49 protein-coding genes and 4 tRNA genes (1 of these 53 cut by a window edge) are annotated in these 50528 nt (G+C 36.7%); 33 read left to right on the top strand and 20 right to left on the bottom strand.

Annotated features, from left to right (window positions below):
* The 10 genes from OCV67_RS07690 to OCV67_RS07645 form a co-directional block, all read right to left on the bottom strand.
* Positions 1-303 (bottom strand): hypothetical protein (locus OCV67_RS07690; protein ID WP_178085048.1); only part of this gene is annotated, 303 nt, incomplete at its 3' end.
* 529 nt (positions 304-832) lie between these two features.
* A tRNA-Ser gene (locus OCV67_RS07685) sits at positions 833-924 on the bottom strand.
* 43 nt (positions 925-967) lie between these two features.
* A tRNA-Leu gene (locus OCV67_RS07680) sits at positions 968-1051 on the bottom strand.
* An 89-nt stretch (positions 1052-1140) separates the two neighbouring features.
* The gene (locus OCV67_RS07675; RefSeq protein ID WP_147643396.1) at positions 1141-2292 is read right to left on the bottom strand and encodes a nucleotidyltransferase domain-containing protein; all 1152 of its coding nucleotides are present in this window, start codon (positions 2290-2292) and stop codon (positions 1141-1143) included.
* Entirely contained in the window at positions 2289-2717 is a 429-nt protein-coding gene (locus tag OCV67_RS07670; protein ID WP_147643395.1) for a S24/S26 family peptidase, read from the bottom strand. The genes OCV67_RS07675 and OCV67_RS07670 overlap by 4 nt, the downstream gene beginning before the upstream one ends.
* On the bottom strand, positions 2710-2967 hold the full coding sequence (locus OCV67_RS07665) for a PqqD family protein (RefSeq protein WP_147643394.1): 258 nt from the start codon (positions 2965-2967) through the stop codon (positions 2710-2712). The genes OCV67_RS07670 and OCV67_RS07665 overlap by 8 nt, the downstream gene beginning before the upstream one ends.
* Before the next feature lie 6 nt (positions 2968-2973).
* Positions 2974-3693 carry a phosphoenolpyruvate carboxykinase (ATP) gene (locus tag OCV67_RS07660; RefSeq protein WP_147643393.1) on the bottom strand — a complete coding sequence of 240 codons (720 nt, stop codon included), beginning with the start codon at positions 3691-3693 and terminating at the stop codon, positions 2974-2976.
* Positions 3694-3712: 19 nt separating this feature from the next.
* Entirely contained in the window at positions 3713-5611 is a 1899-nt protein-coding gene (locus tag OCV67_RS07655) for a glycoside hydrolase family 13 protein (RefSeq protein ID WP_147643392.1), read from the bottom strand.
* Positions 5612-5682: 71 nt separating this feature from the next.
* Positions 5683-8079: a glycogen/starch/alpha-glucan phosphorylase gene (locus OCV67_RS07650; RefSeq protein ID WP_147643391.1), complete on the bottom strand. Its 2397-nt coding sequence runs from the start codon at positions 8077-8079 to the stop codon at positions 5683-5685.
* Positions 8080-8303: 224 nt separating this feature from the next.
* Positions 8304-9251: a LolA-like protein gene (locus OCV67_RS07645; protein ID WP_147643390.1), complete on the bottom strand. Its 948-nt coding sequence runs from the start codon at positions 9249-9251 to the stop codon at positions 8304-8306.
* A 194-nt stretch (positions 9252-9445) separates the two neighbouring features.
* Between OCV67_RS07645 and OCV67_RS07640 the strand changes: the two genes are divergently transcribed.
* The 8 genes from OCV67_RS07640 to OCV67_RS07605 all read left to right on the top strand — a co-directional run bounded on the left by OCV67_RS07640 (position 9446) and on the right by OCV67_RS07605 (position 14602).
* Entirely contained in the window at positions 9446-10318 is an 873-nt protein-coding gene (locus tag OCV67_RS07640) for a hypothetical protein (protein ID WP_147643389.1), read from the top strand.
* A gap of 90 nt (positions 10319-10408) precedes the next feature.
* On the top strand, positions 10409-10750 hold the full coding sequence (gene ylxM, locus OCV67_RS07635) for a YlxM family DNA-binding protein (protein ID WP_147643388.1): 342 nt from the start codon (positions 10409-10411) through the stop codon (positions 10748-10750).
* Positions 10751-10773: 23 nt separating this feature from the next.
* Positions 10774-12132: a signal recognition particle protein gene (gene ffh / locus OCV67_RS07630; protein WP_147643387.1), complete on the top strand. Its 1359-nt coding sequence runs from the start codon at positions 10774-10776 to the stop codon at positions 12130-12132.
* Positions 12133-12191: 59 nt separating this feature from the next.
* On the top strand, positions 12192-12434 hold the full coding sequence (rpsP, locus tag OCV67_RS07625; RefSeq protein ID WP_147643386.1) for a 30S ribosomal protein S16: 243 nt from the start codon (positions 12192-12194) through the stop codon (positions 12432-12434).
* A gap of 71 nt (positions 12435-12505) precedes the next feature.
* Positions 12506-12739 carry a KH domain-containing protein gene (locus OCV67_RS07620; protein WP_147643385.1) on the top strand — a complete coding sequence of 78 codons (234 nt, stop codon included), beginning with the start codon at positions 12506-12508 and terminating at the stop codon, positions 12737-12739.
* A gap of 106 nt (positions 12740-12845) precedes the next feature.
* Positions 12846-13352, top strand: coding sequence for a ribosome maturation factor RimM (gene rimM / locus OCV67_RS07615; RefSeq protein WP_147643384.1), 507 nt, complete (start codon positions 12846-12848; stop codon positions 13350-13352).
* Positions 13342-14052 carry a tRNA (guanosine(37)-N1)-methyltransferase TrmD gene (gene trmD, locus OCV67_RS07610; RefSeq protein ID WP_147643383.1) on the top strand — a complete coding sequence of 237 codons (711 nt, stop codon included), beginning with the start codon at positions 13342-13344 and terminating at the stop codon, positions 14050-14052. Before rimM ends, trmD begins: the two co-directional genes overlap by 11 nt.
* A gap of 280 nt (positions 14053-14332) precedes the next feature.
* The gene (locus tag OCV67_RS07605) at positions 14333-14602 is read left to right on the top strand and encodes an HPr family phosphocarrier protein (protein ID WP_147643382.1); all 270 of its coding nucleotides are present in this window, start codon (positions 14333-14335) and stop codon (positions 14600-14602) included.
* Between the two features lie 56 nt (positions 14603-14658).
* On the opposite strand, the gene spoIVB is transcribed toward OCV67_RS07605, so the two are convergent.
* On the bottom strand, positions 14659-15864 hold the full coding sequence (gene spoIVB / locus OCV67_RS07600) for a SpoIVB peptidase (RefSeq protein WP_147643381.1): 1206 nt from the start codon (positions 15862-15864) through the stop codon (positions 14659-14661).
* Positions 15865-16457: 593 nt separating this feature from the next.
* On the opposite strand from spoIVB, the gene spo0A reads away from it, so the two are divergent.
* Both spo0A and OCV67_RS07590 read left to right on the top strand, forming a co-directional pair.
* Positions 16458-17225, top strand: coding sequence for a sporulation transcription factor Spo0A (spo0A, locus tag OCV67_RS07595; protein ID WP_147643380.1), 768 nt, complete (start codon positions 16458-16460; stop codon positions 17223-17225).
* An 81-nt stretch (positions 17226-17306) separates the two neighbouring features.
* A complete protein-coding gene (locus OCV67_RS07590; RefSeq protein ID WP_147643379.1) occupies positions 17307-17810 on the top strand; it encodes a flavin reductase in 504 nt (167 codons plus the stop codon).
* A 226-nt stretch (positions 17811-18036) separates the two neighbouring features.
* Here OCV67_RS07590 and OCV67_RS07585 read toward each other — a convergent pair whose 3' ends face one another.
* A complete protein-coding gene (locus OCV67_RS07585) occupies positions 18037-19422 on the bottom strand; it encodes an MATE family efflux transporter (RefSeq protein ID WP_147643378.1) in 1386 nt (461 codons plus the stop codon).
* Between the two features lie 238 nt (positions 19423-19660).
* On the opposite strand from OCV67_RS07585, the gene OCV67_RS07580 reads away from it, so the two are divergent.
* From OCV67_RS07580 to OCV67_RS07530, 11 genes are all read left to right on the top strand, one after another.
* A complete protein-coding gene (locus tag OCV67_RS07580) occupies positions 19661-20338 on the top strand; it encodes a beta/alpha barrel domain-containing protein (RefSeq protein WP_147643377.1) in 678 nt (225 codons plus the stop codon).
* A 143-nt stretch (positions 20339-20481) separates the two neighbouring features.
* A complete protein-coding gene (locus OCV67_RS07575) occupies positions 20482-21726 on the top strand; it encodes an argininosuccinate synthase (RefSeq protein WP_147643376.1) in 1245 nt (414 codons plus the stop codon).
* An 80-nt stretch (positions 21727-21806) separates the two neighbouring features.
* Entirely contained in the window at positions 21807-23195 is a 1389-nt protein-coding gene (gene argH, locus OCV67_RS07570) for an argininosuccinate lyase (RefSeq protein WP_147643375.1), read from the top strand.
* A complete protein-coding gene (locus OCV67_RS07565; protein WP_147643374.1) occupies positions 23188-23397 on the top strand; it encodes a hypothetical protein in 210 nt (69 codons plus the stop codon). Before argH ends, OCV67_RS07565 begins: the two co-directional genes overlap by 8 nt.
* Positions 23398-23414: 17 nt before the next feature.
* Positions 23415-24359: an N-acetyl-gamma-glutamyl-phosphate reductase gene (gene argC, locus OCV67_RS07560; protein WP_147643373.1), complete on the top strand. Its 945-nt coding sequence runs from the start codon at positions 23415-23417 to the stop codon at positions 24357-24359.
* A 12-nt stretch (positions 24360-24371) separates the two neighbouring features.
* Complete coding sequence (argJ, locus tag OCV67_RS07555) at positions 24372-25670, top strand: bifunctional ornithine acetyltransferase/N-acetylglutamate synthase (protein ID WP_147643372.1); 1299 nt, start codon at positions 24372-24374, stop codon at positions 25668-25670.
* A gap of 2 nt (positions 25671-25672) precedes the next feature.
* The gene (gene argB / locus OCV67_RS07550; protein WP_147643371.1) at positions 25673-26536 is read left to right on the top strand and encodes an acetylglutamate kinase; all 864 of its coding nucleotides are present in this window, start codon (positions 25673-25675) and stop codon (positions 26534-26536) included.
* A 1-nt stretch (position 26537) separates the two neighbouring features.
* On the top strand, positions 26538-26942 hold the full coding sequence (locus OCV67_RS07545) for a hypothetical protein (protein ID WP_147643370.1): 405 nt from the start codon (positions 26538-26540) through the stop codon (positions 26940-26942).
* 18 nt (positions 26943-26960) lie between these two features.
* Positions 26961-28124 (top strand): aspartate aminotransferase family protein, encoded by a 1164-nt coding sequence (locus OCV67_RS07540; RefSeq protein ID WP_147643369.1) that lies wholly within the window; start codon positions 26961-26963, stop codon positions 28122-28124.
* Positions 28125-28149: 25 nt separating this feature from the next.
* Positions 28150-29052 (top strand): ornithine carbamoyltransferase, encoded by a 903-nt coding sequence (gene argF, locus OCV67_RS07535; RefSeq protein WP_147643368.1) that lies wholly within the window; start codon positions 28150-28152, stop codon positions 29050-29052.
* A gap of 72 nt (positions 29053-29124) precedes the next feature.
* Positions 29125-29493 carry a DUF3592 domain-containing protein gene (locus OCV67_RS07530; RefSeq protein ID WP_147643367.1) on the top strand — a complete coding sequence of 123 codons (369 nt, stop codon included), beginning with the start codon at positions 29125-29127 and terminating at the stop codon, positions 29491-29493.
* A gap of 451 nt (positions 29494-29944) precedes the next feature.
* On the opposite strand, the gene OCV67_RS07525 is transcribed toward OCV67_RS07530, so the two are convergent.
* The 3 genes from OCV67_RS07525 to OCV67_RS07515 form a co-directional block, all read right to left on the bottom strand.
* Positions 29945-30031, bottom strand: a tRNA-Leu gene (locus OCV67_RS07525).
* Positions 30032-30162: 131 nt separating this feature from the next.
* Positions 30163-30849 (bottom strand): DUF4956 domain-containing protein, encoded by a 687-nt coding sequence (locus tag OCV67_RS07520; protein ID WP_147643366.1) that lies wholly within the window; start codon positions 30847-30849, stop codon positions 30163-30165.
* On the bottom strand, positions 30842-31591 hold the full coding sequence (locus OCV67_RS07515; RefSeq protein WP_147643365.1) for a polyphosphate polymerase domain-containing protein: 750 nt from the start codon (positions 31589-31591) through the stop codon (positions 30842-30844). The genes OCV67_RS07520 and OCV67_RS07515 overlap by 8 nt, the downstream gene beginning before the upstream one ends.
* 226 nt (positions 31592-31817) lie before the next feature.
* On the opposite strand from OCV67_RS07515, the gene OCV67_RS07510 reads away from it, so the two are divergent.
* Complete coding sequence (locus OCV67_RS07510; RefSeq protein WP_147643364.1) at positions 31818-35021, top strand: carbohydrate-binding domain-containing protein; 3204 nt, start codon at positions 31818-31820, stop codon at positions 35019-35021.
* A 58-nt stretch (positions 35022-35079) separates the two neighbouring features.
* Here the strand turns inward: OCV67_RS07510 and OCV67_RS07505 are convergent, their stop codons facing one another.
* Positions 35080-35757, bottom strand: a complete 678-nt coding sequence (locus OCV67_RS07505) for a metallophosphoesterase family protein (RefSeq protein ID WP_147643363.1) — start codon at positions 35755-35757, stop codon at positions 35080-35082.
* Positions 35758-36045: 288 nt separating this feature from the next.
* Here OCV67_RS07505 and rmuC point away from each other — a divergent pair, with 288 nt between their 5' ends.
* Positions 36046-37542: a DNA recombination protein RmuC gene (rmuC, locus tag OCV67_RS07500; protein WP_262644415.1), complete on the top strand. Its 1497-nt coding sequence runs from the start codon at positions 36046-36048 to the stop codon at positions 37540-37542.
* 232 nt (positions 37543-37774) lie between these two features.
* Here the strand turns inward: rmuC and OCV67_RS07495 are convergent.
* A tRNA-Gln gene (locus OCV67_RS07495) sits at positions 37775-37850 on the bottom strand.
* Between the two features lie 164 nt (positions 37851-38014).
* Between OCV67_RS07495 and OCV67_RS07490 the strand changes: the two genes are divergently transcribed.
* From OCV67_RS07490 to ptsP, 3 genes are all read left to right on the top strand, one after another.
* Complete coding sequence (locus OCV67_RS07490) at positions 38015-38905, top strand: diacylglycerol/lipid kinase family protein (RefSeq protein ID WP_147643362.1); 891 nt, start codon at positions 38015-38017, stop codon at positions 38903-38905.
* A gap of 284 nt (positions 38906-39189) precedes the next feature.
* Complete coding sequence (pfkB, locus tag OCV67_RS07485) at positions 39190-40089, top strand: 1-phosphofructokinase (RefSeq protein WP_147643361.1); 900 nt, start codon at positions 39190-39192, stop codon at positions 40087-40089.
* Positions 40090-40154: 65 nt separating this feature from the next.
* Complete coding sequence (ptsP, locus tag OCV67_RS07480) at positions 40155-41795, top strand: phosphoenolpyruvate--protein phosphotransferase (protein ID WP_147643360.1); 1641 nt, start codon at positions 40155-40157, stop codon at positions 41793-41795.
* Positions 41796-41860: 65 nt separating this feature from the next.
* Here ptsP and OCV67_RS07475 read toward each other — a convergent pair whose 3' ends face one another.
* Positions 41861-42625, bottom strand: coding sequence for a double zinc ribbon domain-containing protein (locus OCV67_RS07475; RefSeq protein WP_147643359.1), 765 nt, complete (start codon positions 42623-42625; stop codon positions 41861-41863).
* A 109-nt stretch (positions 42626-42734) separates the two neighbouring features.
* Between OCV67_RS07475 and OCV67_RS07470 the strand changes: the two genes are divergently transcribed.
* Positions 42735-43712 (top strand): phosphotransferase enzyme family protein, encoded by a 978-nt coding sequence (locus OCV67_RS07470; protein ID WP_147643358.1) that lies wholly within the window; start codon positions 42735-42737, stop codon positions 43710-43712.
* A gap of 31 nt (positions 43713-43743) precedes the next feature.
* Here the strand turns inward: OCV67_RS07470 and OCV67_RS07465 are convergent, their stop codons facing one another.
* Together OCV67_RS07465 and OCV67_RS07460 are read right to left on the bottom strand one after the other, a co-directional pair.
* Entirely contained in the window at positions 43744-44802 is a 1059-nt protein-coding gene (locus OCV67_RS07465; protein WP_147643357.1) for a hypothetical protein, read from the bottom strand.
* Between the two features lie 67 nt (positions 44803-44869).
* Positions 44870-45262, bottom strand: coding sequence for a GNAT family N-acetyltransferase (locus tag OCV67_RS07460; RefSeq protein WP_147643356.1), 393 nt, complete (start codon positions 45260-45262; stop codon positions 44870-44872).
* A gap of 137 nt (positions 45263-45399) precedes the next feature.
* On the opposite strand from OCV67_RS07460, the gene OCV67_RS07455 reads away from it, so the two are divergent.
* The 6 genes from OCV67_RS07455 to OCV67_RS07430 all read left to right on the top strand — a co-directional run.
* Positions 45400-45978 carry a PduL/EutD family phosphate acyltransferase gene (locus OCV67_RS07455; protein WP_147643355.1) on the top strand — a complete coding sequence of 193 codons (579 nt, stop codon included), beginning with the start codon at positions 45400-45402 and terminating at the stop codon, positions 45976-45978.
* Positions 45979-46063: 85 nt separating this feature from the next.
* A complete protein-coding gene (locus OCV67_RS07450) occupies positions 46064-46723 on the top strand; it encodes an isochorismatase family cysteine hydrolase (RefSeq protein ID WP_178085047.1) in 660 nt (219 codons plus the stop codon).
* Positions 46716-48161 (top strand): nicotinate phosphoribosyltransferase, encoded by a 1446-nt coding sequence (locus OCV67_RS07445; RefSeq protein ID WP_147643353.1) that lies wholly within the window; start codon positions 46716-46718, stop codon positions 48159-48161. Before OCV67_RS07450 ends, OCV67_RS07445 begins: the two co-directional genes overlap by 8 nt.
* Positions 48162-48359: 198 nt before the next feature.
* Positions 48360-49037, top strand: a complete 678-nt coding sequence (locus tag OCV67_RS07440) for a 5'-methylthioadenosine/adenosylhomocysteine nucleosidase (RefSeq protein WP_147643352.1) — start codon at positions 48360-48362, stop codon at positions 49035-49037.
* A 77-nt stretch (positions 49038-49114) separates the two neighbouring features.
* The gene (gene miaB / locus OCV67_RS07435; RefSeq protein ID WP_262644414.1) at positions 49115-50509 is read left to right on the top strand and encodes a tRNA (N6-isopentenyl adenosine(37)-C2)-methylthiotransferase MiaB; all 1395 of its coding nucleotides are present in this window, start codon (positions 49115-49117) and stop codon (positions 50507-50509) included.
* 2 nt (positions 50510-50511) lie between these two features.
* On the top strand, positions 50512-50528 hold the beginning of the coding sequence (locus OCV67_RS07430; protein ID WP_147643351.1) for a YlbF family regulator. 391 nt of this gene lie beyond the right edge of the window; only the first 17 of its 408 coding nucleotides appear in the window; its start codon is at positions 50512-50514; the stop codon falls past the right edge of the window.

Below are 50528 nucleotides of genomic sequence, written 5' to 3'. Positions count from 1 at the left end.
TATGATACCATTGGTACTAATTGGACTTCCCATATATGTAGTCTGTACCTTTCCATTATTAGAAGAAGTAAAGTAGCCATTATCAAGCAATTTTGTTTTAACACTGGGATTTGCAGTTACTTGTGAAGTATAGTTAATACTATAATCAAAATAAGCTATGTTTGAATTGGCTGTAACTTCATGATATATTCTAAAAGTTTTTAATTGAGTAGTATCTGCACTTGCTGTAAACATACTACAAAGCGAAACAGCCGATACAGTGGCAGTTGTTATTGCTGCTAAAACTCTTTTAAATTTTTTCATAATAATTTCTCCTTAAATAAACTTTATTAAATATACTTATAAGCACATTATATACCAAAAATTTACAAAAATCAATATATAAATATAAAATTAATCAAATATTTACATTATTTCTATATTTTGTTTAAATATAAAGTGTAGAATATAAATACAGTTTGTGACTGTTTACCATCTTTTCATTAAAAGTCCCCACTTGATTTATTAAGTTCAAATGGGGGTTTTAATTTTTTACTTTTGGTTGCATATCCGATAGAAAGTTACTGAGCCCAAATCTGGGCTGAGTGAAAAATAAAAAGCCTATCGGGATTTCTCCTGATAGGCTGAAGTTTAAGGGTCGCATTTAAAATGTTACAACCATACAACCAGCGTTGATTCTGATAGCCTTGCTGAGCGTTGTTAAGTCCGTGTATAAAATATTGATTAGTTTTTTACGTTTTGAGTTTTTCGGTACACATGGAACAGTATCGGGAACAATGACAAAATCATATAAAAACAACGCCGTTCACAATTCCTTGCAAACGGCGTATTTTGGCGGAAAGAGAGGGATTCGAACCCTCGATACGCTATCAACGTATACACGAGTTCCAGTCGTGCGCCTTAGACCAGCTCAGCCATCTTTCCATTATTGAATTGTAAAAACCTCAGCCTTTAAGCTGAGGTTTTATGGTGCGAGTGACGGGACTTGAACCCGTACGCCAATGACACACGCCCCTCAAACGTGCCTGTCTGCCTATTCCAGCACACTCGCATTGAGTACTTTAATATTATATCAGAGATTTACCTTTTTGTCAAGCTTTTTTTATAAAAAAACATATTTTTTTTATTATTAAATAATTTTTATTTATGTTTATTTTGTATTTTTTTTACTTTATTGAATTTAAATATTATACGCAATTCTTTTTTCATATGTTTTCTTTTTACTGTCATACCTTTTGCTAATCGAAAAAACCATATTAACGGTAAAAATATTTTATGACGGTAGAAAAAAGGATAATTAAACTGATAAAATTCCAAGGACGGAAAAACCCTGCTAAAAATATATTTAAATCTGGTTTTACTGACTTTTTTGTAATTAAATTTTTCCATCCGTTTGGTTATTTCATTTTCTATTGTACCGTAAGTTCCGCAGCTGAAATGATATTCAAGTAGTTCCTTTTCTTCAGGTGAGAGTCGGGGTAGCTCCGGCTCAGACAATACTTTTTTACAAAGATTTCTGTTTTGCTTTTCAAATTGAGCAATACCCAATTTTGTACATTCATTTTGAATATACTGCCAGTTCAATATTTTTTCTTTATGCATTAAAAATATATAACGATCCAAAAGACTGCGCAGACCTGTTCCGCTTATATTATAATGTTTATATTCATGTGCGGTAATATATACATAAAAATCTTCATCGGTAAAATGATATCCATATTCTGTATTACTATCCTGAATTAATTTGTTTTTTATTTGGGAATAGTATTCTGTCCATTTTTCATTATATGATATATGAAAAAGCTCAGTGTGCATTTCATAGTTATATATCGGCGGTTTTATATATACGTCATGATTTCCTTTTCCGTAATATTTAGCGCTGTATCCTAAATTTTTCATAATTTTCAGCACAGTTTTGCAATATGTTTTATCAAACAGAATATCATTATCCGACATTTGCCGCACATCAGTCTGCGGATACAATTCTTTCAGGACCGTGCCCTTTAGCGGCATATACCAAATTCCATACTGCTCTAAAGTACCGCATATTTTCTTGCGTTCAGAATCGAGAAGAATATTTTTTCGGATAGCTTTAAGCTTTGCTTCAATGAATTTTTTATTAGAAATTCCTGCTGACTCCAATGCCGTACATACGATTGCGGTCAAGCTATGATACTGACACATTTTAAATAATTCATCCGGATCAATTAGAGCTATACAGCTTGAATCCGGCGTAATATTGTTCACAGCACACGCTGTAAGATATAACATATCGTATCCTGTTTGTTTCATTTTAGCCGCCTTGTTATATAATATTTTATACGCAGAATAACCGCTCTGATCGGGAACAAATCACACCATAAATGAACATAAATTTTATATTTTATATCGGAAACAGAAATTTTTTTACCGTTACGTACAATTCCTGTTAAAACTCCGATAATGTTACCGTCTGTAATATCATATTCCTTTTTCCAACGGTTATCTCCACAAGTTACATAACTATCTTTTCGTATTTTAAGAATCCTGTGCAGGACATATTGTCCCGAAGCTCTTTTGTAAAGGGGGATATCATATTTTTTCAGCCTTCCGCTGACCTTTTCAATGATTAGTATGTCGCAGTTTTCACGAATAATCGGCATCATACTGTTTCCCACGCTTGTATAAATAAGTTTTCCGGTTTTATTGATTTCTTCTTCAAATGTAGATTTATTCATCAAGTGCGCCTATACTGCGAAGCTTATCAATAATTTTTTGGACGTCAGCGGTGATCGTTTCTTTTGAGACGTCGTATTGCACAAGCATTTTTTCAATAATTTTAGCGGAAGTAGTATCTGTTTTCAAGCAGTCTACAATAAACGCAGCTGTTTTGTTAGATTTTACTATTCCGTTAAAGCTTGTACCAGCGCAGACCATAATTTGTTCGCCGTCAGTTTCATGAGTAATAAATTCTTCTTTCAACTTCATAGAAATTTATCCTTTCATTGCATTATATGCAACTTCTGCTGCCTTAACTTCCATATTACAGTACAGTTTATACACGGCTGTATTATTGGAGATCATGTCTAGTATATCCAGAGTTTTGGCTAATTTATGCATATTCATAGGTTTGTACGCATGCTGAAGCAACATAGTGTAAGCGTGTGATCCTGTTATTTGTTCAATATGATTTTGTTCAGAACGCTTAATTACGCAAATAGATTTTAACGGTACGGCAATATTACTGCCTAACTTATGTTTTCCGTTCCAAGGCGTACCAAAAATAGTAATACTGCCGCTGCCGGCCTTTAAAAGGGGTTTATCATCATTTACCATAATGGCGCGTTTACCGAAATATTCTTTCCAAAGTCTTGTATGAGTCGATTTTCCCACGCCGCTTCCGGCAGTGAAGAGGTATGCTGTTCCGTCAACTGCAACAGCTGAGCCATGAAAGAGAATTATATTTTCCTCAATCAGCTTTTCGCATATTTTTCTGTACACAGCCAAGGTTTCAAGGTAGCTGTCGGAATAGCGGTGAACTATATTTTCATCAAAAGATTTTCTGCGCTCAAAGTCTATATCCTGTTGTTTTATTTCAACTGTAAAATCAGTATATCCGTTATGCTGATAATCCTTGCACAGTGTGTGTACTTCATCATATAAAGAACTAATTCTAATATTATGCTCTGCTATTTTATATGTTTCTGAGTACATGTAAAATCACCTTAGTATATTATTTTTCTTCGTCCAGTGGAATTTCAACTTTATATGCTGCAAAACTATATGGCGGAAGAATTATTCTTTCACCGTACACAATGTCTCCGTGAATAGTACGGTAGTAAGAACAGTTTTTCAGTTCCATTTTTGATTTATCAATAATTTGTTCATATGGAGAACGGTTAATAAAAATAATTACGGCTCTCTGACGGTGAGTTTTCATTCTTGCAAATGATATAACATTATCGTCAATATATAAAAATTTAAGTGCGCCGTCAGCAAATACTTTTGAACTGTTTCTTACTTTAGCAAGCAGTTTTGTATATTCAATAAGCTGGGTGTCTTCTTTTCCCCAAGGGTAGCAGCGTCTGTTAAACGGGTCTTTATAGCCTTGCTGACCTGCTTCGTCGCCGTAGTAAATACAAGGTACTCCCGGAAGAAAATATTGCAGTGCCATAGCACATTTTAGTCTGTTTCTGCCAAGTTCAAATTCTTCATTGGTCAGCCAATGGCTGCACATCCAGTCTTTGCTTTTGCCTTCGCAGCTTTCACCGCCGAGAATATTAATTGCTCTTTCAATATCGTGAGTTGAAATACTGTTCATCAGTACATCAACTGACGGTTTGGGATAGTTTTCAAGAATAGTCATGATACTGTTTTTAAAATCAAAAGGACTGCCGCCTAATACATAATTCATAATTGCAGTACGGAAGGGATAGTTCATTACGGAGTCAAGCTGGTCGCCCAGTAAATAGCGGCGTTTTACGCCGTAGCTTTCCTTGTTAGAAGCATCTTCCCAGACTTCGCCGATGATGATTTTTTCTTTTCCGTGCTTTTTAACGCATTTATTCAGATTGTCAAGAAATTCGTCCGGCAGCTCGTCTGCAACGTCAAGACGGTATCCGGCTGCTCCGAGACTTATCCAGTAGTCAAGTACTCCGCCGTCACCACAGATGTAATTGGTGTAGTCTTTATTGTTTTCCTTAACGTTCGGCAGAGTGTCGATACCCCACCATGCTTCATATTTATCGGGATATTCATAGAAGGTGTACCATGAGAAAAATTCACTGTCCGGTGAATTGTATGCTCCTAAACTATCGTATCTGTTGAATTTATTGAAGTAAATACTGTCAGCTCCGGTGTGAGAGAAAACACCGTCTAGGATTATTGAAATACCATATTTTTTAGCCTCATCGCAAAGAGTTTTAAAATCTTCATTTGTTCCGAGAAGAGGATCGATTTTACGGTAATTTGCCGTATTGTATCTGTGATTTTCATGAGATTCAAAAATCGGGTTCAGATATATGCATGTTACGCCTAAGCTTTTCAGGTAGGGAAGCTTTTCTTTTATACCTTCAAGGTCTCCGCCGAAATAGTCATTGTTCCAGACATGACCTTTTTCATCAGGTTTATAGAAAGGAGTATCTTCCCAGTTTTCACGCAGTATACGATCGTCGGGAATATTTTCATGAAGCTTTCCGCTTTTATAGAAACGGTCAGGGAAGATTTGATACATAATTCCGCCCTTTAAAAAGTCGGGAGTTTCATATTCTGGACTGTATACTGTAAGCTGATATAATTCGCCATTGTTGAGAGTACTTTCGTGACATGAGGACTTCTTGATATAGTTTCTGAAACCGTTATGTTTATATGAAAAATAGTAGTAATGTACTCCTGTATGTCTGGGAGTAAATGTAGTCATATAAACATTATGGGTATCTTCTTCTTTTTCCAGATTCATAGTCAGAAAAGTTTCTTTATAACCTGTTCTGAAAACAACCAGTATTGGTACCGGTGGAAAATCAAGAACGGTTTCTTTTGGAAGTCTTATACGAAATTCGCAGGGTTCTCCTTTTTTTATTGCACCGAACGGTTTTTTATATCGTTCGTCCCAACTGTCGAATATTTTTTTCATAAGGTTCTCCAATCTAAAAAACAAGGGCTTTTTGCAAGCCCTTGCTCTTTAAAAATATAGTTTATTTTTAATTATAGGCCCCAGATATCCTTTGCATATTCTGTTACAGCTCTGTCAGCTGAGAATATTCCGGCACCGGCGATATTGTTAAGTGACATCTGAGTCCATTTCTTGCTGTCTTTATAGCATTCTGATGAATAAGCCTGTGCTTTTCTGTAAGAATCAAAGTCGGCAAGAACCATGTAAGGGTCAGAATTTTTCAGTGAATTTGCAACTTCATTGAAATTACAGCCGTTAATGCCATGGTACATTCTGTCGATACAATTTTTAATAACAGGATTTGATTCATAATATGATTCAGGATTGTAACCTGTTCTTTTAAGGTCGTTGACTTCTTCTGTTTTCATACCGAAGATTATAATATTTTCATCACCTACAGCATCCTTGATTTCGATATTTGCACCGTCAAGAGTACCCAGAGTTATAGCGCCGTTAAGCATTAGCTTCATGTTGCCTGTACCGGAAGCTTCTGTACCAGCCAGTGAAATCTGTTCTGAAATATCACTTGCCGGCATAAGTAGCTCTGAAAGCGTAACTCTGTAATCTTCCAGGAAGTATACCGAGAGCTTCTGGCTGATTTTCGGATTCTTTCTTATTTCTTCTGAAATTGCCCAGATAAGTTTTATGATCTGCTTTGCAAGATAGTAACCGGGTGCGGCTTTTGCTGCAAAGATATATGTCTTAGGAACGAAATCAGCGTCCGGATTCTGTAACAGATATTCATAATCGGCAAGAATATTCATTACGTTAAGGTGCTGACGCTTATATTCATGAAGTCTTTTGACTTGAACGTCAAAAATACTGTCAATATTAATATCAATTTTGCTGTTATGTTTAACATATTTTGCAAAACGCTCTTTATTGGCACGTTTGATTTTCATAAGCTGTTCAAGAACAGCCGAATCGTTTTCGAATACGCACAACTTTTTCAGTTCGCTGCCGTCTTTAAGGAACTTATCACCGATTTTTTCTTTGAGCAGATTTGTAAGTCCCGGATTTGACTGGTAAAGCCATCTTCTGTATGCAATACCGTTTGTTACATTCTTGAATTTTCTTGGAGTATCCATATATTCATCGTTGAATACACTTTGTTTGATAATTTCAGAATGAAGCTTTGAAACGCCGTTTATGCTGTGAGAAGCAACTACGCACAGTGTAGCCATGTGGATCTGATTATCCTTGATAATAGACATTCTTGTTGTTTTTGAACTGTCTCCGTTGTTGCGTTCCATAAGTCTTGCACAGTAACGGTTATTGATTTCAACTATAATGGAGAAAATTCTCGGAATAATTCTCTTAACAAGATTTACATCCCATTTTTCCAGAGCTTCTGCCATTACGGTATGGTTTGTATAGGCAAAAGTATTTGTTACGATATGCCATGCCTTGTCCCATGTATAGCCGCAGTCGTCCAGAAGAACTCTCATAAGTTCGGGAATTGCAAGGGTAGGGTGGGTATCGTTAATATGAATGGCAACTTTTTCGTGGAGATTATCGAGCGTACCGTAAACTGACATATGGTTATTGACAATATCACCAACAGAAGCCGCACATAAGAAGTACTGCTGACGAAGTCTCAGTGACTTTCCTTCAAGGTGGTTGTCATTAGGGTAAAGAACCTTGGAGATAGCGTTTGCGGCGGCATTCTGACCGAGTGCCTTTTCGTAGTCTCCCTGATTGAACATAGACATGTCAAAATTAGGAGCCTTTGCAGCCCACAGTCTCAGCACTGATACGCCTTCGCTGTCATGACCGGAAACGTACATATCATAAGGGATAGCGTGTACGGTTGAGTAGTTTACATGTGATAGGTGATGATACTGATTGTCCCAATATTCATGAAGCTCGCCTTCAAAGTGAATGTCAATTGCCATTTCCGGACGTGCATCAAGCCATACTGAACCGCCGGGCAGCCAGTTATCAGGAAGTTCTGTTTGCCAGCCGTCTTCGAGTTTTTGCTTGAAAATACCGTATTCGTAGCAGATAGAATATCCCATAGCAGGAAATGCCTGTGTAGCAAGCGCGTCAAGATAGCATGCCGCAAGGCGTCCCAGACCGCCGTTGCCGAGTCCGGCATCAGGTTCGTATTCATATATGTCGTCAAGTCTGATGTCGTATTCCTTGAGCATTTTTTCAACATCCTTAACGATTTCAAGGTTGTAAAGACTGGTTTTCAGGGAACGTCCCATAAGGAATTCCATTGAGAGGTAATAAACTTGTTTTTTGCCGTCGGAATGAACCTTATTAATGAACTTCTGACGTTTTTTCTTTAATTCTTCAACAATTATTGCTGATAACGCCTGATAAATCTGTTTATCGGAAGCCTGACTTGGTTCAACATTAAACTGAAGCTCAAGCTTGTTAAGAAAGTTTTCTTTTATTTTTTTCATATCCGGTTTTTCTACCATTATTATTCTCCTATCCCTGTAATTTAAGCACAGTTTTCATTATACACCTGAACAAACGGCATATTCTTAAACAATATTATACACCAAAATTAAAATTTTTTCAATAGCTGTATATTGTTTTTTTTAATTTAGCTAATATTTAACAACTGAATTACAATTTGTTAAAATAAATTTTATGCAAATCATAAAAAACGCCCTTGTTTATAAGGACGTTTTTGAGGATTTTATTCATGTTTAGGATGGGATTTGTCAATAATTTCATAATCAGTGTATTTATCTGGATTATATTTTTTTATTTCAGGATTACTATTAAAATTTAATTCGTTGAATTTTGAATAAGAAATAATATTTCCGTCAGCATCAAAACCGTCATATTTCATCAGCACCCCGGTTTCCTTATCGACGGTAAATTTAAACGTGTAAACACCGAGCTTTTCTTCGGCGTAGTCATTGGTACTGCCTTCGATTACAACGCAGTCTCTGCCGAGAAAAATCGTTTCTCCTGTAATATCCCAATTGTCTTCAACAGTCATAAAGTTAAACGTTAATTCCTGCGGCTGAAGACCTTCACGGGCTGTAGGCGTATTTGTCGGATCTGCCCTGTAAGCATAGCAGTTAATGCCGTCTTCGGCTACTGTAATTCTTTCGTTGTCGGGAATAGGAACCGCTTCTTCAATATTGCATGATCCCAAACCTTTATTTATGAGTTTACGCTCTTTGAAGACTTCATAAAATTCTCCGTTGGAAGAAGAATAATATTCATGAATTTCATTACCCCGTATTGAATATTCATAGGCATCGGCAGTTAAAAGGTTACAGGCAAATTCTGAAGTTTTCATATCGACTTCATTGCATATCTCTATACTTCCCTCAGCAGTGTCAAAATAATCTATGGTATTCAGCATTTTAAAGAAAATGCTTTTCTTTGTGATTTCTTCATTATCATTAAGTGAATAGGCAGCAGCATTAGCTTCATCTGCCATGGATTCATTATCTGCGAGTCTGCCGCTGATATCCAGCAGATTTTCTGTTGAAAGTGGAGCGTTAAGAGGTTCTTTTTGAGCATTTTCACCTGATATTGATGATTTCCATGGGGAAACACATACAAGTCCAACGCCTACAGCACAAACAGCGCTTAAGGAAACTATTGAAGCTAATATTCTTTTGTTCATTTAAAATTCCTCCTTTATTTATATTAATTATCAATGTATATTACTATTTATAGTATATAATGATTATTTGTATATGTCAAGCAATTTCGAAAGTTATTGTCGGAATAAGCAGAAAATTACTTGACAATAATTATAATTTTTATTATGATAGATTTATAAAAGAATTTACTTTATATATGTGTGGAGTGAGGAAATTGAAATCAAAGTATAAAATCTGTATTTATATTATAATATCGTTGTTGTCTTTATTTTTTATGCCAAATACTGTTTTTGCTGACCTAGGACCTAAGCCAAGTGTTGAACTGCATATTGAAAATCCTCCTGATGGGTTATATTATGTGGATTTTCTGGTGTCATGTGATGAGCCGCACAATATAGACAATTTTTCATATGAATTGGGACAGCCTGATTACAATAAGAAAATGCTTAAAACATTAATTGATTTTTATGAAGATGGATATTGTGCAAGATTACGAGGAGACTCCGGCGTTGATTTTGGAGTAGTCAAATCTAATGCAGAGCATATTTATGATTTTATCTATATGGTGCCGGAGGAGTTTAAAATTATCATTGTGACAGAGAACTCGCAGGTTATTGTCAGTCCGCTTATTAACCCCAAGGTTTATAATACAGTTATTACGTTTAATGCAGCTAGTGGTACTGCCGAGGAAAGCAAAGCTGTAATTGCGGAGGATTTAGCAAAATCTGTTGGACAAACATTAGTTTTGTTTGTTATAACATGCAGTCTTACGATTTTGACAGAATGGATTGTGTTTCGATGTTTTAAAATTGAAGTAAGGAAAATGTATAATAGGTATAATTCAAGGCTTTTTCGTCTGACTAATGTTGCAACTCAGATTTTTTTGTATATAATGCTTGAAATTTCAGGTTCATTATTTATTCCTGCGGAAATTTTAATTTTTATAGCAGAGGCTTGTATTTTTGAATTGAAAATGAAAGAAACCGGAAAAGCCAATATAATGATCTGCACTTTTATTGCTAATGCGATTAGCTATTTTATTAGTATTCCTTTTACTTATGTTTTACTTTATATAAAAGCATATTAATAATTTCTGAATAACCCTTGACAATCAGTTATCTTTGTGCTATAATGTGTAAAGTGATTTGCCTTTACACCCGTCGGGAGTGATGAAAAAATGGCAAAAAACCTTGATTTTGTTATTTTGCTTGATATTTACGGCAATATGCTGACCGACAGGCAGCGTGATGTAATGGAGCTTTATTACTGGGAAGATCTTTCCCTTGGTGAAATAGCTGAAAGTAATAATATTACAAGACAGGCTGTGAGAGACAGTATTAAGAGAGGCGAAATGACGCTTGCGGAGTTTGAGAAAAAACTCGGACTTGCTGTAAAAATTGTAAAATGCAGAGAATATTTCAATGCTATTTCAGACTGTGCCTGCAATATGAAAAAAAGCGGCGCAGATAAGACGGATGAAATAATCAGTCTCGCCGGAATGGGAAAAGAAATATTTTGAAAATGCTGAAAGGAGAGGACTTAATGGCTTTTGAAGGTTTGTCTGAAAAGCTTAATAATGTGTTCAGAAAGCTGAAATCAAGAGGAAAGCTTACGGAATCTGACATAAAGGACGCAATGAGAGAAGTTCGTCTGGCTCTTCTTGAAGCAGACGTAAGTTACAAAGTCGTAAAGGATTTTGTGGCTAAGGTTTCGGAAAAAGCTGTGGGTAATGAAGTTCTGGAAAGTCTTACTCCGGCACAGCAGGTAATAAAAATAGTAAGGGACGAACTGTGCGAGCTGATGGGTGATTCAAATGCACGTATCAACATGCCGTCAAAAGGACCTTGCATTATTATGATGTGCGGTCTACAGGGTTCGGGTAAAACTACTCATTCGGCTAAGCTTGCTAAGCACTTTAAAAAAGAAGGGCACAGACCTTTGTTGGTAGCTTGTGATATTTACCGTCCGGCAGCTATTAATCAGCTGAAGGTCGTTGGCGAAAAGGCTGACGTAAAGGTTTTTGAAATGGGACAGATCAGTCCTGTTGTTATTGCAAAACAGGCTGTAGCTCATGCAAAGGATTACGGTAACGATATTATCATTCTTGATACTGCCGGACGTTTGCATATTGATACCGAGCTTATGGAAGAGCTGCAAAATATTAAGGCGGAAGTAAAGCCTGACGAGATTATGCTTGTCGTTGACGCTATGACCGGTCAGGACGCAGTAAATGTTGCTAAGGCGTTCGATGACGCTCTTGGAATCGACAGCGTTCTTATGTCAAAGCTTGATTCCGATACAAGAGGCGGCGCAGCGCTGTCAGTACTGGCGGTAACGGGTAAGCCGATCAAATTTGTGGGTATGGGCGAAAAGCTTGATGAATTTGAACAGTTCCACCCTGAAAGAATGGCTTCTAGAATTCTCGGCATGGGCGATGTAATGACCCTTATTGAAAAAGCTGAAGATGCAATAAGTCAGAAAGACGCTGAAGCTATGGCAAAGAAACTTCAGGAAAATAAATTTGATATGGACGATCTGCTTGATCAGTTAAGAAATATTAAAAAAATGGGATCAATAAAATCTATAATGTCTATGATTCCCGGAGTCGGAGATAAGCTTAAGGATATTGATGTCGATGATAAACAGTTTGTGCGTATTGAGGCAATGATCACGTCAATGACAAAAGAGGAAAGAGCAAAACCTTCAATTATAAATCCTCAGAGAAAACGCAGGATTGCATCAGGAAGCGGTACTAAAGTCGAAGATGTAAACAGACTTCTCAAGCAGTTTGAACAGATGCAGAAAATGATGAAGCAATTAAACGGCGGTAAGGGAATGAAGAATAAAAAAATGATGAAGCGTCTGGCAGGTATGAACCTTGACAAGCTTCCGCCTATGTAAGCTGATTAATGCATTACCGCATTAACATATATTTATTATTTTTTCCGGAGGTGAAAAAAATGGCAGTTAAAATCAGACTAAGAAGAATGGGCGCTAAGAAAGCTCCTTTTTATCGTATAGTTGTTGCTGATTCAAGATATCCTAGAGACGGCAGATTTATCGAGGAAATCGGTTATTATGATCCTACTAAGGAACCTTCTGTTGTTTCAGTTGATGCTGAAAAGGCAAAGAAGTGGATTGCAGACGGCGCACAGCCTACAGATACTGTTAAGACAATCTTAAAGAAAAACGGTGTGCTTTAATCTGCATTCAGGGCATTGTCGGGCAGGAGTAATGTCTCTTGCCTCATATAGTCCTTTTTTGGAGGAATTTAATGAAAGATTTACTATATGCAATTGTTGAAGACCTTGTTGAAGATAAGGATTCCATTAAAATTACTGAGGACGCACCAAATGAAGAGGGCGTTATTGTTTTACATTTGAATGTTGCTCCGGACGATATGGGAAGAGTTATCGGTAAACAGGGAAGAATTGCTAAGGCAATCCGTACTATTATGCGTGCGGGCGCTGCAAGAAGCAATCTTAAGGTTGCAGTTGAAATTGACTGATATAAAAAGCTGTATAACTTTTAAGGCTTGAATCGTTCTTTTAGAGAATTGATTTGAGCCTTTTTAAGATATTTAATGTTTTACTGATATACGGAGGTATGAACATTTGAAAGAATTTATTGAAACAGGTAAAATTGTTAATATTCACGGACTTCGCGGAGAAGTGAAAATTATGCCTTGGAGTGATGATCCGGATTTTATCTGCGGGTTTGATATTCTTTATTGCGGAAAGGATAAAAAAATATTTGAAATTGAAAGCGCCAGAGTGCATAAGAATATGGTTTTGATAAAATTTAAAGGTATTGATACGCCGGAGTCTGCGAATTTTCTCAGAAACAATATTGTTTATATTGACAGAAATGATGTTGAACTTGAAGAAGGTACTTACTTTATTCAGGATCTCATCGGACTGAAAGTGACAGACGCAGATACAAACGAAGAATACGGCACTGTAAGGGATGTTTTTCAGACCGGCGCTAATGATGTGTATGAAGTAAAAAACGGTGAAAGGACTGTTCTTATTCCTGCTATTCCGGACGTTATTGTGAATACTGATTTAGAAAATTCAGTTCTGACGATACGTCCCTTGGAGGGGCTATTTGATGAGGATTGATATTGCGACCCTTTTTCCGGAAATGTGTGAAGCTATCCTGTCTGAGAGCATTGTGGGAAGAGCCAGAAAAAAAGGTGCGTTGGAAATATACTGCCATCAGATAAGGGATTATACAAATGATAAGCACAGGCGTGTTGACGATATTCCTTATGGCGGCGGAATGGGAATGGTTATGCAGGCGGATCCTATTTACAATTGTTACAACGCTGTCTGTGAACAACTGGGAGCAAAACCGCATACAATATATATGACGCCGAAAGGCAGCGTTTTTAATCAAAAAAAAGCTGTACAGTTGGCGCAGCTTGATAATATTTTTCTTTTATGCGGCCATTATGAAGGCGTCGATCAGCGAATTCTGGACAAAATTGTTGATGAGGAAATTTCTATCGGAGACTATGTTCTGACGGGAGGAGAACTGCCGGCAGCTGTGCTTACCGACGCAGTTGCAAGAATGTGTGACGGTGTACTTTCCAGTCCGGAATGCTATCAGGATGAGAGTCATTTCGGAGGATTGCTGGAATATCCCCAGTATACCAGACCTGAAATATGGCAGGAAGAAGCAGTGCCTTCTGTGCTTCTTTCCGGACATCATAAGAATATTGCCGAATGGAGATTGAAAAAAAGTCTTGAAATTACTAAGGAAAAGCGTCCGGATATGTATGAGGCTTATATTAATAATAGTGAAAAATGTCAAAAATAACAGAATTTCACTTGTTGAAACTATACACAAATGAATGTTGAAAATTGTTTATAGTGAATAATTTTAATTAACAACAAAATACGTTAGTTAATATAAACAAATCTTAACCTTTTTAAAATCTTAACATTAATCAAAGCGTAGAAATTTTGCTAAAATAGCCATTTTAGTGTAAATTTCACGTTGACTATATAAAAAATAGCCTGTATAATTTAATCAGCAGATAACAAAATTATATTAAGGGTGGATATGGTTCCATTATTTAAAGATAGGAGAGTTTGTTATGTTTGTTAAAGATGTAATGGTTAAAAATCAGGTTGGTTTACATGCAAGACCTGCAACATTTTTTATTCAGAAAGCTAATGAATTTAAATCATCTATCTGGATCGAAAAGGAAGAACGCAGAGTTAACGCTAAAAGTCTTCTCGGTATCCTTTCACTGGGGATTGTAGGCGGTACCGGTATCAGAATTATTGCTGACGGTTCAGATGAACAGCAGGCAGTAGAATCTTTGGTTGAACTGGTTGAAAGCGGTTTCAGCAACGAAAAATAAATTATCTGTTAAAACAGGGGCGTTACGTTTGTAACGTCCCTGAGCTTATAAATAAATCAGTAATTTGAAATTCCGGATTCATACATATTTTCACAGAATATAGCGTAACCGCGTGTAGGGTCGCTTACAAATACATGAGTGACTGCGCCTATAAGTTTTCCGTTTTGAATAATTGGACTTCCGCTCATTCCCTGAACGATACCGCCTGTTTTTTCCAGAAGTTCTTTATCTGTGATTTTTATAGTCATATTTTTAGTACCACTGTTTTTATAATCGATTTTCTCAATATTTATATCATATTCCTGAGGACCGTTTCCATCAATAGTTGTATATATTGTGGCAGGTCCGGTTTCTATTTCCTGCTTTAATCCCATGGGTATTCCGCCTGAGCTGTCAACAGGCTTAAACATTTCTCCGAATATTCCGTATTTATTATTAAAATATATTGTTCCTGACGACATATCTGATTTAAAAGTACCGTGAAGTTCACCGGGCGAACCGGAATATCCTTTAACGACTTTTGTAATTTCCACATCAGCTACATCTCCGCTGGATACCGGAATAATTTCACCTGTATCCGAATCGCATACCGGATGACCTAAACCGCCGAATCGGTTTGTGTTAGGTTCATAAAACGTTACAGTACCTATTCCCGCAGTACTGTCTCTTACCCACATGCCGGCTTTATAGCTATTATCGGAACATGCCAGAGCTGGCTCTAATAATGATGTTTTCTGTTCATTTTGATGAGTATAAATTATTCTTAAGGAATTTCCGCCGGATTTTGCTACTATATTCTGTATATCCGTATTTGACGTTATTTTTTTCCCGTCAATAGAAATAATAATATCTCCTTCTTTTAATCCGCATTCTTCTGCCGGACATTTCATTCCGGAATCGGTTTTGATTTCTCCCATACCTACAATCATGACGCCTTCCATAAGAAGTTTTATTCCGAAAGGATCTCCTCCGGGAATTAGTATCGGAGTTTCAACTGTGTGGATTTCAACGTCCTTTACAGGAAGCAGTCCGAAAAGCTTCAGACATGCCGTTTCTGATTTTGGATATGTTTGCCCGGCAAATGACGCCAGTGCATTGTCTGATTCGGCTTCAATTGAAAATCTGGTAGAAAGCTCCAGATTATTTCCCTTTGAAACATAAAAGCTATCAGGAAGATTAACAGCATAGTAGCCTATTATAGTGCAGATATTAATAACAAATACGGATACTATGCATATTGCTGATTTTATTATTTTTTTCATTTTTTTGTCCTTTCTTTTATTGTTACGGCGTCTTGTTTTATCGGCTCTTTTTTAATATTGGCTGTTTTAAAACCGTTTATTAAGGCAATTTTCTAACGGTTTATTTAGTAATTTTTATTTTCGATTTATTTTAAGCGAATAATAGTGAAATGCCGGTAATTTTATTGAATCTTCAATGCAAAACAATTCCGGAATAGGAATAAATTTTATGAAAAAAACTGTTCTTGTAACTATATTTTTTTATTTATGACATCAGCTGTTTTTCTTTTATTAAAGAATTATCCTCAGATTACGTCATCTGTATCCTTTTTGTTGTAAATTAAAACGTAAAATTTATTTGAACAACGTAAAAATTTATACTAAATATTTAATTCAAAAATTTTAGATGAATTATTTTTTTTGATGTAAAAACTTATGGACGATGAAAGTTTTTTTATGGGTTTTGTCGTTAAAAATTATGCTGTTCACAATTTGTTAACAAGTTTTTTACAAATATATCCAATTTCCGCTAAAAACTTTTAATAATTGCTATTGATTTAAGGGGTTTAATATGTTAATATATGGAAGTAGAAAAAATATGGAGGTAGAACAATATGGTAAATAAAATCAAGGTGTTAATTGGAGACGACAGCGTTGAATACGGTATAACTTGTGCGAGTACGTTAAGAAGTATGGGTATGTATGCTGTAACAAGACCGAAAGATGGAGGGGTTCTGTTTGAGACAATAAAAAATGACAGCCCCGACATAGTTGTAGTTGACGCTATTCTTCCGCACATGGACGCCATAGAACTCATTAAAAAAGTTCAGGCACTAGGCGGAAAGAAGCCTGAGTTTATTGTTACATCCTCTTATGACAACCCGTTTATTGAAAGACAGGTTATGCAAAATGGTGCGGCATATTTTATGCTTAAGCCGTTTGACGTTAATTCACTTGGAGACAGAATTATGTCCTTGATTCAAGGAACAGCAGCAGACGCTAATGAAAAAGAATGTCAGGATATGGAAGTTGTTGTAACAGAAGTTATTCATCAGCTCGGCGTTCCTGCACATATTAAGGGTTATCATTACTTAAGAGAAGCTATTTTGTCATCGTTGGAAGACAAGGAACTGCTTGAAAGCGTTACTAAAATGCTGTATCCGACTGTTGCTAAAAAATTTGACACTACTTCGTCAAGAGTTGAAAGAGCAATCAGACATGCCATTGAAATTGCCTGGGACAGAGGCAATCTGGATACTCTTAATTCGTTTTTTGGTTATACTGTTAATACATGTAAGGGAAAACCTACTAATTCTGAATTCATTGCTCTTATAACAGACAAGCTGAGATTACAGTACAAACCGGTTTTAAAAAGAGCATAAGTACTTGTAATATTTCTGATTTTGTGATAATATTGTTTATTATACCCTTATATTAAATGATTATCAGAAAGGAAGAATTTTATGGGTTTTGTTAAAACGGATATATACGATTTGCAGTTTAATCCTTACAAGCTTATCAGTAAGGACTGGTTTCTTCTTACCAGCGGAAACAAGTCTGAATACAATACCATGACCGCTTCGTGGGGACAGACGGGAGTTCTCTGGAATATGCCTGTGTTTACAACAGTGGTACGTTCCAATAGAAAAACCTTTGAGCTTATTGAAAAAAATGAATTTTTTACAATCTCGTTTTTCAGTGAAAAATATAGAAGCGCACTCAGCTTCTGCGGTTCGCATTCCGGAAGAGATTGCGATAAGGCAAAGGAAACAGGTCTGACACCGTGCGAAATTGATGGAAATACTGCTTTTGAAGAAGCAGATATGGTATTCGTTTGCAGAAAAATTTATACTAAGGATATGGAAGAAAACGACTTTACTGATAAGAGTCTGTTGAAATTCTATGAAAGTGATCCGTTTCACAAGGCATTTACCGGTGAAATTGTTTGTGTTTACCAAAAAAAGTGAATGGAAAATTCCTGCGCATTTACCCGCAGGAATTTTTTTATTGACAAATTAACGAAAACCGTAAATAGTACTTTTAATGTTCCGGTATTTATGTCACTGTTGCACGCAGACTATTTTTTTTGCAAAGAGGTTCAAGTGAACCGCCATTGCTAAATATCTGGCAGAACTAAGTATTAAAAAGTAAAAAAGCGGACTAAAAAGTCCGCTTTTATTTTATATTCTGTATTTAATTCGGGAGAACTGAAATCTTATTTTTATAAGTCCTTTTCATGAGAATGCATGCAATGAATGCTGAAACAATTTCCGCTATGGGAAACGTTATCCATACAAGCCATGAGCTGCCTGAAAAGTGAATTATAATATATGAGAATATCCATGCTACAGGAAGAACAAATAAAAACTGTCGGCAAATTGATACTACAAGCGATTCTATGCCGCTGTCGAGAGCTTGAAAAATGCCTTGAAACGCAATATTTGCTCCGGCAAAAATAAAGCTTATAGATATAATTCTTATTGCGTAAATACACATTTGGCGAGTTTCTCCGGACAGTCCGAATATATCCGATAATAAAACCGCAAATATTTCAAGCAATACAAGTCCGGCAATCATTATTACAAGAGCATAAATCATTCCGTATTTTATTCCGTCTTTAATACGTGATTTGCTTTTCATACCGTAGTTAAATGAAATAACAGGCGTGATTGCGTCCCTTAGTCCGAATGCGGCAAATAGAATAAACTGCTGTATCTTATAGTACAGACCGTATGCGGTGACCATAGATGTACTGATACTGCCTAAAATTATATTCATACCATAAGTCATGACAGACATAAGCGCCTGAGCAATTATGGCCGGAAGTCCTATGGAATATATTTCTTTTATAATTTCCGCTGACGGATAAAGATATTTAAAATTATTTGTAATTTCTTTATTGAATTTTAAATGAAATATTAATGCCATTACAAATGAAACGCACTGGCCTATAACGGTTGCATATGCTGCTCCTTTTACGCCTAGTTTGGGACAGCCGAATAAACCGTAAATCATGATAGGGTCAAGTACTATATTTGTCAAAGCGCCGCCGATTTGCGCAATAGTCGAAAATATAGAGCGTCCTGTGGATTGAAGCAGTTTTTCAAAAATAGCAAAAAATACACATCCTATGGAAAAGATACAGCAAATTCTCAGGTAACTTACTGCCATTTGTGTTATTTTAGGATCTGACGTCTGGGATTTGATGTATGGCTCTGTTCCGAATATTCCGAAAAGTATAAATAACGCAAATATTATAATTCCAAGAAATATAGAATTTCCGGCAGTTTTACTTACTTTTTCATTGTCGCCTTGTCCCAGAGATTTAGACAGCAGTGCATTTGCTCCGACGCCTGTTCCTATACTGAATGCAATCATAAGCATTTGTACAGGAAATGCCAATGTCAGTGCATTCAGAGCAGCCTCACCGTCTGATTTCATATTTGATACAAATGCACTATCTACAATGTTGTAAACCGCTTGAAATACCATAGATACTATCATAGGAATTCCCGTGGAAAGAATTAATTTTTTTACCGGAACGGTTCCCATTTTGTTCATTTTCTTCTCATTGTTCATATTAACTCTCCGTTTCTGAAAAATCCGTGCAAACACAAAAAAGACGTAAATCCAAACCTGGATTTACGCCTTTTGCTACTCGGTATTTAAATTATATCAAAAGTTTTTTTGAAAGTCAATATTTTTATTAGCACAATTTTTACTGACTTTATTTTTGAAAAATTTGTGAAAATTGTTGTAAAAAATACAAAAATAAGTTATAATTATTCTATATATTTTTTATAAGGAGATGATAAATATGCCGAAAATGTCTCCTCCGCATATAAGCGGAACACTGAGAAAATTTGCTTTGAGAGTACCGGAAGTAATTAAGGAATGCAGCGGTATTATTGTATTCGGCAAAAAAATTCAGTCATTGGTTTTTACAACGGATATCTGTATTATAAGAAATGTCAATGCGGATGCCGTTATAGCTGTATATCCTTTTACTCCTCAGCCTATAATTACTCAGGCGGTTATGCTTGCGGCTGATATTCCGGTATTTGCAGGTGTAGGCGGTGGTCTTACCAGCGGAAACAGAGTGCTGAATCTTGCGCATTATGCAGAGATGCAAGGTGCTACAGGCGTTGTTGTTAATGCTCCTACGTCTAATGATATTATTCAGAAGGTCAGCAATCAAATTGACATTCCGCTAATTGTTACTGTTGTTAACGATAATGTTGACTTTAAAGAGCGTATTGACGCAGGAACGACTATTTTTAATGTGTCTGCTGCTAAGGATACAGCAAATGTGGTAAGAAAAATCAGGAGGGAATTTCCTGACTTTCCTATCATTGCAACCGGTGGTCCTACCGATGATTCTATTCTGGAAACTATTGATGCAGGCGCTAATGCAATTACTTGGACTCCTCCCTCAAACGGCGAGGTTTTTAAGGACATTATGGAAGCTTACCGTCAGGGAAAACCGCATCCGTAATGCATATATACATAAATAATGTATAAAATATGCATAAATAAAAAATCTATGCATATTTATACAAAAAAGTACTTGACATTTGTGTATAAAGGTGTATAATAAGATTAATGACTTTAGAAAATATAAATCGGGGGTATACCATTATGAATAAACCAGCAGCAAAAAAAGAAATTAAAAAGGTCGTTTTAGCTTACTCAGGCGGGCTTGATACTTCTATTATCATTCCGTGGCTGAAGGAAAATTACAATAACTGTGAGGTTATTGCAGTTTCCGGTGACGTGGGTCAGGCAAGCGAGCTTGAAGGTCTTGAAGAAAAGGCTCTTAAGACCGGCGCTTCAAAGCTTTACATTGAACACCTTACTGAAGAATTTATTACAGATTACGTTTTCCCGACTGTTCAGGCAGGCGCAATCTATGAAAACAGATATATGCTCGGCACATCCTTTGCACGTCCTATAATCGCTAAGAGAATCGCTGAAATTGCTATTGCCGAAGGCGCTGACGCTATTTGTCACGGCTGTACAGGCAAGGGTAACGATCAGGTACGTTTTGAACTTGCTATCAAGGCTTTTGCTCCTGATATGGAAATTATTGCTCCATGGAGAATCTGGGATCTTAAGTCAAGAGACGAGGAAATTGAGTATGCCGAAGCTCACAATATTCCGCTCAAGATAAACCGTGAGACAAATTACTCAAAGGACAAGAACATCTGGCATCTTTCACATGAAGGTCTTGATCTTGAAGATCCTGCAAATGAACCGCAGTATGAAAAGGAAGGTTTCCTTGAAATGGGCGTTTCTCCTATTCAGGCTCCTGACAAGCCTACTTATGTTACTTTACACTTTGAACAGGGTGTTCCTACAGCTATTGACGGTAAGGAAATGGGTGCTGTTGAATTAGTTGAAACACTTAATAAATTAGGCGGCGAAAACGGTATCGGTCTTGCTGATCTGGTAGAAAACCGTTTGGTAGGTATGAAGTCAAGAGGCGTTTATGAAACTCCTGGCGGCGCTATTCTCTATCATGCTCATGAGGTTCTGGAAACTATCACGATTGACAAGGAAACTGCAAGAATGAAGCAGTATATCGGCATTAAGTTTGCTGATATCGTTTACAACGGTCAGTGGTATACTCCTCTTCGTGAAGCGCTTAGTGCATTTGTAACAGAAACTCAGAAAACTGTTACAGGCGATGTTAAGCTTAAGCTTTACAAGGGCAACATTATTAATGCCGGCGTTACTTCACCATACACTCTTTATGATGAAGAAGTTGCTACATTTGACGCTGATGAGGTTTATGACCAGACTGACAGTGCCGGATTTATCAATCTCTTTGGTCTGCCTATCAAGGTTAAGGCGAAGCTTGATCAGAAGAGAAACAACAAGTAATTTAAATTAAAATCTTGTGGGCGGACATATTCTGTTCGCCCCTATGTGCTTATTGACATATATTGAAAGGATTTACCGATATGGCAGATAAAATGTGGGCGGGAAGATTTTCAAAGGAAGTTGACGAAACAGTAAACGCTTTTAATTCGTCCATTTCTTTTGACGGAAGAATGTACCGTCATGACATACAGGGAAGTATTGCTCATGCAACAATGCTTGGGCAGTGCGGAATTATTTCAAAGTCTGACAGTGAAAAAATCATTGACGGACTTAAAGGAATACTTAAAGATATTGATACCGGCAGTCTTGAAATGGATATGACCGCTGAAGATATTCATATGTTTATTGAAGCTGAACTGACTAAGCGTTTGGGAGATGTAGGAAAGAGACTTCATACTTCTCGTTCGAGAAACGATCAGGTGGCTCTTGATATACGTCTTTATCTGAAAGATGAAATAAAGGAAATAAAAGCTCTGGTTCTTAAGCTTGCTGATGTACTATGCGATATGGCTCAAAAGCATACTGAAACAGTAATGCCCGGATATACTCATCTTCAGAGAGCTCAGCCTGTTACTTTAGGTCATCATCTTATGGCTTATGCTCAGATGTTTTTAAGAGATCTGGGACGTATTGAGGATACCTTAAAAAGAATGAATGAATGTCCTTTGGGAAGCTGCGCTCTTGCCGGTACGACTTATGCTATTGACAGAAATATGACGGCAGAAGCGCTTGGTTTTGACAGACCTATGCTTAACAGTCTGGATGGAGTTTCAGACAGGGATTTTTGCGTTGAATTGAACTGTGCGATTTCTCTTATTATGACGCATCTTTCAAGATTTTCAGAAGAAATAATTATGTGGTGCTCATGGGAATTTAAGTTTATAGAACTTGACGACGCTTACGCTACAGGTTCTTCAATTATGCCGCAGAAGAAAAATCCTGATATAACTGAGCTTATAAGAGGTAAAGCAGGACGTGTTAACGGTAATCTGATGACTTTGCTTTCCATGCTCAAAGGTCTGCCGCTGGCATACAACAAGGACATGCAGGAAGATAAGGAAGCAATATTTGATTCTGTGGACAACGTAAAGCTTTGTCTTAAGACTTTTATTCCTATGATCGAAACTATGAGAGTAAACAAAGACAAAATGAGAGCAGCTGCCGCCGGCGGATTTATTAATGCTACTGATTGTGCTGACTATCTGGTAAAACATGGTATGCCTTTTAGGGATGCTTACAAGATTACTGGCAGACTTGTTGCGGAATGTATTGACAAGGGACTGACTCTGGAAACGCTTCCTCTTGAAAGCTACAGGGAATTATCTGAACTTTTTGAAGATGATATTTACACGGCTATCAGTCTGGAAACATGTGTTAGGGAAAGGAAATCTTTCGGTGGTCCTGCACCTGAATCAGTAATAAAGCAGATTGAAATAACAAAAAAACAACTGGGTGCATATTATGAGTAAAAAACATGTTGTATTTATTGTGTTACTGACTGTCGCTGCAATGCTGGTATGGATCCTCGGTGAAATCCTTATTATAGCAGTACTGAAACTTAGCGGTAAGGCTTCGATCATCTGGAGCATTATTATGATCTTGGTTATAATAGCTATCAGTATGTGGCGGTGTTTTAAAGACGAAAGCGGAAAAAACAGCAGAAAATGGTAAATGAATTGGAGAGATAAATGGCAGTAAAAGTTTATATTGACGGTCAGGAAGGTACTACAGGTCTGAAAATTCTTGAACGTTTTGAAGGTCGAAATGATATTGAACTTTTAAAAATAGATGAAGATAAAAGAAAGGACATAAACGAGCGTAAAAAGTTTATAAACGCTTCTGATTTTACTTTTTTATGTCTGCCTGATAAGGCGGCCGTTGAGGCAGTTTCTCTTGTGGAAAATGATCATGTAAGAATTATTGACGCTTCAACTGCTCACAGAACAAATCCGGATTGGGCATACGGTTTTCCGGAGCTTTCTCCGGAGCATAGGGAAAAAATCAGAACTTCAAAAAGAGTAGCAAATCCCGGGTGCTATGCAAGCGGATTTATATCAATATGCTATCCTCTTGTTAAAGCAGGCATAATTCCGCAGTTTTATCCTGTTTTTGCTTATGCAACTTCCGGTTACAGCGGTGCGGGGAAGAAAGCTATTGCCGCTTATGAAAGTAATGACAAACCAGCAGAGCTTTTGAGCCCTAGGCAGTATGCGCTGAATATGAACCACAAACACCTTCCGGAAATGCAGAAGATATCAGGTCTTGCTTACAAGCCGATGTTTAATCCGATCGTTGACAACTATTACAGCGGAATGGTTGTTTCAATTCCTTTACAGGGCAGACTGCTTCAGAAAAAATATACTCCCGAACAGGTAAGAGAAGCGCTGTATGAAAATTACAGGGATTCAAATTTTATAGAAGTAAAACCTGCGGGCAGCGAATGTGTTCCGGATGGATTTTTAACGTCAAACGGTCTTAGCGGCAGCAATAAAATGGAAATATACGTTTTCGGCGACAGCGAACAGATGCTGTTATGCTCAAGACTTGACAATCTCGGAAAAGGCGCTTCGGGTGCGGCAGTTCAGTGCCTGAATATTATGATGGGTATTGATGAAACTACAGGATTATTATAAAGGATAAAAGTTATGATTAACAAAGTTGAATTTGACGGATTTAAATATATTGACGGCGGAGTGTGCGCTGCACAGGGTTTTAAGGCTAACGGTATACAGTGCGGTTTGGCACACAAGCCTTTAACTGACACGGAAAAAAATACGGCAGAATCTAACAATGCTTTGCCTTCCGCCAAAAAGAAGAATGATCTTGCCGTAATTATTGCAGATAAGGAATGTACTGCGGCGGCTGTATACACAACTAATAAGGTAAAGGGTGCTCCTATTCAGGTTACGAAAAGCAATATTGCAGACGGAAAAGCAAGAGGGGTCATTGTAAACTCTGTAAATGCTAATACATGTAATGCGGACGGAGTTGAAAAGGCTGAAAAAATGTGTGAGCTTGTCTCTGATCAATTTGGTCTTAAGCCATCTGATTTTATTGTGGCGTCAACCGGTGTTATCGGTCAGATATTACCTATTGAACCTATTGAAAAGGGTATGCCTGAGCTTTGCAAGGGTGTAAGCTATGAGGGAAACAGTGCGGCGGTAGAGGCTATTATGACAACTGACACGATGCCTAAGGAGATTGCTGTTGAATTTGAAATAAACGGTAAAAAATGCGTTATGGGCGGTATGCTGAAGGGCAGCGGTATGATCCATCCTAATATGGCCACTACACTTTCTTTCATTACCACTGATGTGGCAATTGCTCCGGAATATCTTCAGCGTGCTTTAAGCGATGTAGTAAAAACGACGCTTAATATGGTGAGCGTTGACGGAGATCAGTCTACAAACGATATGTGCTGTGTTATGGCAAACGGTCTTTCGGGTATTGATGAAATATGTTCAGAAAATGAAAGCTTTGCCGTATTTGAAAACGCTCTTTACGTTGTTATGGTAAATCTTGCGAGAATGATGGCTAGGGACGGCGAAGGAGCTACAAAGCTTATTGAATGTGTATGCGCAGGAGCTGACGATATTAAAACTGCTAAGACAATTGCCAAATCGGTTATTACTTCAAGTCTTTTTAAAGCGGCTATGTTCGGTGAGGACGCTAACTGGGGAAGAATACTATGTGCAGTAGGATATGCAGACGCTGATTTTGATATAAACAATGTCGATGTTTATCTGGCATCAAATGCCGGAAAAATTGCCGTATGTAAAAGTGGTGCGGGAGTGGATTTCTCAGAAGATGAAGCTAAAAAAATTCTTATGGAAGAAGAAATTACAGTATTTATTAATATCGGTAACGGCGAATGTTCTGCCGCTGCATGGGGATGCGATCTGACTTATGATTATGTTAAAATCAATGGGGATTACAGGAGTTAAAAATGGAAATTTCTAATAATATTCGTGCGAAAGTGCTGATCGATGCACTTCCTTATATACAAAAATATAATGACAAAATTGTAGTTGTAAAATACGGCGGAAACGCTATGACTAATGACGAGCTTAAACAGGCGGTTATGAGCGATATCGTACTGCTTTCTTTAGTGGGAATTAAAGTCGTTCTTGTACATGGCGGAGGTCCGGAAATAAGCGATACCCTTAAAAGACTTGGTATTGAAAGCAGATTTATTAACGGTCTGAGATATACTGACAAGGAAACTATTGATGTTGTAAAAATGGTCCTTGCCGGAAAGGTCAACAAGGAGCTGGTAGCTCTTCTTGCAGAACATAAAGGTACGGCTATAGGTCTTTGCGGTATTGACGGGAAAATGCTTACCGCTGAGCGTGCTGAGGGGGAAAACGGCGAGGATTTGGGATATGTGGGAAACATTACTAGAGTTAATGTAAAGCCTATTATGGATACTTTAAACAATGGTTGTATTCCTGTTATTGCAACTGTTGCGAGCGGAACTGACGGAAGCACATATAATGTTAATGCTGATACTGCCGCTTCAAGAATTGCAGCTGAGCTTGGTGCTGAAAATCTTATCCTTATGACTGATATTGCAGGACTTCTCAGAAACAAGGAAGATCCTAATACATTGATACCTTTTGTTAATGTCAGTGAAGTCCCGTTTATGAAAAGACAGGGGATTATTTCCGGAGGTATGATCCCTAAGATCGACTGCTGTGTTGAAGCTGTCAGACGAGGTGTTAAGAAAACTTCAATTATTGACGGAAGAGTTCCTCACTCAATTCTTATTGAAATTCTTTCTAAGGCCGGTATAGGTACTCAGTTTAAGTAGTATGGAGAAATTTATTCTTTTTTTTCCGGTTATTATCGGAGTGATTCTGGATGTAATTGGTGGATTTCTGTATTTTAAACGTAAAAAATTTGGAATACACGTTATAGGAACTGTTACAGGAATTGCCAAATCACAAACGAAATATGCTGGTGTTAAGGTAACTACGGAAGCGCCTATTGTGAAGTATGATATTGCAGATCAGACATATACTGCACCTTCTGCAAAATTTTATCCTGAGGGAACCACAATTTTTAAAAAAGGAAACAGTATTTCCATTAAGGTAAGCAGAAAGAACCATAGGAGCTTTGTGCCGGAAGAAAATGGCAGCACGGCAGAGAAAATTCTTTTTTCCTGCGGTACTTTTATGATCATCGCATTTTGTATTATGTATTTTAGATATTATTGACAAGGGGAGTGTAAAAAAATGAGTACTATTGAAAAGTTTGATGATAATGTTATGCATACCTACGGTCGTTTCGGCGTAGTTTTGGATAAGGGAGAAAAGAGAACTTGCATTGATGAAAACGGTAAATCGTACATAGATTTCGGAAGCGGTATAGGATGCAATTCTCTCGGTTTCTGCGATGAAGAATGGGCAGATGCTGTATGCAGTCAGGTTAGATCTATTCAGCATACTTCAAATTATTATTATACAAAGGTTCAGGCGGATTTTGCGGAGAAATTGTGTAGGGTTACAGGATATTCAAAAGTGTTTTTCGGAAATTCAGGTGCTGAGGCAAATGAATGCGCTGTCAAGCTTGCAAGAAAATACAGTTTTGACAAGTACGGCAAGGGACGTCACAATATTATTACTCTTGTTAATTCTTTTCATGGAAGAACTCTATGTACTCTTTCTGCAACCGGTCAGGACAGTTTTCACAACTACTTTTTCCCATTCGTTGAAGGCTTTATAAATGCAAAAGCTAATGATATTGACGACTTAAAATCAAAGCTTGACAATGTGTGTGCAGTAATGCTTGAATTTGTTCAGGGAGAGGGCGGTGTGATCGCTCTGGATAAGGAATATGTAAAACAGGTGGCTGAAATTTGCCGTGAAAAGGATATTTTACTAATTGCTGACGAGGTTCAGACTGGTGTTGGTAGAACCGGCAAATTCCTTGCTTCTGAGCATTACGGCGTAAAGCCGGACGTTACTACCCTTGCAAAGGGGCTTGCAGGAGGCGTACCAGTGGGAGCGTGTCTGGCGGCTGAAAAATGTTCAGAGGTGCTTACAAAGGGTACTCATGGTTCTACATTTGGTGGTAATCCTATGGCATGTGCCGGCGGCGAGGTTGTTATTGACAAGGTTACTGCTGACGGTTTTTTGGAAGATGTGACTGCTAAGGGACAGTATTTTAAAGAAAAGCTGGAAAAAATGAATGAAGTGGAAAGTGTAAGCGGTCTTGGAATGATGATTGGAATTACTCTGAAAAATAAAAAGGCGGCAGACGTTGCTGCAAAAGCTATTGACGAGGGACTTATGCTGTTGACCGCAAAAGAAAAAGTAAGGCTTTTGCCTCCGCTTAATATTACTTATGATGAAATTGACAAGGGACTTGAAATATTTGAAAAGATATTAAATTCATAAAAAATATAAGGTTAGGTGAACTGAGATGAAACATTTACTGAAAATGCTCGACCTGAGCAAAGAAGAAATAATTGATATTTTAAATCTGGCGGATCAGTTGAAATATGAATTAAAGCATGGTATTCCGCACCCGCATTTGAAAGGAAAGTCATTGGGAATGATTTTTCAGAAAGCTTCTACACGTACCCGTGTTTCCTTTGAAACCGGTATGTATCAGCTGGGAGGATACCCGTTGTTTCTGTCTGCAAGCGAATTGCAAATAGGCAGGGGAGAGCCTGTTCAGGATACTGCACGTGTACTTTCCCGTTACATTGACGGTATCATGATTCGTACGTTTGACCAAAAAGAAGTTGAAGATCTTGCGCAGTACGGTAACATTCCCATCATTAACGGTCTGACTGACTTTTCACACCCTTGTCAGGTACTTGCCGATCTTATGACTATCCGTGAATTTAAAGGCAGTTTTGACGGTCTGAAAATGTGCTATATCGGCGATGGCAACAATATGGCTAATTCCCTTATTGTAGGCGGTCTGAAAGTTGGTATGGCTGTTTCTGTGGCTACTCCTGAAAATTACCGTCCGGCTAAGGAAGTAATGGATTTTGCAGCAGATTTTGACTGCTTTACAATTACTGACGACCCTAAAAAAGCAGCTGAAAATGCTGATATTGTCCTTACAGACGTATGGGCTTCTATGGGTCAGGAAAGTGAAGCTGAGCAGCGTAAAAAAGCGTTTGAGGGTTATCAGATAAATGATACAATAATGGCTCTTGCCAATAAAGACGCTCTTGTTATGCATTGTCTGCCTGCGCACCGTGAAGAGGAAATAACGGGCAAGGTGTTTGAAGAACATGCCAAAGAAATCTTTGAAGAGGCTGAAAACCGTCTTCATGCACAAAAGGCTGTTATGGTCAAGCTGATGGGTTAATTTTTATGCATCATGTACTATTTTAAAATAATTTTAAATGTTATTATAATTATATTTGCAACGATATCTAGTATGCCGTATATAAATAATTTTCTTATATACAGAAAAATAAATCGCAATGGTCAAATGGTCATGGCAGAAATCATTGAGAAGAATGTAAAAAGATTCAGAACCCAAAATAGTAATTACGATGAATATGAGTATTACTATAAAGTGTCATATGATGTGGATGGAGAGCTTTATCAGCAATGGCTTTCGGCTTCTTTGTCATATAATTACTATGTTGGAAGTATGATAAGGGTGTATTATAATAAAGAATGTCCGGAAGAATGTATGGTTCTGGATGAAACTCAAGATAGGATTGTTCCATATAGATTTATTTTTTCTTTACTTTGTATTGTTATTTGTATTTTGGCAATAATTCAGGATAGCGATAGTTAAGATGTTTTTTGCACTAGATAATCTAGTAATGCAAATATTGTAAATGGAAAAAGAAAACCCAAAACTAAATCAAATCGAATAAGATAGTGAAACGGAGTACAAAAATAATATGTACTCCGTTTTTACTGGACTTGTACAGATTCTCTTTCAGCTGCGTTTCGGACATTCCTGTAGCTTACAATATCGTCCTCACCCTGCGAAGCTTTCAAAATATCGAATCATATTCACCATTTCCTTTTATTTGGGTATAAAAAGCGGTTAAGTTTTTTAAACCTAACCGTCTGCATTGACATATTTATTTTTGGTTCTTGACTGATCTCCTGACCGAAAAATTCTGTATTTATGGTGTAATTTGATAAGAATCTGACCTTGATTTTTCACCGTCAGAGCAACAAAAAAAGCCCGTAGCTACGGACTTTGCGGACTATTCATCTTTTTTATAGTCACAATATGGTGCCGCTGACCGGACTTGAACCGGTACGGATGTTACTCCGAGGGATTTTAAGTCCCTTGTGTCTGCCTATTCCACCACAGCGGCAATGATTATATTATACATTAAATATTAATAGAAGTCAATACGGCAAAATATATTTTAATAATTTAACAAAAGTGACTGAATTTTAAACAGCATTTAATAAATTATATTATAATTTATTAAATGCTGAAATTTTATTTTGCGTAAATCTGGTCGTCATACTTATAAAGAATAAGTGTGACATTTAAATTGCCGTTTAAAGTACGTATTGAGTCTATAAATTTTTTTTGATCCACATCATTTTTTAATTCGATACTGTAAACCAAGTCAAACAGCGTACCAAAATCCACAGTTTTAACTCTTTTAAGACGCCATGAAACCGTATTAGCATTCAGAACGTTATCAAATAATCCCTGATAATTAAGATTTTCCGGCACCGTAATTTTAAGAGTCATGGAAGATGTTTTAGGAGCACCGTATTTAATGGTATTAAGAACCAAAATAAACGCACTAAGAATTATGATAAAGATTACTGCGAAAGCAATATAACCAAGTCCGCAGCTTACGCCTATTGCCATTGAAAAGAAAATATAAGCAATATCTTTAGGATCGCCCGGAACGCTTCTGAATCTTACCAATGAGAAAGCTCCTGCCAGACCTAAAGCTTTAGAAGTATCGTTAATCAGCAATATGATAAGCGATACGATACCGGGAAGCATTATAATTGACATAACATAGCTCTGACTGTAAGATTCTTTTCTATGTGTCAGTATGTAAACTATACTAATTAAGATTCCAAATATAACGGAAGAAATTATACAAATTAAGAAAGTACCTAATCCTGTTGTACCATTTAATATTGAATTAAAAATATCAGGCATAAATATTAACTCCTTTTTCATGATTTATTTTATCTCTTACATAATTCTGATACGCCTTTCCGTACTTGGAAAAACTGGTCTTATAAATTTCAAGATGGGAAAGTTCTTCGCTTAACCAGATAGGGATAGAATCGGTAATTTTTATTTCCATAAGACGTTGATTTGGTCTGATAATCTGTCTGCCATAGCATTCTTTGCCAAGAGTCAAATCATAACGTCTGTCAGTAATATTTCTGTCAAATGTCAGCCGGAAATCCTTATCTTCCTTACCGAAAAACGCCATACGCTGATAGCTTATATATTGTGCCGGTACAATAGAGTAGTTTTGTTTGAATACGTCAATTTCGTCCAGTACCTGATTAGTCATAAACTTGTCTGATTTAGGTCTGATTCCGGTTTTTAGATAAATTTCGGATTCCCTTAAGGTCATTGCTGCACGTCTTTTAGTAACGATACCGCCGATTTTTTTCTTAATTTCAATAAAGACTTTATCGTCTGAATGGGCAGGAGAATAATAGCTTCTTACTCTCAGTTTTTCTTTATAGTATGGTTTGGAAAGAGATTCTCTTATTAAAAAGCTGTCATTGGTATCATAATAAATATTAAAGATACCATATTCTTTTCCGCCGACACAGTATTCGTCTGGATTCATATATAAATCAATTGTATTAAGTAATTCATTAAATTGATTTATATTAAGAAGAAATTTTATTTCTTTTCTTTTAAAAGTTTTAATTGCCATTGTGCACCTGAGATTTCAGGATTTCCTCCTTTCGATTATCTTGATTATATAATATAAAAAGTTTCTTAAATTAATCTTAAATTTGTAGAATTTTATAAATTGTTGAACTACATAGTATTAAGAAAATAAAATTTTATTAATAAGTTTAAGATTAATTTAAGATAAGTAATTTAAAATAAAATCATCATCTGTTGAAAGAATATTTTAATTAAAGGAGAGGATCATAATGCTAAGAATAAAAACACTTCGCAAAGCGCTGTCAGCTTTAATGGCAGCAGCGGTAGCAGCCGTAGGTATCGGGTTGAATGCAGAAATTTTTTCTGCTAAAAATACGGTTTCAGCCGCAATTTTAGGCGATTTGAATTCAGACGGTATAGTAAATGCCGATGATGTAAATGTTTTACAGAATTATCTTATAAAAAAATCTGGAGAATTATCAGATATATCATTGGATTTAAACAATGATAATACGGTTAATGTATTTGATTTAATAAAGCTTAAAAGAATAGCAATCAGCACATCAGCATCAGATGTGAATTATATTCATCTCAATGAGAGTTATATTTCAGTTGAGGGAAGTAATATGGAGCTCAGCGAAAATAAAAACGTGGTCACAATTACTTCCGGCGGTACATATTATATTGACGGAACATTAACAGACGGTCAGATATATGTAAATGCTTCCGACACTGACAGAGTATCGCTTGTATTAAACGGTGTAAATGTTACTTGCTCGACAAATTCGCCGATTTATGTGGTAAATGCTGACGAAACAGTTATTAGTCTGGCTGCGGGAACAGAAAATATCCTCAATGATACTGAAGTATACACAGATGCTGAGGCTGATTCGACCATTTATTCTAAGGACGATCTTGTCATTAACGGCAGCGGATCTCTTACAGTAAATTCTAATTATTTGTATTCAATTACAAGTAATGATGATTTGAGGATCATAAACGGAAATATAAAAGTTAATCATAACAGTGTCGATTCTTCCGGCGCTGCTGTAAAGGGCAAAAATTCGGTAGTTATAAATGGGGGAAATCTGAAGGTTACTTGTGCGGCTGATGATACTGATACGGGAGCTGACGGAATCATTTCAAATAACGGAGCAGATTCTTCATTAGGATATATTTCAATTACCGGCGGTACTGTTAACGTTAATGCAAAAGGCGGAGACGCTATAAAATCCAAAAAAAATTATGTTTCAATTTCAGGAGGAACTGTTACTGCCAAAGCTGAAAATGACGCTATTCAGGCAGAAACTTCAATTTCTGTAACCGGTTCTGCGGAAGTTTATGCATATGGTAAACGAAGTTTGACAACAGGTGAGGGCTACACTGTTGATATTACAGGCGGAAGCGTTGTTGCAACAAGCAACGCAGAATTTGTAAATACGGCAGGAATAACAGTTGATTCAATGATTCTGAATTATACTGAAAAACTTGACAAGCAGAAGATTTCTATTACTAAAAACGGTTCTGAGATTTACTCGGTAACTCCTGATAAAAAATATACATATGCGCTTATATGCAATGATGCTTTATCTGACGGAACATATAATATTTATACCGGCGAATCTCAAATGACTCATGAAAGTGCGGCAACTGCCGGAGAATTTGTAAAGTCAGGAACAATCAGTACATACAATGCGGTTTCGGCTATGGGTACGGTAGTTGTACCGACTGAAAATACAATAACTCTAAGCAATGACGGAATTGTATTTGAGGGAACAGGAGCTGAATTAAGCGCTGACCTGAAGACAATTACAATCGCACAGCCTGGTACATATATTGTTACCGGAGAAATGGAAGAAGGACAGATTATAGTAGATGTTGACAAAACAGCTTATGTTGACGGTCTGGTTGAACTTTCACTTGAAGGAATGAGTATTTCAAATACTTCCACATCACCGATTTATATTGCAAGCGTTGATGATAAATGTTCCATTTCTGCCAAAAAAGGCACAGTAAATACTGTTTCGGACGGTACTTCATATACAAATGCTGACGGAGGGGTAGGAGCTGTTTACGCTAAGGACGATATTACTTTTAAAGGCAAAGGAACTTTGAATGTATACGGTAACTGCGAAGACGCAATAGTATGCAAGAATGATATTCATATCAATAACGGAACGTTAAATGTAACAGCCGCTGATGATGGAATAAGAGGAAAGGATTCTGTCAGGATCGGCGATCCGTTGGATACCGATTTCAGCAGCTTGAATGTTACGGTTAATGCCAAGGGAGGAGACGGTATTAAAAGTACTGAAACCGATACTGCTTCTGGAAAAGGATATGTAACCGTAAACGGCGGTACAGTGAATATTACGGCATATTCCGACGGTTTCCATGCTTCGCAGCTTCTTACGGTAAACGATGGTGATATTACTGTCAAAACAACTGCTGAACAGTCTTCAAGCGGCGGTTCACAGCAGCCCGGAGGTCCTGGAAGCTGGGGCGGCGGCAATTCAGGTACAACGACAATTGACGATACCAGCGCTAAAGGATTTAAAGCCGGCTGTACTGACGATGATACATCAGCGGTAATAGAGGGTACAATTAACATCCTCGGCGGAAATATTGACATTGATTCAACAGACGACAGCGTTCATGCTACAAATATAAATATTACAGGGGGTATTTTCAGGCTTTCAACCGGCGACGACGGTATTCATGCCGATACAGATCTGGTAATAGGCACACAGGGTAAGGAAACTGATTACTCCACGCCTTATATTGATATTATCAAATCATATGAGGGGGTTGAAGCTTCAAATATTACTCAGTACAGCGGTACTGTTATGGTAACGTCAAGCGATGACGGATACAATGCGGCAGGCGGTACTGATGGTTCGGGTATGACAGGTCCCGGCGGATGGAATCAGGGCGGATCAATGGGCAGCGGAAATTACAGTCTGACTATTAACGGCGGATATATATACGTTAATGCAAGCGGAGACGGACTTGATTCAAACGGCAGTCTTACAGTAAACGGCGGTTATGTATTTGTTTCGCAGACAGGCGGCGGTAATTCTCCGATTGACTGTGACAGTAAATGGAGTTACAACGGAGGAGTTGTAGTGGCAGGCGGAAGCAATGATATGTTCAGCGAGAGCATTCCTTCCAACTATAATTTTGTCAATCAGTCTGTTTCAATAAGTGCCGGAACATCTGTTACATTTACAAACAGCAGCGGTACTGTAATAGGTACAATGACGTTTGCAAATTCAGCGGCAGCTATGGTAATGTGCAGTCCGGAAGACAGCGTTAAAGCTTACACTGGAGGAACGTTAAGCGATACAGAATATTTTGCAGTAAGTTCGGCTGATTCAAATATGAAAGCCGGTTACGACGGAACGATCAGCGGCGGAACAACGCTGAGCAGCGGTTCCGGAGGAGGTCAGACAGGTCCGGGAGGACGTGGTTAATAAATATGATTTATAATAAAAACTTCCTATGAATAAATTTCATAGGAAGTTTTTTTATTTAAATGGAGTTTTCTTCGTAAAGGGGAAGTACTTCTTCAAATACCGCATAAAATTTCATTGGAATGTATTTGTCAACATGACATTTTCCGAAAAACCATTTTTCAAAATGACATGCTTTTATAATGTCTTCAAAAAAAGCATGAATTTCAAGTCTTTGCAGTACATCAACTCCAAGACAGTCTTTCAGAGACGCCGGAGGCTCATGAGTTATAATAAAATCAATATCATTATCATACATGCTTAAGTTATTTATTGATTCAATTATTTCTTCATGTGTAGGCTGTTCCTGAATCCACCAGTTATGCATTTTGCGATAATCGTAATCCTGACTGTGTCCTCCTCCGAATGCAAGAATTTTTTTACCTTCAATAGTATAAATCTGCCCTCTCATAAGATGAACCAGATTACCGCTTATAAGCTGTGCTTTTCCGCCGTTCCAGTCTATTACTTCATATTCGCTGAGAAGTTCAAAATTTTCATGGCATCCGTCAATAAAGGCAACGTTAAACGGCATATTGCCTATTTTATTTAGAACAGAATTTTCGTGTCTTGATCCGTCCCAGATAAATCCGAAGTCACCGCAGATAATCAATGTGTCATTTTCCTTAAGCTTTTTTATTTTTTTATTTTTAAATCTTGAAAATTCACCGTGCATGTCACCGGTTATGTAAATCAAATTTATTCCTCCCTTTCAGACGATATTATTATTTTATCATAAAAAAAAGGTTTCGTAAATATATTTTTGTTTTTTTCATAAAAATGTTAGTTTATTTTATAAATCCGGTTAAAAGGAAAAAAGCAGCAACTGCTCATAATGACAAGCAATACGTAATTAATTCGGTTTCAATAAGTATTCTTGACTTATAGTATTCCTGATGTTATAATAAAATAAATTATGTGATATCAGTCTTAAAAATCCATTTAAAATAAGACTGAAATAAATTATTTAAGGATAGGTAATAAAATGGATATTATAACTTTGATATGCTGCGGTATTATAATTATTTTGCTGATAGTTGTTCTGATCAGATCAAACTGTCAAGGCATGGATTCCGGCATTGAAGAAATATCAGAACTTAAAAAGCAGATCGAATTTCTTAGCCGAAATAATGGCGATCAAAATAAAATTCTTATGGATCAGATTGTGCGGCAGAGCGAAACTATGGTAAAGCAGATTTCCATGCTGGGAGACAGTCTGCGGGATTCTCAGGAAAAACAGCAGGCAAAAGCAGGAGAAACACTTTTAAAAATAGAAGCTGAAATGAACGGACTCCGAAAGGAAAATCAGGAAAGTCTGGATAAAATCAACAGTATTATTACAGAAAAAATGCAGTCCACTCTTGACGATAAGCTTAATAAGGCTTTTGAAACTATTGTTAAAAATATGTCTGAACTGGGCAAAAGTCTCAACGAGGGACAGGATAAGCAGCAGAAAGCTTCAACAGAGAAGCTTACAAAGCTGGAGGGAGACTTTGACAGGATAAGAATGGACATTCTTGCCGCCCTTGACAGTATTCGTAAATCAAATTCTGAAAGTATGGAGAAGCTTAGGAAAGAAAATCAGGATAGTCTTGACAAGATCAACAATACAGTAAATGAAAAACTTCAGAAAACCCTTGACGATAAAATTTCGAAGTCCTTTGAGACAGTTAATAAGAGACTTGCCGAGGTTTATGAGGGTCTGGGAGAAATGAAAAATGTTGCTTCCGGAGTATCGGATTTAAAAAATGTGCTATCAAACGTTAAAACAAGAGGTATTATGGGAGAAATTCAGCTTGGAGCTATTCTTGATGAAATCCTTGCTCCCGAGCAATACGAAGAACAGACTTCTGTTACTCCTAAGGGAACAGAAAAGGTTGATTTTGCTGTGAAGCTTCCGGGTCTTGAGAACGGAGAATGTGTGTATCTTCCAATAGACTCCAAATTTCCGGGAGATACATATTCAAATCTTCTTACCGCTTATGAAACCGGAGATCCAAACGAGTTGAAAACTAAGAGAGCAGCTCTTGAATCTGAAATAAAAAAATGTGCTAAAAGTATTCATGATAAATATATTGTTCCTCCGTATACTACAGATTTTGCTATTATGTTTCTGCCTTTTGAGGGATTATATGCGGAAGTGGTTAATATGGGATTGGTGGAAGTTCTTCAGAGAAATTACAAAGTTAATATTGCAGGACCGTCAACCATGGCGGCAATGCTTAACAGTCTGCAAATGGGCTTCAGAACCCTTGCAATTCAGAAAAAAAGCGGTGAAGTATGGAAAATACTTGAAGCTGCTAAAAAAGAATTCGGAAACTTTGAAACGGTTCTTACCAATACAAGAAATCGGCTTAGACAGGCTGATGAAGAACTTGATAAACTTATTGGTACCCGTACGAGAGCTATAAACCGAAAGCTTAAGACTGTCTCTGTTTTGGATTCTTCTGAAGAATCAGATAAAGTATTGGAACTGATTTGATTATTATCTTCTATAATAATCAGATTTCACAGATTAGTTATAATGCCAATAAAATATGTTAAAATACTGCCCGCAGTGTTATTCACTGCGGGTATTTTCAATTAATTCGATTAAGCTTAACTGTAGGTATGCTATGATGGTTTTTGTCGAAATGATTTTTTGCCTCTAAAATACCAAAAAACCGCCTACATAGGCGGTTTGAACGGTGTGCATCTATTTTATAGCACTAATATGGTTGGGGTGGTAGGATTTGAACCCACGGAATGGAGGAGTCAGAGTCCTCTGCCTTACCACTTGGCGACACCCCAATATTTAACAGTCTCATTTCGACTGCTTAAACATTATAGCATATAAAAAACATATTGTCAAGTATTTTTTAAAAAAAATCTAAAAAAATTTATATTTAATATTGAATTTATAATAAGCTTAATGTATAATAATAGTATATTCATTAAGAAAGGCAGATCAAAAAATGAAAAAATTGTATTTTATATTAAATTTACAATCAGGAAAAGCTACTATAAGTTCAAAGCTGGCAGTAGTTATTGACATGTTTACCAAAGCAGGTTATGAGGTTACTGCCAGACCTACTCAGGAAAGAATGGATGCATGTGCAGCAGCAAAATATGCATGTGGTCAAGGTTTTGATCTGATAGTCTGTTCCGGAGGTGACGGTACGCTTAATGAAGTAATACAAGGAGTAATGAGATCCGAGAAAAAATTGCCTATAGGATATATACCCGCAGGTTCTACAAATGATTTTGCCAGAGGAGTAGGAATTCCCAGAAATATTATAGACGCAGTTCAGTGGATTATAGATGGAAAAAAATACCCATGCGATATAGGAAGCTTTAATGATAAATTTTTTACTTATATTGCCGCATTCGGAGCTTTTACAGAAGTGACCTATGAAACTTCACAGCAGGTAAAGAACGTATTAGGACATGTAGCCTACGTCCTGAACGGTATATCAAGACTTAAAAATATAAAATCTTATCATATGAAAATAACATATGATGATGAAATAATTGAAGACAATTATATTTTTGGTATGGTAACTAATTCATCATCTGTTGCCGGATTATTATCGCTTAATGATTTTCTTCTTGATGATGGTTTGTATGAAGTTACGCTGATTAAGACACCTGGAAATCCTCTTGATTTGCAGAGGATAATTCATTCTTTATTAAATATAGATATTGATATTGATACGGCGTATATAAAGTCATTCAGAACATCTAAAATAAGATTTGAGTGTGATGATGAGCTTCAATGGACAATTGACGGTGAATTCGGAGGAGCATATAAAACGGTTGATGTATGCAATAATAAACAGGCAATAGAGCTTATGGCAGACAGATAAAGGTTTTGATACTTATGAATGAAAATTCACCTGAGACGGGTGAATTTTTCTATTTTTTATTAAATATGAAATAAAAAATTTAACCGTATTTTTTAAATAAAGTATATTAAACATTAAATAGAAAATAATATAGGATATGTATTTTGTAAAAGCGAACAATAAATGTAAGCGGTTTATATTTAGGTAAATTTGAAGTGGAGTTTTTGATGGAAAATGCTTTTTAAGGATATTATGCTACTTAACAGAGCAAAAAAATATATAAAGTATAGAGGAGGTAATGTAAAATGATTTATACGGTTACATTTAATCCGGCAATTGATTATGTTGTCCGTACAGGAGAAATGAAAGTAGGCGTCGTTAATCGGACTGAAAGCGAAGAGATATATTTCGGAGGGAAAGGATTAAATGTTTCAATTATATTAAATGAATTGGGAATTAAATCTGAAGCTCTGGGATTTGTAGCCGGCTTTACCGGTGAAGCCATTGAAAATGGGATGGCTAAAGACGGCATAAAAACTGATTTTGTCCATCTTAACAATGGATTTTCCAGGATCAATGTTAAGATACAGTCGTCTTTCGAGACAGAGATTAATGGACAGGGACCGGAAATTTCTGAAGAAAATATAGAGGAGCTTTTTAAAAAGCTTAATAAAATACAGGACGGAGATACAATTGTGCTTGCGGGAAGCATTCCGGCATCTTTGCCTTCGGATATTTATGAAAGAATTCTTGAATATCTTAAAAATAAAAAAATCAGAGCAATTGTTGACGCTACCGGTGATTTGCTTATGAATGTGCTGAAATATAAACCGTTTCTTATTAAGCCTAATAATTTTGAACTTGAGGAAATATTCGGAGTGGAGCTGAAAACGGCTGAGGATGTATCGGAATATGCTTTAAAACTTAAAGAAATGGGTGCAGTAAACGTACTTGTTTCCATGGCGGGAGACGGTGCGATACTGGCAGATGAAAACGGTAAAATTCATGCTTGCGGAGTATGCAGCGGTACTGTTAAAAATTCTGTCGGTGCAGGAGATTCAATGGTAGCAGGATTTATAGCAGGCTGTGAGAAGAAAAGCTATGAATATGCCCTTAAACTCGGAACAGCCGCAGGCGGTGCAACGGCGTTTTCAGACGGTTTGGCAAAAAAGGATTTAATTTACAGTTTACTGGAACAATTATAAAGTTTATATTAAGATGTTCCGGCGAATAGCACTTGTATTATCGTAATTTAAAGGGGGTACGGTTTATGGTTAAATTTAAAGGTAAGGGTGTTTACGGAGCTGTTGCTATAGGAAAAATTTCAGTATTTAATCGTCAGGAAGCTTCTGTACGCCGTGTTCATATAGAAGATACAGAGACAGAAATAAAGCGTCTTGAACTGGCAAAGAAGCGCAGTACGGATCAGCTTCAGGAAATATATAATAAAGCTTTGAAAGAAGTCGGCGAAACAAATGCTCAGATTTTTGAAATCCATATGATGATGATTGAAGATGAGGACTATAATGAGTCAATAGTCAATATAATTGAAACACAAATGGTAAATGCTGAGTATGCGGTTGCGGTAACATCTGATAATTTTGCTGCAATGTTTTCGTCCATGGACGACACATACATGCAGGTAAGAGCAGCAGATGTAAAGGATATTTCCAATAGAATAATAAATAATTTTGCTTTGACAAGCAGTGAACAAAATAGTATAGATGAAAAAGTGGTAATATGTTCGGACGATCTTGCGCCAAGCGAAACGGTTTCACTCGATAAAAATAAAGTTCTTGCATTTGTAACCGCTTATGGTTCTTCAAATTCACATACTGCGATTCTGGCAAGAAATATGAATATTCCGGCGGTTATTGGAGTGGGCGATGAATTTTTGCCGCATATTGAAAATGGAGAAACCATAATTGTGGATGGATTTACCGGAGAAATTTACGTTGATCCTGATGAAGCTGTATTAAACGCTATGATGAAAAAACAGTCGGAGGATATTGAAAAGAAGAAGCTTCTTCTGAATTTGAAGGGAAAAGAAAATATCACAATAGACGGTACAAAAATAGATATTTTTGCCAATATCGGAGGGGTTGCCAATATCGGGGCAGCGCTTTTCAACGACGCCGGAGGGATCGGGCTTTTCAGAAGCGAGTTTTTGTACTTGGAAAATTCAGATTTTCCTGTTGAGGAACAGCAGTTTGCAGCGTATAAAAAAGTTCTTGAAAGCATGGCTGGAAAAAAGGTTATAATCAGAACTATGGATATAGGCGCTGATAAGCAGGTTGATTATTTTAATCTGAATAAGGAGGATAATCCGGCGCTGGGTTTCAGAGCTATAAGAATTTGCCTGACACGTCCGGAGATTTTTAAAACACAGCTGAGAGCACTTTACAGAGCATCTGTTTACGGAAATCTGGGAATTATGTTTCCTATGATTACTTCTGTAAATGAAGTAAAAAAAATAAAGAAATTATGTGAAGAAGTAAAATCTGAATTAAAATTTGATAATATTGAATTTTCTGATACTGTAGAAATTGGTATTATGATTGAAACTCCTGCTGCAGCGATTATAAGCGACAGGCTTGCGCCTTTGGTAGATTTTTTCAGTGTGGGTACCAATGATCTTATTCAGTATACGCTTGCATGTGACAGACAGAATCCCGATTTGGAGAACTTTTGTGATACTCATCATGAAGCCGTTCTGAGACTTATTAAAATATCTGCGGAAAATGCTCACAGGCACGGTGCATGGATAGGAATATGCGGGGAGCTTGCGGCGGATACAAGTCTGACAGAAACCTTTTTAAAAATGGGAATTGATGAGCTTTCAGTATCTCCGGGATTTGTTTTAAAGGTAAGAAATAAAGTGAGGAATATAGATCTTTCTTCCACTATATGATACTGGAAAAACGGCAGCTTAGAGCTGCCGTTTTTATTTGTGCTTTTTAAAATGATACTGAAAATTTACTTGACTTTTGTTCCGCATTCATTGCAGAATACATCATCTTCCTGCATTTCATTTTTACAGTTTGGACAGAAAAATTTATGCGGCTCAAGCGATTCATTCGGTACAGTACTGGATTCTTTAGTTTCTAATGAACTGTCAGTTATTGCGTCCGTTAAAGTTTCATCGGAAGCTTGGGCAGTATCCGTATTTATAGTATCTGATTTTTCAGGAATAATTTCCGGTGAAGCGGCCGGAACTTCTGACGGCAAAGAAACGGTATTTTCGGCAGCCGGATCATCTGTAGCAGCAGACATATTTTCAAATTTTGTTCCGCAGACATTACAGAAAATTGCTTCTGCGTCCAGTACATTACCACAGTTTGAGCATTTTTTTGATTGAGGAGATACAACGGACTGCGGTTTGGCTTTTTCAGGAAGCTTAGTGCCGCATTTGGAGCAGAAAACGGCGTCGTTTTTAAACGGTGTTCCGCATTCCGGACAACAGAACTGACTTTTTATTTTAATTATTTCCTGCTTGGTTTCGTTTATTTTTTCCATTGAATTTTTAATAGCTTCAATAGCAGGCGAAAACTCCTGTTCCGGTGAAGAGCCGTATTTTTCAAAGTACATTTTGCCCATCAGCTTATACTGAGTATCGATTTTGCATTCTTCACCTTTAATAATGTTATTGAGCGAACTTGTCTCAGACATTACTTTTGCCTTTCGTGAAATTTCCTTTCCTTTGTTTGAAATGTTTTTTCCTATATTACTGAAAACTGACATATTTTAACCCCTTTCGATAATTTATAACTATTATAACACGTATAGTTATTAACTTCAAGGCTTGCAATAACAAAAATAATCTGTTATTATAAAAAACAGGTGATAGAAAATGGAAAATTTAATGAATGTGTTATTCAAATTTGGACTTGGAAGTAATATTTTAAGGATCGAAAGAATAAATTCAGGACATATAAATAAGACTTATAAAATAATATATTCAGACAATGAAAGCTATATACTGCAAAAAGTAAATAAAAAGGCGATTAAAAATCCAAAGGAAATTATGTTTAATATTAACTTGCTGTATAAATACGTTGACAGGAAATATCCTGAATTTTTAGAATGTGAGGGGAAAAATTTTGCTGAAACAGAAGAAGGCTTCTGGAGAGGGTATAGGTATATTGAAAATTCTGCCGCTTATGAAAAAATGCCTGATTTGAAGTCGGTATATGAATTCGGCAGGACATTGGGTAAATTTCATCTTATGACTGAATCTGCCTGTGCCGAGCAGTTTTATGCAATGGATCCTGACTTTCATAATACATATAAAAGAATAAAAAAACTGAAATATTATGAATCTGAAAAATATTGCAATGAATTTGCTTTTTTTAATAACGTGAAAAAATATGTGCTTAAGCTGACTGAAAAAAATCTTCCGGTTAAAGTGACGCATAATGATGTAAAGTGTTCAAACGTACTTTTAGATAAAGAGACTCACGATGGTATTTGTATGATTGATTTTGACTCCGTAATGTCCGGACTTTATGTATATGATTTCGGCGACGGCGCAAGATCGGGGTGTATTACGGATAATTTATTTGATATAAATAAATTTAAAAAATATGCTGAAGGATATTTCAGTATGATAAGACTGTATAAACCGGAGGATTATTTTTTAGGAATGATATGTATTACCGCTGAGCTTGCCGCAAGATATTTTTATGATTTTTTGTCCGGAGAAAATTACTTTAAAGATAAAACATCAGTACAGAAACTATCCAGATGTCTTGAGCTTATTAAAACGGCAAAAAGTATAGAAAGCAGCAGAGAAGAAATAGAATCGGTTATAAAAGCTTGTCTGAAATAAAAACGGTTCGGAATACCGAACCGTTTTTTCTTTATTTTTTCAGGCTTTCAATAAATTCAGCGGTAAAATGATTAAGACTTTCAAAATCAATTGCATTGATATAGAATTTTTCAAGTTCGTCATGAATATCCAAGGCTGTTTTTAAGCATACGGACGCTTCCTTTGCCAATTCAAGAGAAGCTTTTTTATCAAAGTTTATTCTTTGTTTCTTATTGCTGTACATTTCTTTATCGTAAAATCTTGAAAAATTAATTATATTTTCATTTTCCGGTACAAGACCGTTAAAGAAATTACCGGTAATAAAAACGAGTCCCAATTGTTCAACGATCAGATGTTCGAAAGTACTGTTGTGCAGCATTGTGCATTCGCTTACGGTTACATCATATCCGTTATTTATGAATATTTCCGCAATGCTTTTCAGGAAGTAATCTCCTCCTGCAAATAAATCGTCCTTTATAAAGTACTTTGAATATTCTCCTGATATGGGGTGCGTCATATAATTTTCCGTTGTAAAGGCTGAAAGCTGTTTGAATTCAATTTTTCCGGTACCGTCCGGCATAGCCTTTGGAATAAGCTTTTTTGTAAGCCTTTTAATATATGACGCAAGCTTATCTTTGTTCAGACAGTCTTCAGCAAGAGTATAAATATCAGTGTTGAGCGAAGCAAACGCTTCTGCATAGCAGCGTACTCTGTTGTGATATTTTTGATTTTCATCGAAACAGTATCTAACAGCATCTTTATGTTCTTTCATTTTATCCTTATCCCAGAATTCACCCAAATTTATTATTTCCTGTGATACTGCCGGATACAGCGCTTCAAAAACGTGAGGAGCAGTACCGTCTACCACGATTATGCCCTTGTCTTCAATTACTACAGCGTCCAGTGAACGTATATCCGATGAACAGTAATAAACCGACATAGGACTGTCCTTAAAAGCTTCTGCAACTTTTTTCATAAGTGTTGACTTGCCAGTGCCGGGACCACCTTTAAGTATGTAGGTATAGTATCCCGGCTTTTTTATTTGTTCGATAAATTTGGAGCGGAAGCCTGTAGGAGAAGTACCGCCTAAAAAATAAACTTTTGTATTCATAATTTCCCTCCGGTTTTATAGAATTTACTCTATATACTATGTTCTCTTCAGGAAAATGACACAGAGTTCAGTTTATTTTCATCATGGGCAGCTGATCTTCCGGTACGGTCATTCCGCATTTTGTATAAAACGGTACTTTTTCATTGCTGCAAACAAGAATTTTTCTGTAAAAACCTCCGTATTTTTCAAGCATTTTTTCAACTGTTATTTTTCCCAGTCCTTTTCCGTGGTATTCAGGATCGATGAGAAGATAAGGGAAGTATACGTTCATGCCGCCGTCTGAGATTGCGCTCATAAGTCCGATCAAATTATTTTCATCATAAAGCGTGATTACTGTTTCACTGTTTTTCAGAGATTTAAAAAGCTTTTCGGGATAATTTGCAGATTCCCATTCCACGGATTTAAAAAGCTTTATTATTTGGTCTACCGTAAAATTTTTACTGTAATTAAATGTAATCATATCAGCCTCCTAATTATTGTTTATAGCTATTATATAAAAATCAAAGCTTGGTTATTCAAAAATCTGTATTATATCCTTGACCTTTGATGAAAAAAGTAGTAAAATTATATTGAATTAAAAAAATGGAGGAAAAATATATGTCAAAAAAATTTATTGTAGAAACTTCTGCAAGACATGTTCACGTAACGCAGGAGCATCTTGAAATTCTTTTCGGTAAGGGCGCAAAGCTTACTCATAAAAAGGATCTTTCACAGCCTGGACAGTTTGCATGTGAAGAAAGAGTTACTATAGTAGGTCCTAAGAAAGAGATGCCGAATGTTTCTATTCTCGGTCCGGTACGTCCTGAAACACAGGTTGAGCTTTCTGCTACCGATGCTCGTTCGATCGGTATTGCAGCGCCTATCAGAGAGTCCGGAGACGTTGCGGGGTCAGGCGCCTGTAAGATAGTAGGCCCTGCCGGTGAAGTTGAACTCAGTCAAGGAGTTATTATTGCAAAGCGTCATATTCATCTGACTCCTGAAACAGCTGCTGAAAGAGGCGTTAAGGACAAGGATATCGTATGGGTTAAAATTGATACAGACGGCAGAAAAGCTATTCTTGGAGACGTTATAGTAAGAGTTTCCGAAAAATATGCTCCCGCTATGCATATTGATACTGATGAATCAAATGCGATCAGTGCTTACAATGGTCTTGAGGGAGAAATAATTGAGCTTTAATTACATAATTTAAAGGGCGGCTTTATGCCGCCTTTTGTATTTTATGAAAATATTATCATATACTATAAAAAAAGGAGGGAAAAGTATGAAAATAAAATCTGACGATATAAAGATGAAAGAGTATGAACAGTATTTTAGCAGCCTGCCGTTTATCTGTACAGAAAAAATTGAAAGTGAAAAAACAGTTTTTGTTATGGTAGATATAATAAACGGTTTTATCCGTGAGGGTGTACTTCATGACAAAGAAATTGAAAACATTATTATTCCTGTAAAAGCTTTTCTTGAGTACTGTAAGAGAAAAAATATAAAGTCGATTGCGTTTTCTGACTGTCATAGTGAAGATTCATGTGAATTTGCAACTTTTCCTCTTCATTGTATAAAAGGGAACAGCGAGTGTAAAATAGTTGACGAGCTTACCCAAATAGGCGGATTTGAAATTATTGAAAAGAATTCTGTTAACGGTTTTCATGCGTCAGGATTCAGAAAATTTCTTGAGAATAATATGGATAAAAGCTGCTATATAGTCTGTGGAGACTGTACTGATATATGCGTACTGAACTTTTGTCTGTCATTGAAAACTTTTTTTAATGAGATTAACAAATCAGCCGAAATCTTAGTACCATTAAACATGACTGAAACCTTTCACACTGAAAAACACGATCGCAGTTTTGCTAACATTTCAGCTTTATCTGTTATGGAAACAAACGGAATAAAACTTGTCGGAGGAATTGAAATAAATGAATAAACATAATCTTTCAATGCTTGTTGATTTTTATGAACTTACTATGGGCAACGGTTATCTTTTACATGAATACAGTGAAAAGACGGTTTATTTTGATATGTTTTTCAGACGTATTCCCGACGGAGGCGGATATGCAATTTTTGCAGGACTAGAACAGATAATTGAATATCTTAAAAATCTTGAATTTACAGATGAGGATATTGAATATCTGAGAGGAAAAAATATGTTTTCCGATAAGTTTCTTGAGTATCTGAAAAATTTTAAATTTGAATGCGATTTATGGTCAGTACGGGAAGGTACTCCGGTATTTCCGAACGAACCTCTTATTACGGTAAAGGGTCCGGTAATACAGGTTCAGCTTATTGAAACGATGATTTTACTGTTTGTAAACCATCAAAGCCTTATTACTACTAAAGCGAGCCGTATAGTACGTGCAGCACAAGGCAGACCGGTTATAGAATACGGTTCAAGAAGAGCACAGGGAGGAGACGGAGCTGTTCTGGGTGCCAGAGCTTCATATATAGCAGGCTGCTGCGGTACGGCATGTACTATGGCGGACAGAGATTACTCAGTTCCGGCGTTGGGAACTATGGCTCACAGCTGGGTTCAGCTGTTTCCTACAGAACTGGAAGCCTTTGAGGCGTACGCAGAGGCTTATCCTGAAAATTGTGTATTTCTTGTGGACACATATAACACTCTTAAATCAGGCGTACCAAACGCTGTAAAAGTTTTTGAAAAGCTGGCGGAAAAGGGATACCGTCCGGGAGGAATCAGAATTGACAGCGGTGATATTGCATATCTATCCAAAAAGGCAAGAAAAATACTGGACGATGCAGGCTTTGAGGACTGTAAGATTACGGTTTCCAATTCTCTTGATGAATATATTATTCGGGATCTTTTGATGCAGGGGGCTGAAATTGACAGATTCGGAGTGGGTGAAAGACTGATAACAAGTAAATCCGAACCGGTTTTCGGAGGAGTCTATAAGCTTGTAGCAGTTGAAGAAAACGGAGAAATTTTACCTAAAATAAAGCTTTCTGATAATGTGACTAAAATTACAAATCCCGGATATAAAAAGCCTGTAAGACTGTTCTGTAAAGAAACCGGAATGGCGCTGGCAGATGTTATTCTTTTAAATGACGAAAATATTGACGATACAAAGCCTTATGAAATTTTTGATCCGGAGTTTACCTATAAACGAAAAAAACTCAGTAATTTTACTGTTAAAAATCTTCAGATTCCTGTTTTTAAAAAAGGAAAGTGCGTGTATGAGTCTCCGTCAATCGAAGAAATCAGAGAGTATTCCAAAACTCAGTTGTCACTGATATGGGACGAGGTAAAAAGATTTGAAAATCCGCATAAATATTATGTGGATCTGTCAGAAAAGCTGTGGAATATGAAGCAGAAGCTTATAAGAAACGTAAATTGGGAGACGTTATGAAAAAATTATCGGGAATTTTAATTGGTTTTCGGAATTTAACTAACAAGTACTTGATTATGTTAACCTCCGAAACCAATAAACCTGATGATAGATTAATTTTAAGTCAAATGATGGCAAATAGGTATTGCGTATAACAGAAAAATCTGATATAATAAAAATAATAATGTATTTTTATGGTGAAGGGAATGATTTTTATATATGAAAACAATAGGAATTATCGGAGCAATGCCGTCGGAACTGGCAGACATAAGAAAATCTCTTACGGGAGCAGTTATTAAAAACTATTCCGGTTTTGATTTTTACATAAATACTTATAAGGATAAGCTTATTATCAATGCATGCTGCGGTATTGCAAAGGTCAATGCTGCTGTTTGTACACAGGTTATGATCGATCATTTTGATGTTGATGCAATTATCAATACCGGTGTTGCAGGAGGTATGGATGCAAAGGTTAAGGTATGTGATATAGTTGTTTCAGATGAAGTGCTTCCTCACGATCTTGAGCTTAGATTGTTAAATGATTACCCTCCTTACAACGGAATTTTCAAGGCAGATGAAAAGCTGATAAGCATTGCTTGTGAGGTGTGCAAAGAAAAAAATATTGACAGTCATATCGGACGTGTTGTTTCAGGCGAAGCTTTTATTTCCAGCAGTGAAGTCAAAAATGCTATCTGTGAGAAATTTTCACCGCTTGCAGTTGATATGGAAACTTCTGCGATCGGTCACTGCGCTTTTATGAATAAAATGCCGTTTGTCAGTATCAGGTGTATTTCTGACAATGCAGATGATGAAGGCGTAATGTCATTTGACGAATTTGAAAAAATTGCCGCTAAAAGAGTAGCGGAAGTTGTTCTTGAAATGATTGAAAAAATCTGATTTTCACTTGTAAAATTGTTGTTTCTGTGGTATAATTTATTATTACATAAATTACCTGAATGAATGGAGATTAATAATTGAATCAGGAAAAGACTATTGAAGAATATATAAATTCAGTTAGGGAAATTATTTCCCAAAAGGATTCGCCAATACTTGCCTGCGTACACAGTTATGGCTGTCAGCTTAATTTTTCTGACGGTGAAAAATTGAAAGGTATGCTTGCAAAAATGGGTTTTGGTCTGACGGACAAGCCTGAGGATGCAGGTTTGGTTATTTTCAATACATGTGCTGTAAGAGAAAACGCTGAAGACAGAGTATTTGGAAATCTGGGATTCCTAAAGCATTATAAAGAAAAAAATCCGGAGATGATAATAGGTCTTTGCGGCTGTATGACCGGTCTTGATCATGTCGTTGAAAAAATCAATAATTCATATAAATTTGTGGATATTGTTTTCGGTACATCTGCTCTGGATAAGTTCCCAAAGCTGCTTTTTGACAAGCTTTCCGGAAAAAAACATGCATTTGATACGAATGAGTATAATATGCCTGTAGAGGGACTTGAACAAAAAAGAGACAGTACTTTTAAGGCTTCTGTACCAATTATGTTCGGCTGTAATAATTTTTGTACTTATTGTATAGTTCCGTATGTTAGGGGACGGGAAAGAAGCAGAAAACCGGAAAATATTATACAGGAAGTAAAAGAATTGGTTGCATCCGGTTATAAAGAAATTATGCTTCTGGGACAGAATGTAAATTCCTATGGAAAAGATCTTCCTGACGGAATTAATTTTCCCGAACTTCTGGAAAGGATAAACGCAATTGACGGAGAGTTTATAATAAGATTTATGTCATCGCACCCAAAGGATGCCGGAAAAGAACTTATTGATACTATTATTCGATGTGAAAAAGTTGGCAGACATTTTCATCTTCCGGTTCAAAGCGGAAGTAATGATATACTTGAGAAAATGAACCGCAGGTATACAGTTGAAAGGTATATGGAAACAATAAAGTATGCCCGCAGTATTATTCCGGATTTTTCGTTTACTACTGATATTATTGTAGGATTTCCAAATGAAAGCGAAGAGGATTTTGAAAAAACACTTGAACTTATGAAGCGTGTGGGGTATGATAATATTTATTCGTTTATTTACTCAAAGCGTTCCGGAACAAAGGCGGCTGAAATAAATGATCTTATTTCAGACGAGGAAAAAAGTCAACGAATGACCAGACTTCTTGCTTTGCAGAGAGAAATTTCCACTGAAAACTACAAACGCTTTATCGGAAGAAAAATGAGAGTGCTTGTAGACGGTAAAGGAAAAAGGGAAGGTTGGCTTACCGGAAAAAGCAGTGAGTTTATAATAGTTGAATTTGAAGGCGATGAATCCCTGACGGGCAGTTTTGCCGATGTAGAAATAATCGGCGCTAAAAATTGGGCTGTTACAGGTAAATTGATTGAAAAAAAGGAGAAATAAAAATGGATACAATTTCAAT

The organism is Porcipelethomonas ammoniilytica, assembly GCF_025567485.1.
In the GTDB taxonomy this organism is placed as follows: domain Bacteria; phylum Bacillota; class Clostridia; order Oscillospirales; family Ruminococcaceae; genus Porcipelethomonas; species Porcipelethomonas ammoniilytica.
The sequence above is the reverse complement of the archived record's forward strand: the minus strand, read 5'-3'. Positions and strand labels throughout refer to the sequence as shown.

Bases quoted from the DNA above. Each gene is read 5' to 3' on its own strand.
- ptsP (WP_147643360.1), top strand. From the start codon at position 40,155: ATGGTTAAATTTAAAGGTAAGGGTGTTTACGGAGCTGTTGCTATAGGA.
- pfkB (WP_147643361.1), top strand. From the start codon at position 39,190: ATGATTTATACGGTTACATTTAATCCGGCAATTGATTATGTTGTCCGT.
- OCV67_RS07460 (WP_147643356.1), bottom strand. From the start codon at position 45,262: ATGATTACATTTAATTACAGTAAAAATTTTACGGTAGACCAAATAATA.
- OCV67_RS07540 (WP_147643369.1), top strand. From the start codon at position 26,961: ATGAGTACTATTGAAAAGTTTGATGATAATGTTATGCATACCTACGGT.
- OCV67_RS07655 (WP_147643392.1), bottom strand. From the start codon at position 5,611: ATGAAAAAAATATTCGACAGTTGGGACGAACGATATAAAAAACCGTTC.
- OCV67_RS07660 (WP_147643393.1), bottom strand. From the start codon at position 3,693: ATGTACTCAGAAACATATAAAATAGCAGAGCATAATATTAGAATTAGT.
- OCV67_RS07620 (WP_147643385.1), top strand. From the start codon at position 12,506: ATGAAAGATTTACTATATGCAATTGTTGAAGACCTTGTTGAAGATAAG.
- OCV67_RS07530 (WP_147643367.1), top strand. From the start codon at position 29,125: ATGCCGTATATAAATAATTTTCTTATATACAGAAAAATAAATCGCAAT.
- OCV67_RS07675 (WP_147643396.1), bottom strand. From the start codon at position 2,292: ATGAAACAAACAGGATACGATATGTTATATCTTACAGCGTGTGCTGTG.
- OCV67_RS07580 (WP_147643377.1), top strand. From the start codon at position 19,661: ATGCCGAAAATGTCTCCTCCGCATATAAGCGGAACACTGAGAAAATTT.
- OCV67_RS07475 (WP_147643359.1), bottom strand. From the start codon at position 42,625: ATGTCAGTTTTCAGTAATATAGGAAAAAACATTTCAAACAAAGGAAAG.
- OCV67_RS07455 (WP_147643355.1), top strand. From the start codon at position 45,400: ATGTCAAAAAAATTTATTGTAGAAACTTCTGCAAGACATGTTCACGTA.
- ylxM (WP_147643388.1), top strand. From the start codon at position 10,409: ATGGCAAAAAACCTTGATTTTGTTATTTTGCTTGATATTTACGGCAAT.
- argJ (WP_147643372.1), top strand. From the start codon at position 24,372: ATGATTAACAAAGTTGAATTTGACGGATTTAAATATATTGACGGCGGA.
- OCV67_RS07490 (WP_147643362.1), top strand. From the start codon at position 38,015: ATGAAAAAATTGTATTTTATATTAAATTTACAATCAGGAAAAGCTACT.
- OCV67_RS07650 (WP_147643391.1), bottom strand. From the start codon at position 8,079: ATGGTAGAAAAACCGGATATGAAAAAAATAAAAGAAAACTTTCTTAAC.
- rmuC (WP_262644415.1), top strand. From the start codon at position 36,046: ATGGATATTATAACTTTGATATGCTGCGGTATTATAATTATTTTGCTG.
- spo0A (WP_147643380.1), top strand. From the start codon at position 16,458: ATGGTAAATAAAATCAAGGTGTTAATTGGAGACGACAGCGTTGAATAC.
- OCV67_RS07575 (WP_147643376.1), top strand. From the start codon at position 20,482: ATGAATAAACCAGCAGCAAAAAAAGAAATTAAAAAGGTCGTTTTAGCT.
- argF (WP_147643368.1), top strand. From the start codon at position 28,150: ATGAAACATTTACTGAAAATGCTCGACCTGAGCAAAGAAGAAATAATT.
- trmD (WP_147643383.1), top strand. From the start codon at position 13,342: ATGAGGATTGATATTGCGACCCTTTTTCCGGAAATGTGTGAAGCTATC.
- OCV67_RS07440 (WP_147643352.1), top strand. From the start codon at position 48,360: ATGAAAACAATAGGAATTATCGGAGCAATGCCGTCGGAACTGGCAGAC.
- OCV67_RS07510 (WP_147643364.1), top strand. From the start codon at position 31,818: ATGCTAAGAATAAAAACACTTCGCAAAGCGCTGTCAGCTTTAATGGCA.
- spoIVB (WP_147643381.1), bottom strand. From the start codon at position 15,864: ATGAAAAAAATAATAAAATCAGCAATATGCATAGTATCCGTATTTGTT.
- OCV67_RS07520 (WP_147643366.1), bottom strand. From the start codon at position 30,849: ATGCCTGATATTTTTAATTCAATATTAAATGGTACAACAGGATTAGGT.
- argB (WP_147643371.1), top strand. From the start codon at position 25,673: ATGGAAATTTCTAATAATATTCGTGCGAAAGTGCTGATCGATGCACTT.
- OCV67_RS07465 (WP_147643357.1), bottom strand. From the start codon at position 44,802: ATGAATACAAAAGTTTATTTTTTAGGCGGTACTTCTCCTACAGGCTTC.
- argH (WP_147643375.1), top strand. From the start codon at position 21,807: ATGGCAGATAAAATGTGGGCGGGAAGATTTTCAAAGGAAGTTGACGAA.
- OCV67_RS07445 (WP_147643353.1), top strand. From the start codon at position 46,716: ATGAATAAACATAATCTTTCAATGCTTGTTGATTTTTATGAACTTACT.
- OCV67_RS07590 (WP_147643379.1), top strand. From the start codon at position 17,307: ATGGGTTTTGTTAAAACGGATATATACGATTTGCAGTTTAATCCTTAC.
- OCV67_RS07645 (WP_147643390.1), bottom strand. From the start codon at position 9,251: ATGAACAAAAGAATATTAGCTTCAATAGTTTCCTTAAGCGCTGTTTGT.
- OCV67_RS07450 (WP_178085047.1), top strand. From the start codon at position 46,064: ATGAAAATAAAATCTGACGATATAAAGATGAAAGAGTATGAACAGTAT.
- OCV67_RS07515 (WP_147643365.1), bottom strand. From the start codon at position 31,591: ATGGCAATTAAAACTTTTAAAAGAAAAGAAATAAAATTTCTTCTTAAT.
- OCV67_RS07665 (WP_147643394.1), bottom strand. From the start codon at position 2,967: ATGAAGTTGAAAGAAGAATTTATTACTCATGAAACTGACGGCGAACAA.
- OCV67_RS07565 (WP_147643374.1), top strand. From the start codon at position 23,188: ATGAGTAAAAAACATGTTGTATTTATTGTGTTACTGACTGTCGCTGCA.
- OCV67_RS07670 (WP_147643395.1), bottom strand. From the start codon at position 2,717: ATGAATAAATCTACATTTGAAGAAGAAATCAATAAAACCGGAAAACTT.
- OCV67_RS07585 (WP_147643378.1), bottom strand. From the start codon at position 19,422: ATGAACAATGAGAAGAAAATGAACAAAATGGGAACCGTTCCGGTAAAA.
- argC (WP_147643373.1), top strand. From the start codon at position 23,415: ATGGCAGTAAAAGTTTATATTGACGGTCAGGAAGGTACTACAGGTCTG.
- OCV67_RS07470 (WP_147643358.1), top strand. From the start codon at position 42,735: ATGGAAAATTTAATGAATGTGTTATTCAAATTTGGACTTGGAAGTAAT.
- OCV67_RS07545 (WP_147643370.1), top strand. From the start codon at position 26,538: ATGGAGAAATTTATTCTTTTTTTTCCGGTTATTATCGGAGTGATTCTG.
- rpsP (WP_147643386.1), top strand. From the start codon at position 12,192: ATGGCAGTTAAAATCAGACTAAGAAGAATGGGCGCTAAGAAAGCTCCT.
- ffh (WP_147643387.1), top strand. From the start codon at position 10,774: ATGGCTTTTGAAGGTTTGTCTGAAAAGCTTAATAATGTGTTCAGAAAG.
- OCV67_RS07605 (WP_147643382.1), top strand. From the start codon at position 14,333: ATGTTTGTTAAAGATGTAATGGTTAAAAATCAGGTTGGTTTACATGCA.